The 57,273-nt window shown below is 70.3% G+C and carries 50 protein-coding genes (2 of these 50 running past the window's edge); 21 read left to right on the top strand and 29 right to left on the bottom strand.

Going from position 1 to position 57,273, the window contains the following annotated elements; all coding sequences use genetic code 11:
* Both OIC96_RS09845 and OIC96_RS09840 read left to right on the top strand, forming a co-directional pair.
* On the top strand, nt 1-473 hold the 3' portion of the coding sequence (locus OIC96_RS09845) for a bifunctional 5,10-methylenetetrahydrofolate dehydrogenase/5,10-methenyltetrahydrofolate cyclohydrolase (RefSeq protein WP_330308239.1). It extends 379 nt beyond the left edge of the window; 473 of the gene's 852 nt are visible here — the last part of the coding sequence; the start codon falls outside the window, past its left edge; the stop codon is at nt 471-473.
* A 229-nt stretch (nt 474-702) separates the two neighbouring features.
* Nucleotides 703-2,088 carry a diacylglycerol/lipid kinase family protein gene (locus tag OIC96_RS09840; RefSeq protein WP_330308240.1) on the top strand — a complete coding sequence of 462 codons (1,386 nt, stop codon included), beginning with the start codon at nt 703-705 and terminating at the stop codon, nt 2,086-2,088.
* A 114-nt stretch (nt 2,089-2,202) separates the two neighbouring features.
* Here the strand turns inward: OIC96_RS09840 and OIC96_RS09835 are convergent, their stop codons facing one another.
* The 5 genes from OIC96_RS09835 to OIC96_RS09815 form a co-directional block, all read right to left on the bottom strand.
* Nucleotides 2,203-4,038, bottom strand: coding sequence for a SulP family inorganic anion transporter (locus OIC96_RS09835; RefSeq protein ID WP_330308241.1), 1,836 nt, complete (start codon nt 4,036-4,038; stop codon nt 2,203-2,205).
* A gap of 19 nt (nt 4,039-4,057) precedes the next feature.
* Nucleotides 4,058-4,429 carry a cation-translocating P-type ATPase C-terminal domain-containing protein gene (locus OIC96_RS09830; protein WP_406502155.1) on the bottom strand — a complete coding sequence of 124 codons (372 nt, stop codon included), beginning with the start codon at nt 4,427-4,429 and terminating at the stop codon, nt 4,058-4,060.
* A 90-nt stretch (nt 4,430-4,519) separates the two neighbouring features.
* Nucleotides 4,520-5,518, bottom strand: coding sequence for a polyphosphate kinase 2 family protein (locus tag OIC96_RS09825; protein ID WP_330308242.1), 999 nt, complete (start codon nt 5,516-5,518; stop codon nt 4,520-4,522).
* A 41-nt stretch (nt 5,519-5,559) separates the two neighbouring features.
* Nucleotides 5,560-5,862: a three-helix bundle dimerization domain-containing protein gene (locus OIC96_RS09820; protein WP_330308243.1), complete on the bottom strand. Its 303-nt coding sequence runs from the start codon at nt 5,860-5,862 to the stop codon at nt 5,560-5,562.
* Nucleotides 5,863-6,157: 295 nt separating this feature from the next.
* Nucleotides 6,158-6,526: an excisionase gene (locus OIC96_RS09815; protein WP_330308244.1), complete on the bottom strand. Its 369-nt coding sequence runs from the start codon at nt 6,524-6,526 to the stop codon at nt 6,158-6,160.
* 68 nt (nt 6,527-6,594) lie between these two features.
* Between OIC96_RS09815 and OIC96_RS09810 the strand changes: the two genes are divergently transcribed.
* Both OIC96_RS09810 and OIC96_RS09805 read left to right on the top strand, forming a co-directional pair.
* Entirely contained in the window at nt 6,595-7,566 is a 972-nt protein-coding gene (locus tag OIC96_RS09810; protein ID WP_330308245.1) for a Clp protease N-terminal domain-containing protein, read from the top strand.
* A gap of 345 nt (nt 7,567-7,911) precedes the next feature.
* Nucleotides 7,912-9,027 (top strand): FAD-dependent oxidoreductase, encoded by a 1,116-nt coding sequence (locus OIC96_RS09805; protein ID WP_330310334.1) that lies wholly within the window; start codon nt 7,912-7,914, stop codon nt 9,025-9,027.
* Between the two features lie 83 nt (nt 9,028-9,110).
* Here OIC96_RS09805 and OIC96_RS09800 read toward each other — a convergent pair whose 3' ends face one another.
* The 9 genes from OIC96_RS09800 to OIC96_RS09760 form a co-directional block, all read right to left on the bottom strand.
* A complete protein-coding gene (locus OIC96_RS09800) occupies nt 9,111-9,350 on the bottom strand; it encodes an Atu4866 domain-containing protein (RefSeq protein WP_330308246.1) in 240 nt (79 codons plus the stop codon).
* Nucleotides 9,347-10,072, bottom strand: coding sequence for an L-ribulose-5-phosphate 4-epimerase AraD (gene araD / locus OIC96_RS09795; RefSeq protein ID WP_330308247.1), 726 nt, complete (start codon nt 10,070-10,072; stop codon nt 9,347-9,349). Before araD ends, OIC96_RS09800 begins: the two co-directional genes overlap by 4 nt.
* Nucleotides 10,073-10,103: 31 nt before the next feature.
* Entirely contained in the window at nt 10,104-11,621 is a 1,518-nt protein-coding gene (araA, locus tag OIC96_RS09790; RefSeq protein WP_330308248.1) for an L-arabinose isomerase, read from the bottom strand.
* A gap of 45 nt (nt 11,622-11,666) precedes the next feature.
* Nucleotides 11,667-13,391 (bottom strand): ribulokinase, encoded by a 1,725-nt coding sequence (gene araB / locus OIC96_RS09785; protein WP_330308249.1) that lies wholly within the window; start codon nt 13,389-13,391, stop codon nt 11,667-11,669.
* A 96-nt stretch (nt 13,392-13,487) separates the two neighbouring features.
* A complete protein-coding gene (locus OIC96_RS09780; protein ID WP_330308250.1) occupies nt 13,488-16,052 on the bottom strand; it encodes a CBM35 domain-containing protein in 2,565 nt (854 codons plus the stop codon).
* Between the two features lie 89 nt (nt 16,053-16,141).
* Entirely contained in the window at nt 16,142-16,996 is an 855-nt protein-coding gene (locus OIC96_RS09775) for a carbohydrate ABC transporter permease (RefSeq protein ID WP_330308251.1), read from the bottom strand.
* Entirely contained in the window at nt 16,993-17,937 is a 945-nt protein-coding gene (locus OIC96_RS09770; RefSeq protein ID WP_330308252.1) for a carbohydrate ABC transporter permease, read from the bottom strand. Before OIC96_RS09770 ends, OIC96_RS09775 begins: the two co-directional genes overlap by 4 nt.
* A 117-nt stretch (nt 17,938-18,054) precedes the next feature.
* Nucleotides 18,055-19,365 (bottom strand): ABC transporter substrate-binding protein, encoded by a 1,311-nt coding sequence (locus tag OIC96_RS09765; RefSeq protein ID WP_330308253.1) that lies wholly within the window; start codon nt 19,363-19,365, stop codon nt 18,055-18,057.
* A gap of 178 nt (nt 19,366-19,543) precedes the next feature.
* Nucleotides 19,544-20,614 (bottom strand): LacI family DNA-binding transcriptional regulator, encoded by a 1,071-nt coding sequence (locus tag OIC96_RS09760; protein ID WP_330308254.1) that lies wholly within the window; start codon nt 20,612-20,614, stop codon nt 19,544-19,546.
* Nucleotides 20,615-20,786: 172 nt separating this feature from the next.
* On the opposite strand from OIC96_RS09760, the gene OIC96_RS09755 reads away from it, so the two are divergent.
* Nucleotides 20,787-22,955 carry a glycoside hydrolase family 36 protein gene (locus OIC96_RS09755; protein WP_330308255.1) on the top strand — a complete coding sequence of 723 codons (2,169 nt, stop codon included), beginning with the start codon at nt 20,787-20,789 and terminating at the stop codon, nt 22,953-22,955.
* Between the two features lie 182 nt (nt 22,956-23,137).
* Here OIC96_RS09755 and OIC96_RS09750 read toward each other — a convergent pair whose 3' ends face one another.
* Nucleotides 23,138-24,337, bottom strand: a complete 1,200-nt coding sequence (locus OIC96_RS09750) for a magnesium and cobalt transport protein CorA (RefSeq protein ID WP_330308256.1) — start codon at nt 24,335-24,337, stop codon at nt 23,138-23,140.
* A gap of 146 nt (nt 24,338-24,483) precedes the next feature.
* On the opposite strand from OIC96_RS09750, the gene OIC96_RS09745 reads away from it, so the two are divergent.
* On the top strand, nt 24,484-25,590 hold the full coding sequence (locus OIC96_RS09745; RefSeq protein ID WP_330308257.1) for a winged helix DNA-binding domain-containing protein: 1,107 nt from the start codon (nt 24,484-24,486) through the stop codon (nt 25,588-25,590).
* A 40-nt stretch (nt 25,591-25,630) separates the two neighbouring features.
* Here the strand turns inward: OIC96_RS09745 and OIC96_RS09740 are convergent, their stop codons facing one another.
* The gene (locus OIC96_RS09740) at nt 25,631-26,278 is read right to left on the bottom strand and encodes a LysE family translocator (RefSeq protein WP_330308258.1); all 648 of its coding nucleotides are present in this window, start codon (nt 26,276-26,278) and stop codon (nt 25,631-25,633) included.
* 65 nt (nt 26,279-26,343) lie between these two features.
* On the opposite strand from OIC96_RS09740, the gene OIC96_RS09735 reads away from it, so the two are divergent.
* Entirely contained in the window at nt 26,344-27,255 is a 912-nt protein-coding gene (locus OIC96_RS09735; RefSeq protein WP_330308259.1) for a LysR family transcriptional regulator, read from the top strand.
* A gap of 104 nt (nt 27,256-27,359) precedes the next feature.
* Nucleotides 27,360-27,542, top strand: a complete 183-nt coding sequence (dmpI, locus tag OIC96_RS09730) for a 4-oxalocrotonate tautomerase DmpI (RefSeq protein ID WP_330308260.1) — start codon at nt 27,360-27,362, stop codon at nt 27,540-27,542.
* 98 nt (nt 27,543-27,640) lie between these two features.
* Here dmpI and OIC96_RS09725 read toward each other — a convergent pair whose 3' ends face one another.
* The 3 genes from OIC96_RS09725 to OIC96_RS09715 form a co-directional block, all read right to left on the bottom strand.
* Complete coding sequence (locus OIC96_RS09725; RefSeq protein ID WP_330308261.1) at nt 27,641-28,432, bottom strand: S1 family peptidase; 792 nt, start codon at nt 28,430-28,432, stop codon at nt 27,641-27,643.
* 233 nt (nt 28,433-28,665) lie between these two features.
* The gene (locus tag OIC96_RS09720) at nt 28,666-31,476 is read right to left on the bottom strand and encodes a helix-turn-helix transcriptional regulator (protein ID WP_330308262.1); all 2,811 of its coding nucleotides are present in this window, start codon (nt 31,474-31,476) and stop codon (nt 28,666-28,668) included.
* 151 nt (nt 31,477-31,627) lie between these two features.
* Nucleotides 31,628-32,467, bottom strand: coding sequence for a helix-turn-helix transcriptional regulator (locus tag OIC96_RS09715; RefSeq protein ID WP_330308263.1), 840 nt, complete (start codon nt 32,465-32,467; stop codon nt 31,628-31,630).
* A 101-nt stretch (nt 32,468-32,568) separates the two neighbouring features.
* Between OIC96_RS09715 and OIC96_RS09710 the strand changes: the two genes are divergently transcribed.
* Nucleotides 32,569-34,248, top strand: a complete 1,680-nt coding sequence (locus OIC96_RS09710) for an AMP-binding protein (protein ID WP_330308264.1) — start codon at nt 32,569-32,571, stop codon at nt 34,246-34,248.
* A complete protein-coding gene (locus OIC96_RS09705) occupies nt 34,245-35,852 on the top strand; it encodes an AMP-binding protein (RefSeq protein WP_330308265.1) in 1,608 nt (535 codons plus the stop codon). The genes OIC96_RS09710 and OIC96_RS09705 overlap by 4 nt, the downstream gene beginning before the upstream one ends.
* A 138-nt stretch (nt 35,853-35,990) precedes the next feature.
* On the opposite strand, the gene OIC96_RS09700 is transcribed toward OIC96_RS09705, so the two are convergent.
* Nucleotides 35,991-36,890 carry a hypothetical protein gene (locus tag OIC96_RS09700; RefSeq protein WP_406502157.1) on the bottom strand — a complete coding sequence of 300 codons (900 nt, stop codon included), beginning with the start codon at nt 36,888-36,890 and terminating at the stop codon, nt 35,991-35,993.
* A 274-nt stretch (nt 36,891-37,164) separates the two neighbouring features.
* Here OIC96_RS09700 and gcl point away from each other — a divergent pair, with 274 nt between their 5' ends.
* A complete protein-coding gene (gene gcl, locus OIC96_RS09695) occupies nt 37,165-38,949 on the top strand; it encodes a glyoxylate carboligase (RefSeq protein WP_330308266.1) in 1,785 nt (594 codons plus the stop codon).
* A 198-nt stretch (nt 38,950-39,147) separates the two neighbouring features.
* Nucleotides 39,148-40,017 (top strand): alpha/beta fold hydrolase, encoded by an 870-nt coding sequence (locus OIC96_RS09690; protein WP_330308267.1) that lies wholly within the window; start codon nt 39,148-39,150, stop codon nt 40,015-40,017.
* Nucleotides 40,018-40,310: 293 nt separating this feature from the next.
* Here OIC96_RS09690 and OIC96_RS09685 read toward each other — a convergent pair whose 3' ends face one another.
* The 4 genes from OIC96_RS09685 to OIC96_RS09670 form a co-directional block, all read right to left on the bottom strand.
* The gene (locus OIC96_RS09685) at nt 40,311-40,541 is read right to left on the bottom strand and encodes a hypothetical protein (protein WP_330308268.1); all 231 of its coding nucleotides are present in this window, start codon (nt 40,539-40,541) and stop codon (nt 40,311-40,313) included.
* 440 nt (nt 40,542-40,981) lie between these two features.
* A complete protein-coding gene (locus OIC96_RS09680) occupies nt 40,982-42,439 on the bottom strand; it encodes a catalase (RefSeq protein WP_330308269.1) in 1,458 nt (485 codons plus the stop codon).
* Between the two features lie 221 nt (nt 42,440-42,660).
* Nucleotides 42,661-43,554, bottom strand: coding sequence for a 2-hydroxy-3-oxopropionate reductase (locus tag OIC96_RS09675; protein WP_330308270.1), 894 nt, complete (start codon nt 43,552-43,554; stop codon nt 42,661-42,663).
* Nucleotides 43,555-43,598: 44 nt separating this feature from the next.
* Nucleotides 43,599-44,438 carry a TIM barrel protein gene (locus OIC96_RS09670; protein WP_330308271.1) on the bottom strand — a complete coding sequence of 280 codons (840 nt, stop codon included), beginning with the start codon at nt 44,436-44,438 and terminating at the stop codon, nt 43,599-43,601.
* A gap of 137 nt (nt 44,439-44,575) precedes the next feature.
* Between OIC96_RS09670 and OIC96_RS09665 the strand changes: the two genes are divergently transcribed.
* The 7 genes from OIC96_RS09665 (at nt 44,576) to OIC96_RS09635 (ending at nt 50,414) form a co-directional block, all read left to right on the top strand.
* Nucleotides 44,576-44,836, top strand: a complete 261-nt coding sequence (locus OIC96_RS09665) for a hypothetical protein (RefSeq protein WP_327432836.1) — start codon at nt 44,576-44,578, stop codon at nt 44,834-44,836.
* Nucleotides 44,833-45,210 (top strand): helix-turn-helix domain-containing protein, encoded by a 378-nt coding sequence (locus tag OIC96_RS09660; protein WP_327432837.1) that lies wholly within the window; start codon nt 44,833-44,835, stop codon nt 45,208-45,210. The genes OIC96_RS09665 and OIC96_RS09660 overlap by 4 nt, the downstream gene beginning before the upstream one ends.
* Nucleotides 45,211-45,367: 157 nt before the next feature.
* Nucleotides 45,368-45,883 carry a 2-oxo-4-hydroxy-4-carboxy-5-ureidoimidazoline decarboxylase gene (gene uraD, locus OIC96_RS09655; protein WP_330308272.1) on the top strand — a complete coding sequence of 172 codons (516 nt, stop codon included), beginning with the start codon at nt 45,368-45,370 and terminating at the stop codon, nt 45,881-45,883.
* The gene (uraH, locus tag OIC96_RS09650; protein ID WP_330308273.1) at nt 45,880-46,278 is read left to right on the top strand and encodes a hydroxyisourate hydrolase; all 399 of its coding nucleotides are present in this window, start codon (nt 45,880-45,882) and stop codon (nt 46,276-46,278) included. Before uraD ends, uraH begins: the two co-directional genes overlap by 4 nt.
* 5 nt (nt 46,279-46,283) lie before the next feature.
* Nucleotides 46,284-47,207 carry a factor-independent urate hydroxylase gene (gene pucL, locus OIC96_RS09645; RefSeq protein WP_330308274.1) on the top strand — a complete coding sequence of 308 codons (924 nt, stop codon included), beginning with the start codon at nt 46,284-46,286 and terminating at the stop codon, nt 47,205-47,207.
* A 161-nt stretch (nt 47,208-47,368) separates the two neighbouring features.
* Nucleotides 47,369-48,745, top strand: coding sequence for an 8-oxoguanine deaminase (locus tag OIC96_RS09640; RefSeq protein ID WP_330308275.1), 1,377 nt, complete (start codon nt 47,369-47,371; stop codon nt 48,743-48,745).
* 337 nt (nt 48,746-49,082) lie between these two features.
* The gene (locus OIC96_RS09635; RefSeq protein ID WP_406502288.1) at nt 49,083-50,414 is read left to right on the top strand and encodes a nucleobase:cation symporter-2 family protein; all 1,332 of its coding nucleotides are present in this window, start codon (nt 49,083-49,085) and stop codon (nt 50,412-50,414) included.
* A 75-nt stretch (nt 50,415-50,489) separates the two neighbouring features.
* Here OIC96_RS09635 and OIC96_RS09630 read toward each other — a convergent pair whose 3' ends face one another.
* Nucleotides 50,490-51,305 (bottom strand): chitosanase, encoded by an 816-nt coding sequence (locus tag OIC96_RS09630; RefSeq protein WP_330308277.1) that lies wholly within the window; start codon nt 51,303-51,305, stop codon nt 50,490-50,492.
* Nucleotides 51,306-51,507: 202 nt separating this feature from the next.
* Between OIC96_RS09630 and OIC96_RS09625 the strand changes: the two genes are divergently transcribed.
* On the top strand, nt 51,508-52,146 hold the full coding sequence (locus OIC96_RS09625) for a TMEM175 family protein (protein WP_330308278.1): 639 nt from the start codon (nt 51,508-51,510) through the stop codon (nt 52,144-52,146).
* 106 nt (nt 52,147-52,252) lie between these two features.
* Here OIC96_RS09625 and OIC96_RS09620 read toward each other — a convergent pair whose 3' ends face one another.
* Complete coding sequence (locus OIC96_RS09620; protein ID WP_330308279.1) at nt 52,253-53,809, bottom strand: DHA2 family efflux MFS transporter permease subunit; 1,557 nt, start codon at nt 53,807-53,809, stop codon at nt 52,253-52,255.
* 66 nt (nt 53,810-53,875) lie between these two features.
* On the opposite strand from OIC96_RS09620, the gene OIC96_RS09615 reads away from it, so the two are divergent.
* Complete coding sequence (locus tag OIC96_RS09615) at nt 53,876-54,277, top strand: winged helix-turn-helix transcriptional regulator (RefSeq protein ID WP_330308280.1); 402 nt, start codon at nt 53,876-53,878, stop codon at nt 54,275-54,277.
* 15 nt (nt 54,278-54,292) lie between these two features.
* Here the strand turns inward: OIC96_RS09615 and OIC96_RS09610 are convergent, their stop codons facing one another.
* The 3 genes in view from OIC96_RS09610 to OIC96_RS09600 are tightly spaced (each overlapping or abutting the next) and all read right to left on the bottom strand, a layout consistent with a single transcriptional unit that may run on beyond the window.
* Nucleotides 54,293-55,498, bottom strand: a complete 1,206-nt coding sequence (locus tag OIC96_RS09610; RefSeq protein ID WP_330308281.1) for an ABC transporter permease — start codon at nt 55,496-55,498, stop codon at nt 54,293-54,295.
* Nucleotides 55,495-56,223, bottom strand: a complete 729-nt coding sequence (locus OIC96_RS09605) for an ABC transporter ATP-binding protein (protein ID WP_330308282.1) — start codon at nt 56,221-56,223, stop codon at nt 55,495-55,497. Before OIC96_RS09605 ends, OIC96_RS09610 begins: the two co-directional genes overlap by 4 nt.
* On the bottom strand, nt 56,220-57,273 hold the 3' portion of the coding sequence (locus OIC96_RS09600; protein WP_330308283.1) for an efflux RND transporter periplasmic adaptor subunit. It continues 98 nt past the right edge of the window; only the last 1,054 of its 1,152 coding nucleotides appear in the window; its start codon lies beyond the right edge, outside the window; the stop codon is at nt 56,220-56,222. The genes OIC96_RS09605 and OIC96_RS09600 overlap by 4 nt, the downstream gene beginning before the upstream one ends.

Below are 57,273 nucleotides of genomic sequence, written 5' to 3'. Positions count from 1 at the left end.
GACTGCTCGCCCGCGGTGTGCACGGACTGCGCCCGTGCACACCCCTCGGCGTCATCGAACTCCTCGACGCGGAGGGCATCCCCATCGAGGGAGCGCGGGTGGCCGTGGTCGGCTGGGGCGAACTGGTCGGACGTCCCCTGGCCCAGCTGCTGCTGCGGCGCGGTGCGACCGTGACCGTGGCCCACGAGTTCACCACCGACCTCGCGGCCGTGACCCGGCCGGCCGACATCGTCGTGGTCGCCACCGGAGTACGGGGACTCATCGGCCCCGAGCACATCAAACCCGGCGCCGCGGTCATCGACGTGGGCATGCACCGAACGGAGGCAGGCCTCACCGGCGACGTCCGCGCGGCCGAACTGGAAGGCATCGCCGGCTGCATCACCCCCGTACCCGGCGGCGTCGGCCCGATGACGATCGCGATGCTGATGCGCAACACCCTCTACGCGGCGGAGTGGGAGAGAGCCGCCGCGTAGAGGGCGGGCTCGTCCGGCTGCGCGACCGCCGGGCTTTCCTCCGGGGCGACTGTCCAAAGGCCCGGCTGGTACTGCCATCCGCGTCCATGTGGACATGCCGCGCGGGGTGACCGCTCGTACCCTGAAATAGATGCCTGCGGACGCTCAACGTCCACAGGTAGTCGGGTCGCCCGGCACGCAGTGCCCGGGATTCCTGCCCGGAGCCGGTGGAGCGGCGGGAGGTTGTCCCATGAGCAGGCGCTGGACCGCGCGTCTGGCCCTGGCGGCGGGCGCGGCGGCGCTCCTGGTGCTGGTGGTCTTCGCCGGGCTCGGAAGCCTCGTGCTCATGGCGGTGGGGTGGGCAGGTCTGGCGCTCACGGCGGTCGGCGTGTGGTGGATGCTCACCCACACCGGCTGGATCAGGGTGCTGGCCGCGCTGCTGGTGGTCGTCGCGCCGCTCGGCGTCCTGCTTCTGTACACGGCTGCCGGGCTGCTGTGGGTCGTGCTGGTCTCGCTCGGTCTCTGGGCGCTGGCCGTTTCCGCAGGCAGGGCCGCACTCGTCGAGGACACCTCGCCCAGCATGCCGGAGCGCTGCGTCGACCGGCCCGAGCGACCGTTCCTGATCATGAATCCGCTCTCCGGCGGCGGAAAGGTCGAGAAGTTCCACCTGGCGGAGCGAGCCAGAGCTCTTGGTGCCGAGGTCGTCGTGCTGGATCCGGCCCACCGGCAGGATGTGGCCGAGCTGGCGCGGCGGGCTGTGCTGAGTGGAGCCGACCTGCTCGGCGTCGCGGGTGGTGACGGTACGCAGGCCTCGGTCGCCCGTGTGGCCGCGGAGCACGACCTTCCCTTCATGGTGATCAGCGCCGGCACCCGCAACCACTTCGCCATGGATCTGGGCCTGGACCGGCAGGATCCCTCCAGATGCCTGGAAGCACTGACCGACGGCGTCGAACTGCGCGTCGACCTCGGCTACGTCCATGCGGGAGAGCCGGGAGAGCCGGGAGAGCCGGGAGAGCCGGGAGAGCCGGGAGAGCCTGGGGACGTGAACGCGGGGCAGGTCTTCATCAACAACGCCTCGTTCGGCGTGTACGCGGAAGTCGTGCAGAGTCCCGCCTATCGCGACGACAAGGCCCGCACGATCCTGGAGATGCTGCCGGATCTGCTGACGCACCACAGCGGCGCGCGGCTGAGTGTCCGTGCCGGTTCGCTGACCATGGACGGTCCCCAGGCCGTACTGGTGAGCAACAATCCCTATGAGAGGGGCGACTCGGCGGGACTGGGGCGCCGAGGGCGACTGGACTCCGGCGAGTTGGGGGTGCTCTGTGTCGGCGTCGACACCGCCGCCGAGGCGACGGAACTCCTGCTGCGGCGCGGGCAGGACCGCGGGCTGACCGCGGACACCGCCCAAGAGGTCGTCGTCGACGCCGACACTCCCCTCGTCCCGGTCGGTGTCGACGGCGAGGCCCTGATGCTGCCCACCCCGGTGCGCTGTCGCCTCGCGGCCGGCGCTCTGCGTGTGCGCGTGCCCCGGCACCGGCCCGGCGTGCCGCGCGCCGCCCCGCCGATGGACTGGCGCCGGGTGCGGCGCCTGGCGCTGACGATGGGGCGGGTCGCGGCAGGACGCGGTGCCTCCTGAGCGAGCGGCTGGTGCCGGTCCGGCGGACCTACGGCGTGCGGTACGGGTGCGGCGACGTCCGGGTCCGTTTTCCGGGGCCGGGGGACCACCGGATTTCCCGCACCCGCAGGGCGGTCACTGCTCGTCGGCGGGCGGAGGAGTCACGGCATCGGGACCAGGCCGGTCGGGCCGGTCGAGCTGGGCGGGCCGGTCGAGCGGGGCGGGCTGTTCGGCGGAGGCCGGGGGCGTCCACTCCGCTCCGGTGCGCAGACGGAAGGCGGCGACGGCGGCCTCCACCGTGGGGAAGAAGTGTCGTGGGTCGATGGTGCGGGTGAGCTCATACCGTTCGATCTTGCGCCGCACGGGGTCCTTGAGCTCGGCGAACACGAGGTGGATGTGGTCCGCGTTGAGCGTCTCGTCGAGTTCCTCCAGCACGTCGGCGGCGGTGGTGTCCACGTCGGTCATGGGCTCCGCCGCGATCACGATCCAGCTCGGCCGCGGGTCCGCGCCGGCCAATCGCCTGATCTCGTCGCGGAAGGCCTTGGCGTTGGCGAAGATGAGCGGGGCGTCGAAACGGTAGATCACCAGGCCCGGCAGCTGCCCGGCCTGCGGGTAGGAGCGGACGTCGTGGTAGCCCTCCAGGCCCTGCACCCGCCCCAGCACGGTGTCGTACGGCCACCACGCGCGTCGGAAGACGTTGAGGACGGACAGGGCCACGGCGATGGCGATCCCGGGCAGTACGCCGAGCAGGGCCACGCCGACGAAGGCCGCGAAGCACAGCAGGAACTCCGTCCGGCGCTGCCGCCACAGCCGTACCGCCCCCGGGACGTCGGCCAGGGAGAGTGACGCGGTGATGACCACGGCGGCAAGGGCCGGCTGCGGGAGGTTGCGGAACAGGCCCGGAGCCAGCACGAGCATGAGGACGATGAGCGCCGCTCCGACGACCCCGGTGAGCTGACTTCTGGCCCCCGCGCGCTCCGCCACCGCCGTACGGGATCCGCTCGTGCTGACGGGGAAGCCCTGGAAGAGACCGGCCGCCAGATTCGCGACACCGACGCCCGCCATCTCCTGGTTGCCGCGAACCTCCTGCCCCGCGCGGGCCGCGAAGGCCGACGCGTTGGAGATCGTGTCGGCCAAAGACACCAGGGCGATGCCCAGCGCACCGCCCAACAACGATGCGAGGTCGGCGAGCCGGACGTCGGGGATCGTGAACGGCGGGAAGCCCTTGGGCAGTTCTCCGACCAGGCTGACGCCGTGCTCGCCCAGGTCGAAGACGGTGGCCGCGGCGATCGCCAGGACCACCATCGCCAGCACCGCGGGGACCTTCGGCAGAAAACGCTGCAGGACCAGGATCAGGACGATCCCGCAGCAGCCGACCGCTGCGGCGGCCGGCACCACCGCGCCGTCGGCGAGTTTCTGTACGAAGCCGACGCACTCGCCGATCAGGTTGTCCGCCTCGACCTTGAAGCCGAGCAGCTTGGGGAGCTGACCGATCAGAATGGTCAGGGCCAGGCCGTTCATGTAGCCGATCATCGTCGGTTTGGAGATCAGATCGGCGATGAACCCGAGCTTCGCCACCGAGGCCAGGATCATGATGGCCGCCACCATGAGCGCGAGCATCGACGCCAGCGCGACAGCCCGGTCGGGATCCCCGTCGGCCGCCACCAGGGGCAGCACGGTGGCGGCGATCATCGGCCCCAGCGAGGAATCCGGGCCCAGCACCAGGATCCGGGACGGCCCGCACACCGCGTATCCGAGCAGGCAGAGAACCGTCGTGTACAGGCCGGTGATGGTCGGCAGACCCGCCAACTCGGCGTACGCCATGCCCTGCGGCACCAGCAGCGTGGTCAGGACGACTCCCGCGACCAGGTCCTTGACCAGCCACTCGCGCCGGTAGGACGACACCGCCCGGATCCCGGGAACGGCCCGCAACCGGGAGAGAAGCCCGTGGCTGGTGTGCTGGGTGGTCACCGGCCGACCTTCCTTCGCATCAGGTGCCTCTCGCCCGGCGGGCCAGGAGCTTGCCCAGTTCCCACAGGAGCAGAAGTGCGAGGGCGGCCAGCAGTGCCCAGCCGAACTGCCGCGCGTCGATCCGGGTCGTCCCGAGGATGCGGCGGAAGCCGTCCAGCTGGGTCACCAGCACCGCGAGCACGAACTGGGCCAGTGCCACCCAGTTCATCTGCCTGCTGTCGAAGGTGGACGTCGTCAGCACCGAATCCGTCTCGCTGCGGCACTCGAACGCGGCCACGATCAGACAGAGGGCGAAGGCGGTGAACGCCGGATCGACGCCGAACGCCGCCACGACCTCCTCGGGAGCGCGCGTGTACCAGTCGTCCCCCGAAGCCCGAGGCGGTTCTCCCACGGAATGCGAACGCACCGTCATCGTTCAGTCTCCGATCCGTGGCCGCGGATGCGTCCGGGGCCGGCCGCGCGCCGCTCCGACAGGTCCTGGCTAGCCGCGCTTCTTCTTCTTCTTCTTCGGCCGGTCTCTCCGCCCCGTGGCCCGCGTGGCCGACGGATGCCGGTCGGCGTACGGATCGGCCGGCGCCCCGGAAGGGGCCTCCCGCTCCAGGTCCCGTTTGGTGACGAGCAGGTCCTTCCGCGCCTCTTCCCCCACGTCGGGGTACTGAGGATCGATGTCCATCAGGGTGTGCGCGAGGATCGCCCCCGCGCAGAGCCGCGCGAACCACTTCCGGTCCGCCGGTACGACGTACCACGGCGCCCACTTCGTACTCGTGGCCGACAGCATTTCGGAGAACGCGTGCTGGTAGTCGTCCCACCGGCGCCGCTCCCGGACGTCGGCCGCGGAGAACTTCCAGTTCTTCTCCGGCAGGTCGATCCGCTTCAGGAAGCGGGTGCGCTGCTCCTCCTTGGACAGGTTCAGGAAGATCTTCACCACCTTGAACCCGTTGTCCGTGAGGTAGCGCTCCCAGTGGTTGATCTCCTGGTAGCGCCGGTCCCACAGGCCCCGCCCACCCGCGTTCTCCGGCAGCTTCTGCCGGGCAAGGGTCTCGGGGTGCACTCGTACGACGAGAACCTCCTCGTAGTGCGAGCGATTGAAGATGGCGATCTCGCCGCGTGTGGGCAGCCGCCGGCCGTAGCGCCACAGATAGTCGTGGTCGAGTTCCTCGGCGGAGGGCACCTTGAAGCTGCTGACCCGTACGCCCTGGGGATTGACGCCGCTCATGACGTGGCGGATCGTCCCGTCCTTGCCTCCGGCGTCGAGTGCCTGGAGACAGAGCAGTACCCCGTACGTGTCCTGGGCGGCCAGCCGCTCCTGGTACTCGGCCAGCAACGACACCCCGGTCCGCAGCAGCTCGATCCCCTCCCGCTTCTTCAGACCGGCCTTGTAGCGAGGATCGAAGTCCCGCTCCAGGCGCACCTTCGACCCCGGTTTCACCCGTAGCGGCCCGATGAATTCCGCGATGCGTTCGGCTCTCTCGTCCGACATCACCTATCAGTCCTTCGCTGGTCCGGGGTGAGCACGGCGCGTCAGGGGGCCGCCCTGTCGTCGATGGCCTGACCGGGAGCGGTGCGGCAGGCGGCACGGAGAACCCTCCGGGACCGGCGTTCGGCCAGGATCGGCACGTAGGCCCTGACCCTGGCCTGGTGGAACGCGTCGTACGCGGCCCTGACGGTCGCCTCGACGGTGACCGCGTCGACCGAGGGGTAGGCCGCCCTCAGCCGCGCCACCATGTTCCGGGTGGATGCGAGTTCGTCCTGCGAGCCGGGTGACGGGAGGTCCGGCGGCTCTGCGGGACCGACGCGCTCCACCGTCGCGGGGTGGAGACTCAAGCCCTCGACGGGAAGGCATGCGCCGACTTCAGGAATCTGCTCTTCCACCGTCATGGCCGCCCTGATCCCATCTCCCACGACCTCCGGACCGCAGAGCCACACATCCCGTCTCAGCCGCGAGAGGATCCCTCGCGCTCATTGTCTGCTTGCCTGGACAAGATCGCCCCCTGAGGCCGGGGGCGAAGAGCACCGCCAAAGGGGGTGGTCGCCGCACGCCAGTGGCTCTCACGGCGATCACGTCAAACTCCAGAGATGGCCGGATGCGCACGGCATGGGTGCGGGTCACTTCGACGCTTCACCGGTTGTCCTTCCGCTCCAGCGCGGCCAGCCGCAGCTCAAGCTGGTCGACCCGGTGCCGAAGCAGGGTGACCTGGGCTTCCAGACTGACTTCCCGTTCCGCCCTGCGCTGAATGCGCGGTGACGCGGCGGCGCGCTCGATCACCGCGTCCAGCTGGACCAGGCGCTGCGGCCCGTTCGGGCCGTCCACGAGCCGGGACCGGATCTCGCCATTGCGGTACCAGGACCGCAGGGCCGAGCGGGAAACGCCGGTCTCGGCCTCCGCCTTGGCCAGCGTGACCCAGGGTGTCTCGTCCAGCCGCTCGAACAGCTCCAGCTCGTTCTGCCAGCGCGCGAGCCGGTCCTCCCAGTCCGACGGTGTCTCCATCACACCCTCCCTTCACCGCGGTGACCCTATCAATAACAGTGTATTGACATGGTTGAGACCATGGAACCATGACTTTTGAAAGGTTCACGGTGGAAGCCCGCAGGGTGGTCGTCACGGCTCAGGAGGAGGCGAGGCTGCTCAAGCACGACTACATCGGCACGGAGCACATCCTGTTGGGGCTGCTCGACGCGCCGAACAGCATGGCGGCGAAGGTTCTGCACCAGCTCGGGTACGACAAGGAGACGGCGCAGGTCGATATCGCCGCGGTGGTCCAGCCCGGCACGCAGGAGCTGAGCGGCCATATCCCGTTCGCGCCGCGCGCGAAGAAGACGCTGGACCTCGCCCTGCGCGAGGCGCAGCAGCTGCACCACACCTACATCGGTACGGAACACATCCTGCTTGCCCTGGTCAGTGAAGGTGAGGGCGTCGGCGCGAAGGTACTTGCCGAGCGGATCAGTCCGATCAGCAAGATCCGTGCCGCGGTGCTGGCGTCATCGGAGGGATCGCAGGACGTCGCGGCCGGCCCGTGGCCGGCCGGCACATCCGCCACCGAGGACACCGTGTCCGCCGCCAGAGCGCTGGCCGGTGGCGCACCGGTCGGCAGCCATCACCTGCTTGAGGCGATGCTGCGGGCGGAGAACAGCATGGCGGCCAAGGTGCTGCGCGAACTCGGCGTCGACCCGGACGCGGTCGCCGCCAAGATCGACGAACTGGATCCGGAGACGACCACGGACGCGAACCCGGAGGAGGCCGCCGCGCGCAAGATGGAGATCCGGCTGGTCGACGATGAGGTGCACGTGATCCTGCGGGACCCGACAACGGTCACGATCGCCCAGAAGGTCACCGAGCTGTCCAACGGCCCGATCCAGGGCGTCGGGCCGGTGGCCGGCATGTTCGTCCCGCTCTGGCAGTCGACCAACCAGCTGCTGCTGCAGATCCAGCGTGTGCTGGAACCGGAACCCGGAGAAGAGGACGGATCCGCCGCGAGCAACGTGGCCAACGTCGTGCGCACGGTCCTCGCGCCCCGGCTCCGTCGGTGAACCGGCTGATCAGCGCGCCGGAACCGGTCGTTGGGACAGGCGAGGACGAGGGCATGGTGAGCGACGACGCGCCGGCGCCGTTCTCGCCGGCGACCAGGGCGTCGTACACAGGCGCGTTAGCCGCGCCCACCGAGGCGCGGCGCGGCGCCCGGCAGGCCGTCGCCGCCGGCCGGCACGCGCTGGTGGTCGCGCCTCGCCGAGGCGGCCGAGGCGGGCCGGCCGGCCACATTCCCGGCCGAGGTGATCGGCGAGTCCGGGATCGCGTGCGGCGCCCCGCCGATGGTGGCCCGCGCGCACACGGGCCGATCTTCCGCGAGCAGGCAATTCGGTGAATCGGAGGCAACCATGACCATCACCATCGTCGGAGCCGGCTTGGGCGGCCTGGCCCTTGCCCGTGTGCTGCACGTGAACGGCATCGACGCCGTCGTGTACGAACGGGAATCGTCGCGCGGCGCGCGCGGTCAGGGCGGCATGCTTGATCTGCACTCCGGGACCGGGCAGCGGGCGTTGCGCGAGGCGGGCCTGATCGACGAGTTCCACACGATTGCCCGTCGTGAAGGCCAGGACCTGCGACTTCTCGAGCCGGACGGCACCCTGCTGCTGCGGGAGGACACGCCCGACGACGCCCCGCTAGAGCGACCCGAGGTCGACCGTGCCGATCTGCGCAACCTGCTGTTGGACTCTCTCCCCGAACACGCGGTGCGCTGGGGACACGCGGTCGAATCCGCCGACAACGGCCTGCTGTACTTCGCCGACGGCAGCAGCGCGACGTACGACCTGCTGGTCGGCGCCGACGGCGCGGACTCCCGGGTCCGCGCGCTGCTCACCGACGCCCGACCGGCGCACACCGGCCAAAACGTCGTTGAGCTCGGTATTCCCGACATCGACCGCACCCACCCCGACCTCGCGGCGATGGTTGGGCGCGGCAACTACTGGGTGCTCGGCAACGGACAGTCCCTGTCGGCGCAGCGCAACGGCGACAGCCGCGTACGCATCTACCTCAGCTTCTACGACACCGCCGAGGACTGGTTCGCGACCAGTGGGATCCCGTTCGGCGACCCTGCCGTCGCCCGGGTGCGGCTGATCGACCTGTTCACCGGCTGGGACTCACGGTTCACCGCACTGATCGCAGCCTGCGACGACACAGTCCTGCCGCGGTCGATCACCACTCTCCCGGTCGGCCTGACCTGGCCGTCGACGCCAGACGTCACGCTGCTCGGCGATGCCGCGCACCTGATGCCGCCGGTGGGGCAGGGCGCCAACATGGCGCTGCTCGACGGCTCCCTGCTCGGCCTCGCGCTGGCCGCGCACCCGGACGACTTTCCCGCCGCCGTCAAAGAATACGAACGCGAGATGTTCCCACGCACCAGCGCCGCCGGCCGGCAGTCCGCGTACATCCAGGAAATCCTGGCGTCGCCGGACGCCGGCCGGAAAATGCTCGCGTTCTTCCAACCGGGCTGAAGGTAACCGCATACGACCAGCTGCCCTCGCTCGTAGGACGAGGGCATGGAACGACCTGATCAAAATCATGACTTTGGTGCTGGTCAGGTCCCCTGTCGGGCGCGCTCATCGTCTCCGCGGTAGAGCACCAGGTGCTCGTGGAAGAGAACGCCGTCGCGGATGTCGCCGGTGGCGGTGAAGCCGGTGTCGTCGACGTAGTCGAGGTGGTTGCCGGTGACGGTGTAGCTGCCGGTGCAGGCGCTCTGGCGATTGCCGCGGGCCTCGTCGTAGCGGCCGAGTCTCCTCGACTCACGCGTCACCGCCGAGCTCGCGGCATCGGTCACAGGGAGGGAGCGGGAGCCGGGTTTCCGTAGTAGGCGTCGGGGCCGTGTTTGCGGGTGTAGTGGCGGGCCAGGAGGTGTGGGGGTGGTGGGGCCGTGGGGGACAGGGCCAGGGTGTGGATGGCCATGTCGGCGACGGCCTCGCAGATGATGGCGTGTTCCAGGGACTTGCGGGCGGTGGTGCCCCAGGTGAAGGGGCCGTGGTTGGCGACCAGGGCGGCCGGGACTTCGGCCGCCTTCCGGTCGTCGCCGTCCAACATGTCGACGATGACGCGGCCGGTGTTGTACTCGTAGTCCTTCCTGCACTGGTCGGCCGTGAGGTCAGGCGTGCAGGGGACGGGGCCGTTGAAGGTGTCGGCATGCGTGGTGCCGAGGACCGGTATGTCGCGGCGGGCCTGGGCGAAGGCCACCGCGTGAGTGGAGTGGGTGTGGGTGACGCCGCCGATGGAGGGGAACGCCAGGTAGAGGCAGCGGTGGGTCTCGGTGTCGGTGGAGGGGCGCAGGTCGCCGTCGACGACCTCGCCGTCGGACAGACGGACCGTCACCAGGTGGTCGAGGGCGAGGTCCTCGTAGGGGATGCCCGAGGGCTTGATGACGAAGACCCCTGCCTCGCGGTCGACGCCGCTCACATTGCCCCAGGTCAGCGTGGCCAGCCCGACCTGGGGGATCGACAGGTTGGCGTCCAGTACCTCTTGCCGCAGGCCGTCACGGAGTCGTGCGGTCATCGGTGGTCTCCTTGCGTGCGGATCGTGGGGGTCACAGAGCCTGGGCGAGGCGGTGGTAGGCGGCGTTCCAGCGGATTTCCTTGCCGAACTGCTCGGTACTGGTGCTCTCGTCGATGGTGAGCAACTCGACACCGGTCATGGCGGCGTAATCGGTGAGGGTCTCGGTGTCGACGGCGGAGCTGAGCACGGTGTGGTGCGGGGCGCCGGCGAGCAGCCAGCTCTCGGCGGACTCCGCGAGCGAGGGGCGCGGCTTCCACACGGCCCTGGCCACCGGCAGGCGGTGCAGGGGCTCGTTGGGGGTGATGACGTCGACGGTGTTGGCGGTCAGCCGGAAGCGGTCGCCGAGGTCGGAGAGGCCGACGACCACGGCGGGGCCGGGGGCCGCGTTGAAGACCAGACGGACCGGATCCTCGCGGCCGCCGATGGAGAGGGAGTGGATCTCGCAGCTGGGGCGGTCGGCGGCCACCGAGGGGCAGACCTCCAGCATGTGGGCGCCGAGGATACGCGGGGTGCCCGGGCCCAGGTGGTAGGTGTAGTCCTCCATGAAGGTGGTGCCGCCCGGCCGGCCGGCGCCCATGACCTTCATCGTGCGCAGCAGCGCCGAGGTCTTCCAGTCGCCCTCGCCACCGAAACCGTAGCCGTCGGCCATCAGCCGCTGGACGGCGAGGCCGGGCAGCTGCCGCAGGCCGCCGAGGTCTTCGAAGTTGGTGGTGAAGGCGGTGAAGCCGCCCTCGGTGAGGAAGGTGCGCAGGCCGATCTCCTGGCGGGCCGCGTACAGCAGCGAGTCGTGGCGGATGCCACCGGGGCGCAGTGCGGGGACCACGTCGTACGACTCGACGTATTCGGCGGCGAGTTCGGCGGCCTCCTTGTCCTCGACCTCGTCCACGACGGCCACCAGGTCGTTGACCGCGTAGGTGTTCACGGAGTAGCCGAACCGCAGCTGCGCCTCGACTTTGTCGCCCTCGGTCACGGCGACGTCGCGCATGTTGTCGCCGAAGCGGGCAAGGCGCAGGGTGCGTGAGGCGTGGCGGCCGACGGCGGCCCGTGCCCAGGCCGCGACGCGCCGGACGACCCTCGGGTCGGTGGCGTGACCGGCGACGATCTTGCGGTCGATGCCGAGACGGGCCTCGATGTGGCCGAACTCGCGGTCACCGTGGGCCGCTTGGTTGAGGTTCATGAAGTCCATGTCGATGCTCGGCCAGGGCAGCGACAGGTTGTACTGGGTGTGCAGGTGCAGCAACGGCCGGTCCAGGGCGCTGAGTCCGGCGATCCACATCTTGGCCGGCGAGAAGGTGTGCATCCACACGATCACGCCCACGCAGTCGTCGGAGGAGCTCGCCTCCTGGCATATCCGCCGGATCGAGTCGGCGTCGGTGAGGACCGGCTTCCACACGATCTTGACCGGGATCTTCCCGGGACCGCCGAGGATCTCGGAGATGCTCCGGGACTGTTCGGCGACCTGGTGCAGGATGTCGTCGCCGTACAGGCCCTGGCTTCCGGTGAGAAACCAGATCTCCTGGTTCGGGTAGGGCGTGGCGTTGGTGTCCATGAGGGTTCCTTTCAAAGGGAGTTGACCACCGAGCAGGGGTGCCGCTCAGGCGGATGCCTGGGCGCGGAGGTGGCGCAGGCGGTGCATGACCTCGTTGGCGCCGCGGCCGAAGTAGTCGTGCAGGAGCCGGTATTCGGCGTACAGGCGGTCGTAGGCCGCGGCCCGCTCGGGGTCCGGCTGGTAGACGGCCGGGCGGGCCTTGCCCATGGCGTGGGCGGCGGCCCGGATGTCCGGGTACGCCCCGGCCGCGACCGCCGCGTGCATCGCCGCGCCGAGAGCGGGGCCCTGCGCCGAGTCGATGACACCGAGGGGGAGACGGGTGACGTCGGCGTAGATCTGCATCAGCAGCGCGTTCTTCGTCAGGCCGCCCGCGATGATCAGCTCGCGGACCGGTACGCCGGACGTCTCGAACGCCTCGATGATGGTGCGGGTGCCGAAGGCGGTGGCCTCCAGCAGGGCGCGGTAGACGTCCTCGGGGCGGGTGGACAGCGTCAGACCCACCAGGACACCGCTCAGGTCGTGGTCGACCAGCACGGAACGGTTGCCGCTCTGCCAGTCCAGGGCGACCAACCCGTGCTCACCCACCCGCTGTTCGGCGGCGAGGGCGGTGAGGTGTTCGTGCGGGTCGCGGCCCGCGGCGGCGGCCTCCTCGGCGTACGACGCCGGGAACCCCGTGCGGACGAACCAGCCGAAGATGTCGCCGACGCCGCTCTGTCCGGCCTCGTAGCCCCACAGACCCGGCAGGATGCCGCCGTCGACGACCCCGCACATGCCCGGCACTTCGGCCCACTGGTCGGAGCTCATCACATGGCAGGTGGAGGTGCCCATGATGGCGACCATCCGACCCGGTTCCACCGCGGTGGCCGCGGGCGCCGTCACATGGGCGTCCACGTTCCCCACGCACACGGCGATGCCTTCGGGCAGGCCCGTCCATGCCGCCGCCTCGGCCGTCAACCGCCCAGCCAGATCTCCGAGTTGGCCGATCGGCTGGTCCAGCTTGGCGGTCACGAAGTCGGCGAAGCCGGGGTTGAGTGCGGCGAGGTAGTCGCTGGAGGGGTAACTGCCGTCCTGGAGCTGGCCCTTGTATCCGGCGGTGCAGGCGTTGCGGACGTACGTGCCGGACAGACGCCAGACGATCCAGTCGGCGGCCTCGATCCAGCGGTCGGTCAGCTCGTAGAGCTCGGGGTCCTCCTCCAGCAGTTGCAGGGCCTTGGCGAACTCCCACTCCGAGGAGATCTTCCCGCCGTACCGCTGCAGCCAGGGCTCCTTGCGGGCGTCGGCCAGTGCGGTGATGCGGTCGGCCTGGGCCTGCGCGGCGTGGTGGCGCCACAGTTTGACGTAGGCGTGGGGGCGGTCGGCGAGGTCGGGCAGTTCGCACAGGGGCGTGCCGTCGGCGAGGACCGGCAGGACCGTGCACGCGGTGAAGTCCGTGCCGATACCGATGACCTGCTCCGGCCGCACACCGGAGCGGGCCAGGGCCTCGGGTACGGCGATCCGCAGGACGTCGATGTAGTCCGCGGGCACCTGCAGTGCCCAGTCGGGCGGCAGCGGGGTCCCGTCGGGGAGCTTCCGGTCGAGGACGGCGTGGGTGTACGAGTGCTCGGCGGCGGCCAGTTCGGCGCCGTCGGCGACACGGACCACCACGGCCCGCCCGGACAGCGTCCCGTAGTCGACTCCGATGACGTAGGTGTCGGGATGGGTGTGTTCGCTGTGCTCGGCGTTCACCACCGGGCCGCCCTTCTGTTCGGTGTTTCGTGCGCTGTTCGACATGTGGAATGGAGTGGAGAGAGGGAATCCGTGAAGCAGGGGTCGTGGGTCCCGGTCGGGGTCCGGCTCAAGTGCCCGGACCCCGACCGGAGTTGAACGTCAGCCGGTGACCGGTGCGGCGGTGATGCGGTCGATGTTGGGTGTGTAGGCGCTCGCGTTGGCGAAGGTGATCGTGTTGGTGCCGGCGGTGAGGGTGACCGGGACGGGCAGGTCCCAGTAGGTGGACCAGCTGTAGTTGTTGCGGAACATGACGGTCTGCGCGGTGCCGCCGTTGACGGAGATCTGGGCCGCCCGGGAGACGACGTTGGTGTTGTAGTTCCCGGAGCCGGAGACCTGGTCGTTGGCGTAGCGGACGTTCATGACGTACCGCCCGGCACTGGCGGCGCTCACCTGGAAGGTGAGGGTGTTGGCCGAGCCGTTGCCGACATAGCCGACGTACTTGCCGCCGGAGGCCCAGGTGTCCGAGGTGGCGACGGCGGTTCCCGCGAGGGTGGCGCTCTCGGCCTCGTAGGCGGTGACGCCCGTGGTGTCGGCGCTCGCGCCCACCCGCAGGTCGCGCAGGGTCAGCGTGGTCGAGCCCGAAGTCGCCGCCGTGATGCGGTTGTTGCCCGCCGACAGGTACAGCCGCGAGCTCTTGTCCGTGAGTGTGCCGCTTGTCGAGGCCAGCGTGACGGCGGTCGCGCCGTCCAGCGTGAGGGTGCCCGACCCGTTGGAGGAGTAGTCGGTGTGGACGGTGTAGTAGCCGTCGGTCGGCGCGTAGACGTCGAAGGCGGCGGAGGTGCCCGAGGTCAGGGCCAGGGCGCCGGCACCGGTCGTGCCGGAGGCCGTGTAGCTGTAGGTCGGCGAGCCGGTGATGTCCGCGTAGGCGGCCGGGTAGGAGGTGTCGGCGGTGGAGGCCGCGGTGAGGTCGATCTTGTCGAGGGTGACCTCGTTGGTGCCCTTGGCCAGGGTGATCGTGTGCGTGCCCGCCGTCAGGGACACCGAGGCGCTCGCCGTGGAGCGGTAGGTCCAGTTCAGGGTCGGCGTGTAGGTGACCGTCTGGGAGGAGCCGCCGTCGACGGTCAGGGTCTGGGTCGCCGGGCCGCCGGACTGGTTGCCGTAGAAGACGTTGAGGTTGTACGTGCCCGTGGTCGGGGCGGTGACGGTGAAGGCGACCTTGCTGTCCGACTGGTTGAGGCTGCCGACGTCCTTGGTGCCCGAAGTGGCGTACCCGTAGGCGTTGGTGACGCTGCCTTGGGTGTAGACGGTACCGTCGGTGATGGACGCGCTCTCGGCCTCGTACGACGCCGACCAGGGGGTGCTCGCGGCGGTGGGCGTGCCGGTGCCGGCCGGGTTGATGACGATCCGGTAGGCCGACATGGGGTCGAGGTTGGTCAGCGGGACGGTGATGCTGCCGTCCGAGGCGACCGTGTACGTGCTGCGGGCCAGGACCGTCGGCGCGGGGCCCGCACCCTCGTAACCGCTCCAAGCGGTGCGCTCCACCGAGACGTTGACGGTGCTGCCGAACGACGACGGTATGTTCTGGACGACCGTGTTCGCCGAGCCGGAGGTGCCGCCGCCGAGGAGGACCTGGGCCTGCTTGCGGCCGGTGTCGAGGGACGCGATGCCCTGCAACGTGTCGATGACGTTGGCCTGCGGCGGGGTCACCTTGGTGGTCTGGCCGGTCAGGCCCGCGTACCAACGCAGCAGCCACCAGTCGCCGTTGGGGATGTTGGTCTGACTGACGTTGCCGTCGAGGTTCCCCGCGATGTCCCAGTAGGCCTGGTCGGCGTAGACCTTGTTCCGCTCGAACATGGACATCCACTGGACCATCTGGCCCGGCACCGAGAGGTCGCGGCGGTCGCCGTACTCGTTGATGTTGACTGGGCGCGCGCTGATGCCGGCGTTGGTCTCGATCGTCCGGTAGGCGGCGAGGTTGCCCTCGAAGTTGGAGAGGGAGGTCGGGTCCAGCTCGTGCCAAGTGGTCATGTCCGGGAGGACGTTGTTGGCCTTGGCCCAGGGGTAGAAGTCGCCCATGAAACGGGCGTCGTAGTGCGTCTCGTTGGGGCCGGCGATCCGCGCGTTCGGGATGATCGAGCGGATCTTGTTGTAGACCGTCGTCCAGTCGCTCTCGAAGCCGGCGAGCGCGCTGTTGTACGTGGACGTGGTCGAACTGCCGAGCCCTGTGTACCAGTTGCCGTCCGGCTCATTGAACGGCACCCACACGAACGTGCTCGCGTCGGAGCGGGCCGCGACCTTGGTGACCATCGTGTCGACCTTCGACAGATAGTCCGTCAGCCCGAGGTTCTCGTACGGCCACGAGGCGTAGATGTCCTGCATGTAGATCAGGTTGTCGCCGCCGCCACCGCGGGCGAACTCCGGCTGGACGACCAGCGCGTCACCGTTCGGGTGCTGGGTGCCGTCGGGCGCCTTCTGGGCGATGGACGTCATGTGCAGGGGAGTTACGAGGCTGTCGCCCGGAACTCCGTCGTCGCTGAGGCCGTACAGAGCGCCGTTGGCTCCGTGCATGACCGCGCCGGTGGTGGTGCCGAGGTCGACGGTCAGTTGCGGGGTCGCCGCCTGCGCGGCGGGGACGGTGAGTGCTGTGCCCAGGAGGGCGGCGGTCACCACGGTCGCGCCCATGAGGGCGCGGACGGAGCGGGGTCTGCGGGCTGTTCGAGGCATGGCTGTCCTCCTCCTCCCGCGGCGTTGCGGGAGGCTGTCGGGGTACTTCGGGGGTGACCGGGGCGGCTCAACAGGCCGAACCCCCGGGGCTACTTGACGGCGCCGCTCGTGATGCCGGAGACGATGCGGCGCTGCGCGATGACGAAGACGAGGACCATGGGGAGGCTCATCATCACGACGTAGGCGAAGATCAGATGCCAGTTGTTGAGGTAGAGCTGCGCGTTGGCGACCTGGTAGAGGTTGAGCGGCAGGGTGGCCTTGTCGCCGCCGCCGAGGACGAAGAAGGCGTAGAAGATGTCGCTCCAGGCGTAGAGCATCACCATGATCGTCGCCGTGGCGATGACCGGGCGCAGCAGCGGCAGGATGATGCGGAAGAAGACCCGCACCGGTCCCGCGCCGTCCATGCGGGCGGCCTCCTCCAGCTCCTCGGGGAGGGCGCGGATGAACCCGGTCATGAAGAAGATCGAGGTGGACAGGTACATCCCGGCGTAGACGCCGATCATGCCGGGACGGGTGCCGGCCAGTCCCAGCTGGCGCAGCTCCATCACGATGGTGATCACGGCGGGCGGGAGCAGCAGTCCGCTGATGCTCAGCGCGTACAGGGTGTTGACCAGGCGCCCCTTGCGGCGGGCGAACACCCAGGCGGCGCCTGCCCCGAGGAGCAGGACGAGGACGACGGACGGGGCGACGACCAGGAGGCTGTTGACGAAGCCCTGGACGACCTTGCCCTCGTCGAAGCTCTGCTTGTAGTTCGCGGCGGCCTGGACGTGGTGGGGCAGGGAGAGGTTGGGCTTGATCGCCTCGGCCTGCGGTTTCACCGAGGTGACCGCGACCAGCCACAGCGGGATGCCGATGGTGACGCCGGCGATGATCAGGACGGCGAGCGGTTGGAGCCAGCGCAGCGGGCGCCGGTGTACGGGGGCGAACGCGGTAACGGTGGTCACTGGTTGTTCTCCCTGCGGCGCAGGCCGACGATGACGGGCACGGCGAGGACGACGACGATGAGGAAGAGCACCAGGCTCATCGCGGACGCCTGCGCGTACAGGCCCTGGCCGAAGATGCGGAACATGTAGATGTTGAACACCTCGGTCTCGCTGCCGGGACCACCCCCGGTGGTGGCCTGGACGATGTCGAAGGTGTTCATGGAACCGATCAGCGCGGTCGTCACGTTGAACGTCACCGCGGGCGCGAGCAGCGGGAACCGGACCGACCAGAAGGTGCGCCACCAACCGGCCCCGTCGATACGGGCGGCCTCCAGCACGTCACCGGGCATGCTCTTCAGGCCCGCCAGGTAGATCAGCATCGCCAGGCCCATCCACTTCCAGCCGTGGATGAGGGTCACCACGACCAGCGTCCACGTGGTCGAGCCGAGCCAGGGGGTGTCCACATGGTGCCCCGCCAGTGAGGACAGCACGCTGTTGAGCGCCCCGTCCTGGGCGAGCAGGGCCCGGAAGATGTAGCCGACGGCGAGCGCGGAGATCAGTACCGGAAGGAAGAAGACCGCGCGGAAGAAGCGGTTGAAGCGGGTGTCGCGCTCCAGCAGCAGGGCGAGGCCGAGACCGAAGCCGTTCTGGAAGACGGCCACGAGGACCGCGTACACCAGGGTGATGCGGATGTCACGGGCCATCGACCCGTCATGCAGGATGGTGCTGAAGTTCGACAGGCCCACGAAGCCGATCCGCGAGTGGAACGCCGACCAGTCGGTGAACGGGTAGACGAAGTTCAGCAGGTTCGGCAGCAGGAAGAACACGCCGAACACGGCGAGCGCGGGCAGAGCGAACCACCACGGCTGGTTGGCCTTGCCGCGGGGGCGCTCGCGCCGGCCGGGACGGGACGGCCGGTCCTGGTCGAGGTCCTTCGCACGCGTGGCGTCGATAGCGTCCATCGTGGCGGTGTCCACCACTCTCTTACCTCCGGTACGGGCCCCGGGCACGCCGCCGACGGGCGGCCCGGGGGACGGGCTGACGGGCGGCCCGGGATACGGGCTGCGAAGGGGCGCCGGTCAGAAGCCGGAGACGCCGCGTGCCTTGAGGACCTGCTTGAACTGGTCCTCGGCAGCCTGGGCGACTTCGCGCGGGGTCTTCTTGCCGTAGATCATGTCGGCGAGGGCGAGGTGCATGTCGGGGGCGGTGAGCGCCTTGACCTGGAAGACGCCCGAGGCGCCGGACAGGGCCTTGGCCTGGGCGATGGCCGTCTGCGGCAGGCCGTCGGGGTTGGGCACGGAGGGCTCCACGGACACGAGCTTGTTGGCCTTGATGTAGGCCGGGTAGTCCGGGCCGAGCCAGAAGGACATGAACTGCCGGGCGGCGTTCTGACGCTTGGTGTCGCCGGTGTTGAAGGCGACGACGCCGTTGGTCTGGTCGGGGGAGTACTCGGCCTTGGCGGAGCTGTTGGCGATGGGGAACCAGCCGAGCTTCTTGTCCATCTCCGCCGTGCTGGAGGTGGCCTGGATCTCGGACTGGAGCGCGGTGACGTTCAGGGCCATCCCGGCGCTGCCGTCCATGACCGCCTTGCCCTGGTCGACGAAGGTGGCGGTCTTGTAGTTCTTCTGGGCCAGGCCGCCGTCGAGGATCTTCGTCTTGTACTTGGTGATGGCGTCGACGATGGTCTTGTTGGTCCAGGTGTCCTTGTTCTTGTTGAGGTTGTCCCAGAACGACTGCGGCAGGTCCGTGAGTTGGGCCTGGACCTGCCACTGCAGGGGCCACTTGTCGCCGCCGACCTCGAAGAACGGGGCCGCGTCCGTCTTCGCCTTGATCTTCGCGGCGTCGGCGAGCATCTCGTCGTAACTGCTGGGCATGGTGGTGATGCCCGCCTTCTTGAAGACGGCCTTGTTGTAGTAGACGCCGAGGACCGCGGGGCTGGTGACGATGGCCGCGTAGCGGTGGCCGTCGACCTGGCCGAGGGTCTTCTCCGTCGTGCCGAGCTTGGAGACCCAGTCCTCGTTGTCGAGCTGCAGCAGGTTCTTGGCCGGCTGGACGAACGGCAGGGTGCTGGCCGTGGGCTGCCAGAACATCAGGTCCGGCTTGACGCCCGAGGCGAGCTTGGTCGGGACGTTCGACTCGTAGGGGTCGGGTATCACCTCGGTGGTGATCTTGGCGCCGGTGGCCTTCTCGAATGCCTCGATGGCCTGCTTGGGTTCCGAAACGCTGTTCTGGGCGACCCACATGGTGAGCTTGACGCCCTTGAGAGAGGCGGTCGGGTTGACCGAGCCCTCGGGTGCGGCGGCCGTGGCGCCACCGCTGCTGTCGCTGCACGCGGTGGCGGTCAGCCCGAGAACGCAGGCGGTGGCAAGGACGGAGACGGCTCTTCTCATGGCGGATCCTTGTTCGTACGCGGAAGGGAGCGGAAGGGAGACGAGGCGATGCTGCGGAGAGGTGCGATGACTGCGGAGATGCGCGATTGCTGCGGGGAAGACGGCTGACGGACACGGCGAGGCGACTGCGGGCACGGCGGACGTAACGGATACGGCGAGCCCGGACGTCCGGTCCGGCTCAGGCGTTCCGTGGCCCCGAGCTCTCCCGGAGGATGAGGGTGGGTTCGGCCGGCACCGGCGCGGGTGCCTGCTGGTCGGTGTCGAGCTGGGCGCGCAGTAGCCCGAAGGCGGCGCGCCCCAGTCCGTGGAAGTCCATGCGGACCGTGGTGAGGGACGGGGTGACGAAGGCGGAGTGAGGGGCGTCGTCGAAGCCGATGACGCTGACGTCCTCCGGGACCCGCCGGCCCGCGTGGTGCAGGGCTCTCAGGACGCCCAGCGCCAGATCGTCGTTGCCGCACAGGATCGCGGTGACGTCCGGGTTCTTGGCGAGTTTCTTCCCGGCCTCGTATCCGGCCTGGGCGTCCCAGCCGTTGCCGGAAGGCGCGGGAGGGGTCACGCCGGCCGCTCGCAGGGCCTGACGCCAGCCTTCGGCGCGGGGCGCCGCCGTCCGCCGGGTTCCGGTGGAGGCTGGGATCGCCACATAGTGCACGTTTTCGTGCCCGAGCGCCAGCAGGTGTTCGGTGGCGGTACGGGCCGCCTCACGGTCGTCGGCCCACACCGCCGGACGGCCGGGTGTCCGGCCGTGCGGCGGCGCCTCCACCAGCGCCGCGCACGGCACATGCGCCGGTACGCGATCCAGTGCGGCGGCGCCGAGACGGTCGTAGCCGATGACCACCAGTCCGCCACCGGTGTCGGCGGCCGCGGCGATCGTACGGTCCAGGTCGTCCTCGGGTGTCACGACCCGCACGCCCAGTGCGTATCCGGCGGCGCGGGATGCCTCCTCCAGTCCCTGCAGGGTGGCTGCGTAGCCGTAGAGAACGGTGTTCGACGTGATGACCGTGACCGATCGGGTTACCCCGCTGGCCAGCGCGAACGCGGTGGCGTTGCGCCTGAATCCCAGGGTTTGGATGGCTGCGTCGACCCGCTTGCGAGTCTCCTCCCTGACGTTCGGGTGGTTGTTGATGACCCTCGAAACGGTCTGGTAGGAGACGCCTGCCGCCTGGGCGACATCGCGGATACTGGCGGCCTTCTGCTGCCCCTGAGGGGGGTCGCTGTGGCCGCCGGAGCTTGTGTGACCGGTCACATCCATGCGAGGATTGTGAGCGGTCACAACGTGGGCGTCAAGAGACCGTAACCAGGGATTTACCTTTCGAACCCGCCGATCGGCGCGGCACCCCCCTCTCCCGCCGCGTGTGAATCCCCAGCTCAGCACCCCCCACAAGCCACCGCAGGACCGAACCATCCCGGAAGGGGAAATTGCGTTGACCGCTGTCGCCGGAACAGTCGAGAAGTCCCGTATCTGGTCGCACCCGGAGCTCGGGCTGCACGCCGTCCTGGACGCCACGGGGTCGGTGAGACTGGGGACACCCGGCCAGGACTGGGCCCGCCTGGTCCCTCTCGTCGAGGTCACCGCCACCGGCCACGGGCGCCTGTGGTCGGGAGAACGCTTCATCGAGACGGCCATCGGCGACCGCCTCACCTACCGCGATCACGAGACGGTGCGGGACGGGCGGGTCGCAGGCCGGGAGCGTACGACGATCCGGCTGGCGGACTCGGAGACCGGGCTGGCCGCCGAGGTCACCCTGGAGTCGGGCTCCGGTGCCGGCTCCGGCGCGGCCTTTCTGCGCGCGCGGGTACGCCTGGTCAACGAGGGCGCCACTCCGCTGAGGCTGGAGAGCGTGACCACCCTGACCCTCGGCGGCATCTCCGATGCGGGCGACGGCCTGGACGGCCTGACTCTGCACTGGGCGGACAACGACTGGCTCGCCGAATGCCGCTGGCGGCAGGCCGCGTTCCGCGACGAGGTCGTCCCGCTGAGCCGGTCCGCCCACGGCCACGAGGGACGCGGCTGCTTCGAGCGCTACTCACAGGGCAGCTGGTCCACCGGCCGCAACCTCCCGGTCGCCGCGCTCACCGACCTGGACGGCCGTGCCTGGCTCTGGCAGATCGAGTCCAGCGCGGGCTGGCGCTTCGAGACCGGCGAACGCGAGGGCGCGGCCTACGTCGCGCTGTTCGGGCCCGACGACGCCCACCACCAGTGGCACCACACCCTCGCCCCCGGCCAGGAGTTCCACACCGTCCCCGCCGTTCTCGTCCGGACGGAGGCCGGCGGCCTGGACGCCGCCTTCGGGACCCTCACGGACTACCGCCGCGGCATCCGCCGCGACCACCCCGACCACCGCACGCTCCCGGTGATCTACAACGACTACATGAACACCCTCATGGGTGACCCCACCACGGATCGGCTCCTGCCTCTCATCGAGGCGGCGGCGACCGCCGGCGCCGAGGTCTTCGTCATCGACGCGGGCTGGTACGACGACGACGCCCAGGGCTGGTGGGACGCCGTCGGCGCGTGGGAGGCCGCGCCCAACCGCTTCCCGGGCGGCATACAGGAGGTCTTGGACGCCATCGGGCGGCACGGCATGACCCCGGGACTCTGGCTCGAACCCGAAGTCGTCGGCGTCCGCAGCCCGTTGGCCCACACCCTGCCGCCGGAGGCGTTCTTCCGGCGTGGCGGTGTCCGTGTGACGGAACATGGCCGGCACCACCTGGACCTGCGTCACCCGGCCGCCCGCGCCCACCTCGACGAGGTCGTGGACCGGCTGGTCGGCGAGTGGGGCGTCGGCTACCTGAAACTCGACTACAACATCAACATCGGCCCAGGCACGGAGGACGGCTCCGAAAGCGCGGGCGCCGGGCTGCTCGGGCACCACCGCGCCCACCTCGACTGGATGGCCTCAGTCCTCGACCGGCACCCCGACCTGGTGCTGGAGAACTGCGGGTCGGGCGGCCTGCGCATGGACTACGCGCAACTGGCGGTGGCACAACTGCAGTCCACCAGCGACCAGCAGGACCCCCTGCGCTACCCGCCCATCGCCGCCGCGGCCGCCACCGCCGCGACACCCGAGCAGGCCGCCGTGTGGGCGTACCCCCAGCCGGACCAGAGCCTCGACGAGATCGCCTTCACCCTCACCGGCCCGCTGCTCGGACGCATCCACCTCTCCGGCTTCCTCAACCTCATGAGCGACGAGCAGTTCGACCTCGTCCGCTCGGCGATCTCCGTCTACAAGGACCTCCGGCCGGAGATCGGCGGCGCGCATCCGTTCTGGCCACTGGGCCTGCCCGCCTGGGAGGACGAGTGGATCGCCCATGGACTGCGGGGCGAGGAGTCCACGTACGTGATGGTCTGGCGACGGGAGCCGGAGCCGGGCGGCGACGGGCGCGAGGCCGTCCCGAACGACCCCGCCGAAACCGACCGCACACTCACCGTCCCTCACCTGCGAGGCGCTCACGTTCATCCCACCCTGCTGCATCCCACGACCGCCGGTGCCGCCGCGGAGTGGGAAACGGTTGAAGGGAAGCTGACCGTCTCCCTGCCGCGTGCCAACACCGCTGTCCTCTTCCGGTTGAGCCCGGTCTCGTCGGAATGATGTCTTCGACGGGCAGCTTCCGGTCGCCGGGTACCCGGGCCCGACCGTCGGCGGCGCGAACCTGACGACGAGGTCACCACCGCTGCGGCGGTGGTGACACCTGCCGGACGGTCAAGAAGTCGCTCCCCCGACGCCTGCGGTCGGGGCTGCACCTTCTCGCGGCGGCGCGTCACGCCGATTGCTCAGAGCCAGTCCTTCCGCTTGAAGATGACGTACAAACTGGTACATACAACCGCCATCAGGATGATCGCAAAGGGGTACCCGAACACCCAGTGCAACTCCGGCATGCTGTCGAAGTTCATCCCGTAGATCGTCCCGACCAGCGTCGGAGCGAACAAAATAGCCGCCCAGGACGAGATCTTCTTGATCTCCTCGTTCTGCTCGAAGCCCGCCTCCGCCAACGCCCGCATCTCGGCGTTCTGCTGCTGGGTCACCAGCGTCGCGTTGACGGTGAGGATGTCGGTGAGGGCCTGGCGGAAGCCGTCGACGCGTTCGCTGGTGTGGGTGACGTGGTCGGCGACGTCGCGGAGGTAGCGCTGGAGTTCCTCGTCGGTGCCGTACTTGGCGAAGCCGGCCATCAGGGCGTGCAGCATGCCGACCAGGGGGCGGGTGGCGCGCTGGAACTCGACCATTTCGCGGGAGAGTTCGTAGATGCGGCGGGAGACCGCCGGGTCGCCGCGGAAGACCTCGGTCTCGATCTCGTCGATGTCGATCTGGACGCCGGAGACCACGGGGAGGTACCCGTCGACCACGGAGTCGAGGATCGCGTAGAGGACGGCCTCCGGGCCGAGTTTCAGCAGCTCCGGGGTGTCCTCCATGCGGCGGCGCACCGCCGAGAGGTCCGGCGCCGCACCGTGCCGGACCGTGATCACGAAGTCCGGGCCCACGAACACGTGCAGCTCACCGAAGTCGACCTCCTCCAGCGCGTCCAGGTAGCGCGCGGCGCGCAGGACCACGAAGAGCGTGTCGCCGTAGCGCTCCAGCTTCGGGCGCTGATGCGCCTCCATCGCGTCCTCGACGGCGAGCGGATGCAGGTCGAACTCGGCGGCCAGGGAGAGGAGTTCGGCCTCCGTCGGGCGGGCGAGACCGATCCACGCCACGCCGTCCGGCTCGTCGCGCAGCTCGCGGAAGGTGTCGGCGAGGGTCGTGGGGGTCGAGACGCGTACGCCGTCGCGGTACAGGGCCGCCTGTACGACGCTGCCGGCGTCGTCGGGGTCCGGTGCCGGCGGGTCGGGTCGGGGCGACGGAGGCCGCGCGGGCGGCGCGGCCGGCGGGGTCAGGGCGCGTCGCCAGACGGACTTCCTGGCGTTCTTCCCGTTGCTCGCGTTCTTCGCGTCGCCCCTCGTGTCCTTCGAGGCTGAGCGGGCGCGTCGCTCGGACATCGCGGCTGCCTCCAGTGTCGAACGTGCGTCTGCGTGATCACGGAGCAGGATATACGGGGCAAACAGACTGAGCGTGCCCGGTCGCCTCGGGATCCGGTGAGAGTTGCGGACAGAAGGTGTCCGCAAGCGGCGTTAGCGTGCGGAGCATGACGAAGACGACCACGACGGCCTCGGTACTCGGCACCCGCGCCCTCAACCGCGCGACCCTCGACCGTCAGCTTCTGCTGCGCCGCTCCCCGCTGTCCGCGAAGGCCGCCGTCGGACACCTCCTCGGCCTCCAGGCGCAGAACGTCAAGCCGCCGTACTACGCCCTCGCCGCCCGTCTCGACGGCTTCACCCCCGAGGCGCTGTCGCGGCTCATGGCCGACCGGGAGGCCGTACGCATCGTCACCATGCGCTCCACCATCCACACCCACACCGCCGACGACGCCCTCGTCCTGCGCCCGCTCGTGCAGGCCGCACGCGACCGGGAGCTGGGCACCTTCCGCAAGGGGCTCACCGGCGTCGACCTGGACCGGCTCGCCGCGATCAGCCGTGAGCTGGTGGAGGCCGAGCCGCGCACCATGAAGCAGCTGCGCGAGACGCTGCTCGCCGAATGGCCGGACGCCGACCCGTTCGCGCTCTCGGTCGCCGCCCGCTGCCGGCTGCCGCTCGTCCAGGTCACCCCGCGCGGTCTGTGGGGCCGCAGCGGCCAGGTCGAGCTCACCACCGCCGAGCACTGGCTCGGCCGCCCCGCCGAGCCCGCGCCCACACCGGACGCGACCGTCCTGCGCTACCTCGCCGCCTTCGGGCCCGCCTCCGTCAAGGACATGCAGACCTGGGCGGGCCTGACCCGGCTGCGCGAGGCCTTCGAACGGCTCAGGCCCGAGCTGGTCACGTTCCGTGACGAGAACGGCGTCGAGCTCTTCGACCTTCCCGACGCGCCCCGCCCGGACGCGGACACCCCTGCCCCGCCGCGCTTCCTCCCCGAGTTCGACAACCTGCTGCTGTCCCACGCCGACCGCTCCCGCGTCGTACCCGCCGGCCTCAAGGGACGCTCCTGGCAGGGCAACCAGGCGTACCGCACCCTGCTCGTCGACGGATTCCTGGCCGGAGTGTGGAAACTGGACGAAGGGGCGCTCGTCATCGAGCCCTTCGGCACGCTCACGAAGGCGCAACGGAACGAGGTCACCGAGGAAGGGGAGCGGATGCTCAAGGTGATGCGGCAGGGGGAGGCCTACGACATCCGGTTCGGGACCGTCGTACGGCCCTGACGTTCCGGAAGGGTCGTACGACCCTGATGTTCCGGACGTCTCAGTCCGCCCGCCCCGTCACCGCCACCGTCAGCCCCAGCCCGATCATCGTGAAGCCGCCCGCGCCGCCGATCAGGGACAGCCGGCGGTCGGAGCGGGCGAACCAGGTGCGGGCCGCCGAAGCGGTCAGGCCCCACAAGGTGTCCGTGACCAGGCCGATGGAGATCGGGATCAGACCCAGCAGCAGCATCTGCGTCGTGACCTGGCCCGCGGAGTGGTCCACGAACTGGGGGAGTACCGCGGCGAAGAAGACGATGCCCTTGGGGTTGGTGACGCCGACGAGGGCGCCGTCCAGGACCGTGCGGAGATCGCCGCGCGCCTCGGCCGCGGGTGCCGCCTTGATCGCCGACGCCTTCAGCTCCTTGCGGTGCCGGAACGCCTGCACGCCCAGGAGGACGAGATACGCGGCGCCGGCCAGCTTCACCGTCAGATAGACCGTCATCGAGCGCTCGACCAGCGAACCGATCCCGAAGGCGACCGCCACGACCAGCAGGTACGAGCCGAAGACGTTGCCGAGCGCCGTCGCCACCGCGGTGCGCCGGCCGTGGGCGAGCGCCCGCCCGATGACGAACAGCACGCTGGGCCCGGGAATCACGATCACCAGCAGCGACATCGCGGCGAAGGCCAGGAAACGGTCCGTGGACACCATGTCCATCACCTCCCACGGGGGCCCATTCAAACAGGCGGCCCTCGGGGCGCTCTAGAGTCCACGGCATGGAACTTCGGCAGCTCAGCTATTTCGTGACGGTCGCCGAGGAGCTGCACTTCGGCCGGGCGGCGATGGGGGTCCCCCCGCTCGAGCGAAGCCGAGAGTGGGGGAGTCTCCATATCGTGCAGTCGGCTGTCAGCCAGCAGATCCAGCGGCTGGAGCGGGAATTGGGCGCCGAGCTCTTCGACCGTTCGCCCCGGCATGTACGGCTCACCGGTGCGGGGGAGCGGCTGCTGCCCGAGGCGCGCGCCGTGCTGGCGGCGGCCGAGCGGGCGCGGGCGTCCGTCGCCCCTGCCGCCGGGCTGCGGCTCGGCACCAGCACCGGCCTCGGCGAACATCTGGACCGGGTGCTCGCGGCCTTCGCCGAGCGGGAGCCTGCCGTTCCGGTCGAGCTGGTCTCGCTCCCGGCCCAGGAGCGGCTCGCCCGGGTCGCGGACGGGCGGCTGGACGCGGCGTTCGTCCGGGGCGTGTCACCACACGAACAGGTGCCGGGCGTACGGGTGCTGCCGCTGTGGCCCGACCCCCTGGTGGCCGCCCTGCCCGCCGCGCACCCGCTGGCCGCGCGGGACGAGGTCGCCCTCGACGAGCTGGCCGGGCTGCCGCTGAGCATCACCGAGCGCCGGGTGAATCCCGCGCTGGTCGACCTGGTCGTCGGGGCCTGTCACGACGCGGGGTTCCAGCCGCTGCCCGGGCCGGCGGGCGGCTCCCTCCAGGACACCCTCGCCACCATCGGCACCCGGCCGCTGTGGACGGTCGTGTACGCCTCCCACGCCCGCGTCCTGCACGCCCCCCGGATCGCCTTCGTACCCTTCCGGGCGCCGGGCCTCGCGCTCACCACCGGGCTCGCCGTGCACGGCTCGAATCCGCCGCCGTACCTCGACAACCTGTGTGCGGCCTGCGGCGATCACGAAAGCTGATCGCTGCGGTCGCGGGCTGCCTCTTGGTCGGTGACGCCCCGCGCGATGGACTGTTCCCGTACCCGGAAAGCGGCAAGGGCCGCCTCGGACAAGGGAGTTCAGCCATGCCCATCGTCACCATTCAGCAGGGTCCGCGCGACGTCGAGCTCAAGCGGGACCTCGTCAAGCGCGTCACCGACGCCTTCGTCGACGCGTACAGGATTCCGGCCGAGACCGTGCACGTCTGGATCCACGAGGTGCCGGCGGACAGTTGGGGTGTCGCGGGGAAGCTGACCGCCGACAAGTAGAGGGTTCGAGAGTGGATAGGGGGCGCTGCGGGCCGCTCGTGGTGGCTCGCAGCGCCCCCTGGCATTCACCTGAGGGGTTCTCAGGAGTTCATCGGTGACTACGAGTTGACCTGCGTGGTCACCAGGCTGGAGAAGGTCGTCAGGCGGGTGTAGACACCGGGGTAGCCGGCCTCCGCGCAGCCCTCGCCCCAGGAGGTGATGCCTGCCAGGACGCCGCCGATGAGCAGCGGGCCGCCGCTGTCGCCCTGGCAGGTGTCGACGCCGCCGGAGGTGTATCCGGCGCAGACCATGTCGGAGGCCACGAAGTCGGAGCCGTACGAGCTGGCGCAGCTGGAGTTGGACACGATCGGGACGGTCGCGGTCCGCAGCTGGTTGGAGGAGCTGCCGCTCTCGGAGGTGGTGCCCCAGCCGACGATGCGGGCGGTGGTGCCGGTCGCGTACACGCTGGTGTCCGTGGAGGCGACGTACTTCGCCGTGGTGTACGACATCGACGTCGACAGGGTCAGTACGGCCACGTCGTCACCGTTGGTGGCGTCCGTGTAGTCGGGGTTGATCCAGATCTTGCTGACCTTGCTGACGGTGCCGTTCGTGCCGTTCAGGTACGTTCTGCCGCCGACGACGCGGATGCTGCTGGTGGTCTCGCCGACCATACAGTGGGCGGCCGTGACCACCTTGTTGGCGGCGACCAGGGTGCCACCGCAGAACTGGTTCTGGGAGGCGTCCGTGATCTGCATCATGAACGGGTACGCGGTCGTCGTGGTCGTCGTGCCACCGACGATCGGCTGGGGCGCGGCTACGGCGGAGGGGGCGCCGAGCAGTGCGGTCGCGGCGGCGGCAGCGGTCGCCGCACAGACGGCGGCGGTCTTCTTGGCGCGGTTGAGCCCGAACATGGGTCTCCTTGGAGTTTGCCGGTGGGGGGACGCACGGGTGTGGGGGGTGAGCACGGTGCCTGTGGGTGGCACCGTGTGCCCGAGCGAGCGGCACGGGGTTCACGCTAGAAGCGGAGAGCTCCGCTTCCAAGCAGGGAAGCCCCTAGGGGAGTTGGAGGAGGGAAAACCCTTGGCCGAGGGAGCCGGGGTTTAGCGTCCTGTGTCACCCGGTTGGTCCCGACCTGGGGTCCGGCTCAGCCGGTCCTCCGCCCCGCCGCCAGCCTGACTATGTCCACCCGCGAGCGGATCCCCAACTTCCGGTACACCCGTGTGAGGGTCGCCTCGACCGTCTTCACACTGATGAACAGGCGCGCGGCGATCTCGCGGTTGGTGGCGCCCTCCATGACGAGGGCGGCGACCTGGCGTTCGGTCGCGGCGAGGGTGTCGAGCGCGGCGGAGGCGAGGGGCGGCGCGGCCGGATGGGTGGTGGACGCGGACTCGGCCTGGCGGAGCCAGGGCAGGGCGCGGCAGCGGCGGAAGAGGCGGGCCGCCTCGTCGTACGAGGTGGGTCCGGGCCGGTGGGTGCGCAGGCCCGCGAGGGCGTACGCGGCGCGCGCTTCCTCCAGGCCGTAGCCCAGCTTGGCGAGGCGGTCCTGAGCGGAGGTCAGCTGGCGTTCGGCGGAGCCCTGTTCGCCGCGTGCCGCGCGTACGAGCGCCTCGGCGCGGTCGAGGACGGCGAGGACGCTCTCGCGTTCGAGCCGCAGGGCCCGCTGCCGGGTGACGTCGATGACGTCCTGCGCCTCGACGGGCTCCCCGATCCGTACGAGCGCCTCGGCGAGGTCGCCGTGCCAGCGGCCGCGCGCGGGGTCGATGACGCCGAGCCCCTCCTCCAGCTCCCGTACCCGCCGCAGGGACTGGACCGCCGCCGCGGCGTCCCCGGCGACCAGCTGGGCGTGCCCGAGGGCACCCAGGGCGCGCGAGAGGTAGATCAGGTCGCCGTCCTCCTCGGCGCGGTCCACGGCCTCCCGGGCGAGGGCGAGCGCACGGTCCACGTCGCCGCCCGCGGCCTCGGCGAGCGAGGTGAACATGGCGGTGGCCGCCTCCCCGATCCCCGTGTCGCGGGCGAGCCGCAGACTCTCGCGGGCCAGGTCGAGGGCCCGGCCGCAGTGCCCGGAGCGCAACTCGGTCTCGGCGAGCCCGCGCAGGAAGTGCACCTCGCTCTCGACCATGCCGCGCCGCTGCACCTCGCGCAGCAGTGCGGTGATGGTCGTACGGGCCTCGGCGAGCTGGTCGCCCATGATCAGCCAGCGGAAGCGGGCGGCACCGGCGCCGTTGTGGTCGCACGCCACCCGGGGGTCCTGCGGCTCGCGCATCGCCCGCTGGATGGTCGCCGGGGCGTCCGGGTGCCCCATCAGGGTCTCCATCTGCGCCTGGAAGCCCAGCGCGAGGAGTTCGGTGGGCCGGTCCCCGGCGCGGGCCGCGAGCCGCGCGGCACTGGCGGCCTCCTCGCGGGCCTTGGCCATCTCGCCTTCCATGAGCAGGGCCCGCCAGGCCAGTTGGTAGCGGACGAGGGCGAGCAGCCCCGGGTCGTCGCCCGCGTCCGCGAGCGCGTGCGGGAAGACGGCGTCGATCTCGGCCATGGCATGCCCCGCGGCGTCGATGACGACCATCCAGGCCCGCACCCGGTCCGCCGGTCCGGTGGCGTGGGCCAGCACCTGGCGCGCGATGTCCCGGGCGAGGTCCGTCTCCCCGGCCGTCAGCGCGTCCTCGGCGGCCTGCAGCCGCCGTTCGTCCGGACCGGGCACGGTGTCGGCCGGAGTGTGCCGGGCCGCGAGCAGGCCCAGCCCCGCGGCGACCGAGGGCGCGCCGCGGTCCCGGGCGGCGGCCGCGGCCTCGCCGAGCCGGGCGGCGACCTCCGGGTCCGTGCCGGTGGTGGCCAGGGCGAGGTGCCGGGCCCGCTCGATGGGATCGGAGGCCGCCGTGGACAGCGCGGTGTGCGCGGCGCGCCGCTCCTGGGCGCTCGCCTCCGCGTACAGGGCGGCGGAGACGAGGGGATGCGCGAACCGGATGCCGGGTGTCTCGCGTTCCGTCGCGAGCAGTCCGAGCGCCGCGGCCGAGGCGGTTTCCGCCTCGGCGTTCTCGCGGCCGGCGGCGTGCAGCAGCGCCAGCGTGGGGCGGGCTCCCGCGCTCGCCACGAGCAGGGTGCGCCGGGCCTCGGCGGACAGCATGTCCAGGCGGCTCAGCACGAGCGCGCGCAGCGAGGTCGGCACGGGGAGCGGCTCGCCCGGGCTCGGCGGGGTCGGGGACTCGGCGAGGGCGCGGCCCAGTTCCAGCGCGAACAGGGGGTTGCCGCCGCTCGTGCGGTGGATGTCCCGCACGGTGGAGCGGGGCAGGCCGGTGTAGCCGCGGTGACTGAGGAGTTCGGCCATATGGGCGCGGGAGAGCGGGTTGATCCGCACGGCCAGGGTCTCCGGCGGGGACGCGCGTAGATAGCGGTCGTGCTCTTGGCCCTGGGGCTCCGTGTCGGTGCGTACCGCGCACAGCATCCGTACGGGCATGCCGCCGAGGCGGCGGGCGGCGAAGCCGAGCAGCTCGGCACTGGCCGGGTCCAGCCACTGCAGGTCGTCGGCGACGATCAGCACCGGGCCCTGGGCGGCCAGCGCCCGCAGCACCGACAGCACCGCGAGCCGCAGCGCCAGACCGTCGCGCTGGAGGGTGGATTCGCCGCGCCCGGTGAGCGCCGACTCCAGGGCGGTGCGCTGGGGGGCGGGCAGCCGGTCGGAGACCTCGTCCACGACCAGGCCGAGGAGGTCGGCCAGTGCGAGGAAGGGGAGATGGGATTCGGACTCGGTCGCCGAGCAGCGCAACACGGTCCGTGCCGATTCGGCGCATTCCACGGCCAACGCCCGCAGGACGGTCGACTTTCCTATTCCCGCGGGGCCGTGCACCAGCACGCTGCCTCCGCCGGAGAGCTGCTCACGCGCCCCCGCGAAGAGTTCCGCCCGGCCGATGACCAGGTCGGGGCGGGGTCTCGCAGGTTCCTTGAAGTCCCCTCGCACGGTCACCGCTCCCCTCGTGTGTCGTGTCCGGGCCAATATTAGGCAATGTCTCTTTGAATTTCGGACCGTCGGGGTGGTGAGGGAAATAACAGGGGGTCCGCATAAGTCATTTCAAGGCGCCAAGGATTGAATGGAAAGCGCCAGGAGGGTGCCCTCCCTACGGCAGCAGTCCGGCCCGTCGCGCGGCGACCACCGCCTCCCACCGGGTGTGGGCCCCGAGCTTCCGCATGGCGGAGCGCAGATACCCCTTCACGGTCTCCGCGCGCAGCCCGAGCCGCTGTGCGGCCGCCGCGTTGGTCGCGCCCGACGCGACACAGGCGAGGACGTCCACCTCGCGGGGGGCGAGGCCGACGTGCCGCGCGGCGGGGGACGGTGACGCCGCGTCGGCCAGGCGCCCGCACACGGCGAGGAGTTCGGCGCGCAACGCCGGGTCGACGATCCGCGGCGCCAGCGCCCGCAGCACCCCGTGCGCCTCGCGCACCTCCTCCCACGCGGCGCGTCCCGCCGCCGGTCCTGGCTCCCGCGCGGCCGCCAGCAGGTCCCGCGCCTCGTCCCGGACGACCAGTGCCTGCTCCACGTCCCGGGCCGCCGCGACGGCCGCGCCGAGCGTGCGGTCACCCAGCGGCTGGGCCGTCCGCAGGGCGCCGTACAACACGCCCCGCACCCGGCGGCGTACGACGACGGGGACCGCGAGAACGGAGCACAGCCCCTCGGTGGCGACCGCCATGTCGTACTCGTGGCTGATCTGCCGCGAGGCCGAGTAGTCCGTCACCGCGCACGGCCGGGCGAGGGCCACCGCCTTGCCGCCCAGGCCGTTGCCCGAGGACACCGCGAGCGCGCTGAGCGCGGCCGTCGCCGTTCCGCTGAGTTCGGTGATGCGCATCTGCTGGCGCCCGGGCTCGACCAGGCCGCCGAAGGCGACCGGCAGCCCCGTGGCGCGCCGCAGCCGTACCAGCGCGCCCCGCATCTCCACCGCCTCGGCTGCGTCTTGTGCCACCTGATCGCCCCTTCGTCGCGGCGCACCCCCGTTCGGGGGTGGTGAGACCTGCATCACGGAATACACGATGGTAGGCGGCTGTCCGGCAACGAGGAGGACACATGACGGCGACGACGAGCGCGACCGACGAGTTTCGCGCCGCGCGGGACTTCCTGCTGACGCACCGCGAGGACTACGCGACGGCCTACGAGGGTTTCGGCTGGCCCCGCCCGCAGTACTTCAACTGGGCACTCGACTGGTTCGACGTCATCGCGCGCGGCAACGACCGCACCGCCCTGCACATCGTCGAGGAGGACGGCGAGCGCACCGAGGTCTCCTTCGCCGGGATGGCCGAGCGCTCGGACCAGGTGGCCAACTGGCTGCGCGCGCAGGGCGTGGGCGCCGAGGACCGCATCCTCGTCATGCTGGGCAACCAGGCCGAACTGTGGGAGACGGCCCTCGCCGCGATGAAGCTGCGCGCCGTCGTCATCCCGGCCACCCCGCTGCTCGGCGCCGCCGACCTGCGCGACCGCGTCGAGCGCGGCCGGGTCCGGCATGTCGTCGTCCGCGCCGAGGACGCCGAGAAGTTCGACGAGGTGCCCGGCGACTACACCCGGATCACCGTCGGCGGGTCGCGTCCCGGCTGGCGGCCGTACGAGGAGACGTACGCCGCCGACCCGGCCTTCGCACCCGACGGGCCCACCCGGTCGGACGACCCGCTGATGCTCTACTTCACCTCGGGCACCACCGCTCGCCCCAAACTCGTCGAGCACACGCACGTCTCGTACCCGGTCGGCCATCTGGCGACCATGTACTGGGTCGGGCTCAAGCCCGGAGACGTGCACCTGAACATCTCCTCGCCCGGCTGGGCCAAGCACGCCTGGTCCAACCTCTTCGCGCCCTGGAACGCGGAGGCGACCGTCTTCATCCACAACTACACACGCTTCGACGCGGGCCGGCTGATGGCCGAGATGGACCGGGCGGGCGTGACCACGTTCTGCGCCCCGCCCACCGTCTGGCGCATGCTCATCCAGGCCGACCTGACGCAGCTGCGCACGCCGCCGCGCGAGGCCGTCGCCGCGGGCGAGCCGCTCAACCCCGAGGTCATCGATCAGGTGCGGCGCGCCTGGGGCGTCACCATCCGGGACGGCTTCGGGCAGACCGAGACGGCCGTCCAGGTCTCCAACAGCCCGGGGCAGCAGCTCAAGACGGGCTCGATGGGACGGCCCAGCCCCGGCTTCCGCGTCGAACTGCTCGACCCGGTGTCGGGCGCGCCCGGGGCACCGGAGGGGGAGATCGCGCTCGATCTGTCGGCGCGGCCCGTGGGCCTGATGACCGGCTACCACGGCGACGCCGACCGCACCGCCGAGGCCATGGCGGGCGGCTACTACCGCACCGGCGACATCGGCGCGCGCGACGCCGACGGCTACATCACGTACGTGGGCCGAGCGGACGACGTCTTCAAAGCCAGTGATTACAAGATCTCTCCCTTCGAGCTGGAGAGCGCGCTGCTGGAGCACGAGGCGGTCGCGGAGGCGGCTGTCGTACCGGCCCCCGACGAACTGCGGCTCGCCGTGCCGAAGGCGTACATCGTCCTCGCGGCGGGTTACGAGCCGGGCCCCGATACCGCCAAGGTGCTCTTCGAGCACTCGCGCACGGTCCTCGCACCGTACAAGCGCATCCGCCGCCTGGAGTTCGGCGCCCTCCCCAAGACCGTGTCCGGCAAGATCCGCCGGATCGAGCTCCGCGAGGCCACGGCCGCGGGCTCCGACGCCGAGTACCGCGAGGAGGACTTCCGGTGACCGAACCGTCGTACACGCACGGGACGAGCGGAACGTCCCTGCTCGGGGACACCATCGGGGCCAGCCTGGACCGGGCGGTCGAGGCCTGGCCGAACCGGGAGGCGCTCGTCGACGTGCCGTCCGGGCGGCGCTGGACATACGTCCAATTCGCCACCGCCGTCGACCAGTTGGCGTTCGCGCTGCTCGCCAGTGGAGTCGCCAAGGGCGACCGGGTGGGCATCTGGGCGGTCAACTGCCCCGAGTGGGTGCTCGTCCAGTACGCCACCGCCCGCATCGGCGCGATCATGGTGAACATCAATCCGGCCTACCGCACCCACGAGGTCGAGTACGTTCTCCAGCAGGCCGGGATCTCGCTGCTCTTCGCCTCGTTCCGTCACAAGGCGAGCGACTACCGGGCGATGGTCGAGCAAGTCCGAGGAAAATGCCCGCAGTTGCGCGAGACCGTGTACATCGGCGACCCGAGCTGGGATGCGCTGATCAGGCGCGGAACCCCCGACCTGTACGAGGACTTCTGGACCCGCAAGAGCGAGCTGTCCTGCGACGACCCGATCAACATCCAGTACACCTCGGGGACGACGGGCTTCCCCAAGGGGGCCACCCTCTCCCACCACAACATCCTCAACAACGGTTATTTCGTGGGCGAGATGATCGCCTACACGGAGCAGGACCGGATCTGTATCCCGGTGCCGTTCTACCACTGCTTCGGCATGGTGATGGGCAATCTCGCCGCGACCTCGCACGGCGCGTGCATGGTCATTCCCGCGCCGTCCTTCGACCCGGCGGCGACGCTCCAAGCGGTCCAGGACGAGCGCTGCACCTCGCTGTACGGCGTACCGACCATGTTCATCGCGGAGTTGAACCTCCCCGACTTCGGGACGTACGACCTCTCGTCGCTGCGCACCGGCATCATGGCGGGCTCGCCCTGCCCGGTCGAGGTGATGAAACGCGTGGTCGCCGAGATGCACATGGAGGAGGTGTCCATCTGCTACGGCATGACCGAGACCTCGCCGGTGTCCCTGCAGACGCGGCGGGACGACGACCTGGAGCACCGCACGGGCACCGTCGGCCGGGTCCTCCCGCACATCGAGGTGAAGGTCGTCGACCCGGTGGACGGCGTGACCGAGCCGCGCGGCACCGCCGGCGAGCTGTGCACCCGCGGCTACAGCGTGATGCTCGGCTACTGGAACGAGCCCGAGAAGACCGCCGAGGCCATCGACCCCGGCCGCTGGATGCACACCGGGGACCTGGCCGTGATGCGCGAGGACGGCTACGTCGAGATCGTCGGGCGCATCAAGGACATGATCATCAGGGGCGGCGAGAACATCTACCCGCGCGAGATCGAGGAGTTCCTCTACGCCCACCCGAAGATCGCCGACGTCCAGGTGGTCGGCGTACCTCATGAGCGGTACGGCGAGGAGGTGCTCGCCTGCGTCATCCCGCGCGACCAGGCCGACCCGCTCACCCTGGAGGAGCTGCGGTCCTTCTGCGAGGGGCAGCTGGCGCACTACAAGATCCCCAGCCGGCTGAGGATCCTGGAGGCCTTCCCGATGACGGTCTCGGGGAAGGTGCGGAAGATCGAGCTGCGGGAGACGTACGCCGACTAAGCAGGTCGGGTGAAGTCCGCTGCGGTTCCGCAGCGCCCTGAAGGGGCGCGGGGAACTGCGCGACCAGCCACGACGATGCCGCAGACGATCGACGGCATACCGCGGCACATCCAGCGGAGCGCTTAGCGCGCGTCGGGGTCAGCCCGTGGTGGCGATGAGTTCGTCGGCCGGGCTGTTCACCGGCTGCGGGGTTCCCGTGAGGTCCAGCACGAAGAGGGGGACGCCGAGGGTGTCGGCACGGGCGCGGGCGTCGTCGGCGTAGCCCGCGAGGGAGAAGTACACGCACCCCGCCGACTCCGTCATGGCCGTCAGCCACAGGCACTCCACGTCGCGCAGTGAGGCCGGGCGCACGGTGGGGTCGACCTGGGCCAGGATGCCACGGGCGGCGAGCCCGATCCCGGACGGCGGCCGCTGGTCCGCCCGCCGGATGTCGCGGTAGCCGAGCCAGCGCAGATACAGAGCGGCCGCGGTGACGGCGTCCCGGGCGGTACGGATGGTGACCGGCTGGAAGGCCGGGCGGGGTGCGGAGGAGGGGACGTGCGGCCGGCGCCCGGTGTCGCGCGGTGACCCGGCTCTGTCCTGCGGGGTGCCCGCCACGCCGTCCCGCGCGTCGTCCGGCGCACTGTCGGCCGTGTGCGGGCGGGCGTCCGGGGCGGTTCGTGCGCGGGATTCCCCTTTTCCGTCGGGGTGTGTGTCGGTGACGGTGCCCGGCGCGAGCTTCGCGCGCTGCGGTCGCCGTACCCCTCGCACCGGAATCCGCAGCATCGCCCCGCAGGAGCAGCCCAGCTCGGGGTGGGGCCACTGGCTGTCGCGGCCGCAGGCCTCGCAGCGGACCGTGACCCAGTCGTCGTCCCAGACGCGGTGCGCGACGGGCGACGGATCCGCGAGGCGGTCGAGCGGAGGCGTCACGGGCGCGCCGCACACGCATGGATACGACGGCGCCGCGTAGAGATGCTCGCGGCGGCAGGCCGGGCACCGTACCGGCACGCTCTCGGCCATGGCCCACTCCAGGACGTCACGTCGGGACAGCGGGTCCATCGTCCTCCAGGGTGGGGGCCTGCGGCAGGGAAACGGTTCGACAACCTCCGCCGGATACCGGTAGGGGGCATCGCACCACACCTTTGGCGGATCCCGCCCCTGCCCACTCTTGACGCTCCTCACCGCTCCGCTTACATTGCTTCCAGATAGTAGAAGTTAGTTTCCGCAATACGGAATCCGGACAGGGGGCCGCTGCGGAACCGCAACGGAATCGCCAGCTCTCCGCGGGGCGCGACGAGAGCGCGAATCCGACAGCCGAAGCAGGAGTACTCCCATGGCTCGTATGACCGCTGCCCGCGCGGCAGTCGAGATCCTCAAGCGCGAGGGCGTCAGCAACGCGTTCGGCGTCCCGGGCGCGGCGATCAACCCCTTCTACGCGGCCCTCAAGGCGTCCGGCGGGATCAACCACACCCTCGCCCGGCACGTCGAGGGCGCCTCCCACATGGCGGAGGGCTACACCCGGACCCACCCGGGCAACATCGGCGTCTGCATCGGCACCTCGGGTCCCGCCGGCACCGACATGATCACCGGGCTCTACTCCGCCATCGGCGACTCGATCCCGATCCTGTGCATCACCGGCCAGGCTCCGACCGCCGTGATCCACAAAGAGGACTTCCAGGCCGTCGACATCGCCTCGATCGCCAAACCGGTGACGAAGATGGCGGTCACCGTGCTGGAGCCCGCGCAGGTCCCCGGCGTCTTCCAGCAGGCCTTCCACCTCATGCGCTCCGGCCGTCCGGGCCCGGTCCTCATCGACCTGCCCATCGACGTCCAGCTCGCCGAGATCGAGTTCGACCCGGAGACGTACGAGCCGCTCCAGGCCTACAAGCCCGCCGCCACCCGCGCCCAGGTCGAGAAGGCGATCACCCTCCTCAACGAGTCCGAGCGCCCCCTCATCGTCGCCGGCGGCGGTGTCATCAACGCCGACGCCGCCGAACTCCTCGTCGAGTTCGCCGAGTTGACGGGCACTCCGGTCATCCCGACCCTCATGGGCTGGGGCATCCTGCCGGACGACCACGAGCTGAACGCCGGCATGGTCGGCCTCCAGACCTCGCACCGCTACGGCAACGCGACCTTCCTGGAGTCGGACTTCGTCCTCGGCATCGGCAACCGCTGGGCCAACCGCCACACCGGCAAGCTGGACGTCTACACGGCCGGACGGAAGTTCGTCCACGTCGACATCGAGCCCACCCAGATCGGCAAGATCTTCGCGCCCGACTACGGCATCGCCTCCGACGCCAAGGCCGCGCTGGAGCTCTTCGTCGAGGTGGCACGGGAGTTGAAGGCCGCGGGCAAGCTCCCCGACCGGTCGGCGTGGGCCGCGTCCGCGCAGGAGCGCAAGGCGACGCTCCAACGGCGCACGCACTTCGACAACATCCCGATCAAGCCGCAGCGCGTCTACGAGGAGATGAACAAGGCCTTCGGCCCGGAGACCCGCTACGTCACCACCATCGGCCTCTCGCAGATCGCCGGCGCCCAGATGCTGCACGTCTACCGGCCGCGCCACTGGATCAACTGCGGCCAGGCGGGCCCGCTCGGCTGGACGATCCCGGCCGCGCTCGGCGTCGCCAAGGCGGACCCGGACGCGCAGGTCGTCGCGCTCTCCGGCGACTACGACTTCCAGTTCATGCTGGAGGAACTGGCCGTCGGCGCCCAGCACAAGATCCCGTACGTCCATGTCCTGGTGAACAACGCCTACCTGGGCCTGATCCGTCAGGCGCAGATCGGTCTGGACATCAACTTCCAGGTCAACCTGGAGTTCGAGAACATCAACTCCCCGGAGCTGGGCGTCTACGGCGTCGACCACGTCAAGGTCGTCGAGGGCCTCGGCTGCAAGGCGATCCGGGTCACCGACCCGAGCGAGCTCGGCGCCGCCTTCGAGCAGGCCAAGAAGCTCGCCGCCGAGTTCCAGGTCCCGGTCGTCGTCGAGGCGATCCTGGAGCGCGTCACCAACATCGCCATGAGCAAGACGAACGACATCAGCAACGTCGTCGAGTTCGAGGAGATCGCGACCGAGCCGGGCCACGCGCCCACCTCGATCAAGACGCTGAAGGTCTGACGCGACGCTGACGGTCTGACATGACGCCGAGGGTCTGACACGAGGCTGAAGGTCTGACATGACGCCGCGGGTCTGACGCGACGCCGAAGGTCTGTTGCGCGCTTCTCGACAGGGGCGGCTCACCCGGGGGGTGAGCCGCCCTTTCGCCGTGTCCGGGGCGGTCTTCACACGCCCCCGCCGACCCGGCATCCTCGCCCCATGCGAATGACCGTCCCCACGCCCCTGGGCGACATCGCCGTCCGTTGCCATGGCGCGCCCGGCGCCCCCGCGCTGCTGCTTCTGCACGCCAACCCCGGGGACGGCCGCGACTACGACGCCGTCCTGCCCGCCCTCGCGGACCGCCACCGTACGTTCGTCGTCGACTGGCCCGGCTACGGGGAGTCCACGGCGCCCGACCCCCAACTGGTCACCCCTGAACGGCTGGTGGAGGCCGCGGAGCGGGTCCTCGACGCGCTCGCCGAGGAACAGGGCGTCCGCGAGATCGCCGTGCTCGGCAACAGCGTCGGAGGTTACGTCGCCTGCCGTCTCGCCGAGGGGCGCCGCGCGGGGTCGGTGGCGGCGCTCGTCCTGGTCGACCCGGCGGGCTTCACCCGGCACACCGCCCTCACCCGCTGGTTCTGCCGCGAGGTGATGGGCCGCCCGGCCCGTGCCCGTCGGCTGGTCGTCCCGCTGGCCCGCGCGTACCTGGGCCGGCTCGGTACGCCGAGTTCCCGGGCGACGTACGCGCGCGCCCGTCAACTACCGCGAGACGCCCAGCGGTTGGCGGTGCACTGCGCCATCTGGCGGGGCCTCGCGGATCCGGACCTCGCAGTGGCGGACCCGGCCGTCCTGGACGTGCCGATCCTGCTGTTGTGGGGGAGACGCGACCCGGTCGTCCCCGCGCTCCTGGACGGCCGCCGTGCCGTGCGGGCGCTCCCCGCGCACACGGTGCGTGTCCTGCTGCCGACCGCCCACGAGCCGTACAACGAACGCCCGGACCTCTTCCTGCGCCACACCCTGCCGTTCCTGAAGGATCCGTCGGCGGTCGGTCCGGGCCGCCTCCGCCCCAGCCGGCCCCGTCGTCGCTGAAGCCGATGCGGGGCCCACCACGCAGCAGCGCGACGGTCTGAGGCTCAAGCCCGACCGCCGCGCTCCTGACCATGGTGCTCCCCCGTACCCCCGTACCCCCGTTACGGGGCCCGCCGCCCCCGTGTCGGCGGGCCCCGTGTGCCGAGAATGTGCCCTCATCCGGGGTGAGTTGAAGCCCCTGGGGCAGTGTTCAGAGCTTGATTTGAGGGTTCCGTAGGACGTCTACGCCCGGTTGTGTACGTCTGGAGTCCGTTTGTGCACGTCCGCGCCGGGCGGCAGTGGTCCCGCGGTCCTCACCCGGCCGGGTGCTCCGACAGGCCCGGCCAGTCGTCGGGGCCGCCGCCCTGCCAGTCGATGATGTCGCTCTCGTCGACCTCGATCTCGTCCAGGTCGACATCGGCCAGGCGCAGGATCTCGACGACGTCATCGAGGTGATACGCGATACCGAGCGTCTTGTCCCCCGCGGTGACCCTCCGGGACCCGTCCAGACCCGGGGTGTGCACGATGATGCTGGGATAGTCCATGCCTTCAGGCTGCTGCGCGGCGGCGGAATCCGCACCCTGAACACACCCGCGCACCCGGCCCGGAGCACGGGCACACAGCAGAGCGCCGGGTACGGGACCGTCCGCACCCGGCGCTCTGGGCCGGTGAAGCTGTGAGGTTGTTGCCGTCCGACGGCGCGAGGCTGGGCGCGACAGGACGTTCGCGCCGCCGGACGGAGTCGGTGATCGTGCGGTGTGGCTGGGACCGCGGCGGATGCGACGGAACCGGGACCGTCCTTCCCTCAGGTCGAGAAGGGGGTCTCGGGACCTTCACCACCGCACTGGCTCGCACGCCGCCGCGGTCCTTGCTTCGCCCGCCGTACCGAGGACCACCCCTCATCCGGGTCGCTCGGTCCTCGCGGGCTGCGCGTACGGCCCTGACCTCCCGTCAGGGACCGCACGCGGGCTGGTGGTCGTCAGGCTCAGTCCTCGCGCAGGGCGCGGACCGCCTCCTCCACGCGCTTGCCGTACTCCGGGTCGGCGGCGTGGAAGTGGGCGAGGTTCTTCTCGATCACGTCGTCGCGGGAGACCTGCGAGAGGCCGCCGGCGATGTTCGCGACCAGCCGGGACCGCTCCTCGGCCGACATCAGGCGGTACAGCTCACCCGCCTGGAAGAAGTGGTCGTCCTTGGTGTGCAGCGGGGCCTCGTGGGTGCCGGTGTGGCCGTTCACCGCGAGCGGGGCCGACAGCGGGCGGCCGGTCTCGGCGGGGCCGTCGTACGAGTTGGGCTCGTAGTTCTTGGCGGCGCGGCCCTGCGCGTTGGACGCCATGAGGCCGTCGCGGCCGTAGTTGTCCGCCGTCGTCGCCTTCGGGGCGTTCACGGCCAGCTGGGTGTGGTTGACGCCCAGGCGGTAGCGGTGCGCGTCCGCGTAGGCGAACAGCCGGCCCTGGAGCATCTTGTCGGGGGAGGGGCCGATGCCCGGAACGAAGTTGTTCGGGGAGAACGCGGCCTGCTCGACCTCGGCGAAGACGTTGTCCGGGTTGCGGTCCAGGACCAGGCGGCCCACCCGCTGCAGCGGGTAGTCCTTGTGCGGCCACACCTTGGTGAGGTCGAAGGGGTTGAAGCGGTAGTCCGCCGCTTCCGCCGCCGGCATGATCTGGACGTACAGCGTCCAGGACGGGTTCACGCCCCGCTCGATGGCCTGGAGCAGGTCCGTCTGGTGCGAGTTCGGGTCCTTGCCCGCGATCTCGGCGCCCTGCTCGCTCGACAGGCTGCGGATGCCCTGGTTCGTCTTGAAGTGGTACTTGACGAAGAAGGCCTCGCCCTCGGCGTTCGTCCACTGGTAGGTGTGCGAGCCGTAGCCGTTCATGTGGCGGTACGAGGCCGGGATGCCGCGGTCGCCCATCAGCCAGGTGATCTGGTGCGTGGCCTCGGGGGCGTGCGCCCAGAAGTCCCAGACGTTGTCCGGCTCCTGCTTGCCCGTGAACGGGTCGCGCTTCTGGGAGTGGATGAAGTCGGGGAACTTGATCGGGTCCTTGATGAAGAAGACCGGCGTGTTGTTCCCGACGAGGTCGTAGTTGCCGTCCTCGGTGTAGAACTTCAGCGCGAAGCCGCGCGGGTCGCGGACCGCGTCCGCGCCACCGAGGTTGTCGGCCACGGTCGAGAAGCGCAGGAAGACCTCGGTGCGCTTGCCGACCGTGCCCAGGAAGTCGGCGTAGGTGAAGCCCGTGACGTCGTCGGTCACCTCGAAGTAGCCGTACGCACCGGATCCGCGGGCGTGCACCACGCGCTCCGGGATGCGCTCGCGGTTGAACCGGGCGAGCTTCTCCAGGAGGTGCTGGTCCTGGAGGAGGAGCGGGCCACCGACGCCGGCGGTGGCGGAGTTCTGGTTGTCGGCGACCGGGGCGCCGGACTCGGTCGTGAGCACGCGCTTCGACATCAGGGACCTTCCGTACGAGGGGGCAGCGGCGTCTGCGGAAATCTTCTTCCGCTTTGTGGACCTTCCGCTTTGTGGAGCCTAGGTTCGGGGTGATCTGAACGTCAACAGTTTGTTGAAGGTCGGTTGTGGTGCGGATGAAGCAGATGAATCCGGGCCGCGGCGGCGCTTGGGCGCGACAGGACAGGTGTCAGCGCCGCCGCGGCCCGGAAGTCGGGGAGGGGTCAGATCTGCGCGCCGGAGAGGCGCTCGACCGCGCGCAGCAGCGCGGAGTGGTCCAGGCCGCCGTCGCCCTGCGCACGCAGCGAGGCGACGAGCTGGGCGACCACGGCGCCGACCGGCAGCGCGGCACCGACATTGCGGGCGGCGTCCGTGACGATGCCCATGTCCTTGTGGTGCAGGTCGATGCGGAAGCCCGGCTTGAAGTCGCGGTTCAGGAAGTTGTCCTTCTTGCGCGTCAGCACGGTGGAGCCCGCCAGGCCGCCGTTGAGGACGTCGAGCGCGGCCTTCAGGTCCACGCCGGACTTCTCCAGGAAGACCACGGCCTCGGCGCACGCCTGGATGTTCACGGCGACGATCAGCTGGTTGGCCGCCTTCACGGTCTGACCCGAGCCGTGCGGACCGCACAGCACGATGGTCTTGCCGAGCGCCTCGAAGATCGGCTCGGCCTCGTCGAAGTCGGCCTGCTCGCCGCCGATCATGATCGACAGCACGGCCTCGACGGCACCGGCCTCGCCGCCGGACACCGGGGCGTCCAGGACGCGGATGCCCTTGTCCTTCGCCGCCTTCGCGAGGTCCACGGAGGTCTGCGGCGTGATCGAGGACATGTCGATCAGCAGCGCGCCGGACTTGGCGTTCTCCAGGATGCCGTCAGGACCGTACGAGATGGCCTCGACCTGCGGGGAGGCGGGCACCATCGTGATCACGACGTCGGCGTCACGCACGGCCTCGGCGATCGAACCGGCTGCCTTGCCGCCGGCGGCCGTCAGGCGCTCCAGCTTGTCCTGCTCCAGCGTGAAGCCGGTGACGTCGTACCCGGCCTTGATCAGGTTCTCCGACATGGGGGAGCCCATGATGCCGAGACCGATCCATGCCACCTTGGGAAGAGTGCTGCTCATGAGGGTGCCTCTCTAACTACTGTGATACGTCGATGAGTTGCCGCTCAGCGGGCGGCTCGGGCCTTGGCGGGCAGCCAGTCGAAGGCCTCCGCGCTCGGGCGGTCGCCCGGCTTGTACTCCAGGCCGACCCAGCCCTCGTAACCGGCCTTGCCCAGCTGGTCGAGGAGGTCTTCCAGGGGGAGGGTGCCGGTGCCGGGGGCGCCGCGGCCGGGGTTGTCGGCGATCTGTACGTGGCCGGTCTTCGAGGCGTACTGCTCGATCACCGACGGCAGGTCCTCGCCGTTCATGGACAGGTGGTAGAGGTCCATGAGGAACTTGGCGTTGCCGAGCCCGGTCGCCTCGTTGACCTTGTCGACGACGTCGACGCCGGCCGGGGCGGTCACCAGCGGGTAGTCCGGCGACTCGGGCTTGTTCAGGGTCTCGATCAGGAGGATCGCGCCGATCCGGCTCGCGGCCCGGGCCGCGAGCACCAGGTTCTCCAGTGCGAGCGCGTCCTGCTCGGCCGGGTCCACGCCCTCGACACGGTTGCCGTACAGGGCGTTGAGGGCCTTGCAGCCCAGCGACTGGGCGAAGTCCGCGGCCACGTCGATGTTGGCGCGGAACTTCTCGGACTCCGCGCCGGGGATCGACAGCGCGCCCCGGTCCGGGCCCGGCAGCTGCCCGGCGTAGAAGTTCAGGCCCGTCAGCTGGACGCCCGCGTCCTCGATCGCCTTCTTGAGGGCGTCGAGCTCGGACTGCTCGGGGGTGGCGGAGTCGACCCAGGGCCACCACAGCTCGACCGCGCCGAAGCCCGCCGCGGCGGCGGCCGCGGGGCGCTCCAGGAGCGGGAGTTCCGTGAAGAGGATCGACAGGTTGACGTTGAAGCGCTGGTCTGCGAATCCCATGGGGTCGGCGCTCCCTTCCGTTTAGTGATTCCGTATTGCGGAAGTTCGTTTCTGCTTAATGGAAGATTGCCGTCGTGTGTCGCGGCTTGTCAAGAGGGGGCTGCCGGGAAATCCGTGCCGCGCAGTAGGTTGAGCCCGTGCGATTGAGAGTGGAGTTCACGACCGAGCCCTTCGACCTCGACGAGGCGCCCCGGCATGCGCTGGTCGCCCGCGAGGTCATCGAGGCGGCCGAACTGGACGCCGTGGATGTCGGCCCGTTCGGCAACACCGCGGAGGGCGGCGCGGACGCGGTGCTCACCGCGGTCGACGCGCTGCTGCGCAAGGCCCTGGAGGCGGGCGCCACCAGGGTCTCGCTCCAGGTGAACGTCGTAGGCGCTGCCGGGGAGGGCGATAAGTGACCGGTATCGGGGACGACCCCTTCGTGACGGCGGTCAAGCCGCTGGTCGACGCCATGGGCGGCGAGATGCTGCCGCCCGACCAGGCCGGCGCCGACGACGTCGTGCTGTCCTGGGAGGGCACGGACGTCGTCGCCGTACGCCTGCCCCAGCTGGCCGACTCCCTCGACCACATCCTGGCCGCCCTGGAGCGCAAACAGGGCAAGCCCCTGGCCGACCTCGACCGCAAGGCCAAGCAGGAGGTCGTGCGCATACTGGAAGCGCGCGGAGCCTTCTCCGTGCGGCATGGCGTGGAGACCGTGGCGGGCGCGCTCGGAGTGAGCCGCTTCACCGTCTACAACTACCTGAACAGGGAAAACGCCGCGAAGGGTCAGTGACTCGCGCCTCGTGCACGCGCCTGTGCGACCCGCCGCCGTCCGGATTTACCGGGCGGCGGTTTTTGTTACCCGAAGTTTTCAACAAAGTGTTGACGTGGTGTTTCCGAGGGCGTTAGCTATCCGCAGCCCGTCCAGCACAAGGCCACGGAGGCTTCCCGTGACTTCGAGTACGACACCTGGCGGTCTCGCCGGGTTCAACGCCCTGGAGGAGCGCGCGGCCCTCGCTGCCCTCCACGAGGCGTGCGCCTCATCGGCCTGGGGGAGCGCCCTGCTCGCCCGCCGCCCCTACGCCACCGCCGACGACCTCTTCGCCGCGAGCGACGCCGCCATGGCCGAGCTGACCACCGCGGACCTGGAGGAGGCGATGGCCGGGCACCCGCCGATCGGGCGGCCGAAGCCCGGTGACCCGACCTCCTCCCGGGAGCAGCGCGGCATGGCCGGCGCCTCCGAGGAGCTCAAGGCTCAGATGCTCGAACTGAACCTGGCCTACCAGGAGAAGTTCGGCCACGTCTTCCTCATCTGCGCCACCGGCCGGACCGGCGAGCAGATGCGCGACGCGGTCAAGGAGCGGATCGGCAACTCGCCCGAGCAGGAGCGCGAGATCGTCCGCTCCGAGCTGGGCAAGATCAACCGCATCCGTCTGACCAATCTCGTACAGGAAGATGAGGCATGAGCACCGACACCACGGCCTCCGTGTCCACGCACATCCTGGACACCAGCGTCGGCCGCCCCGCCGAGGGCGTCGCCATCCAGCTCGCGGCCCGCTCCGGGCGTGACGCGCACTGGCAGGCGCTCGGCGGGTCCGCGACCGACGCGGACGGCCGGTGCAAGGATCTTCCGGCGCTGCCGGAGGGGACGACCCACGTACGGCTCGACTTCGAGGTCGAGGCGTACTTCGAGAAAAAGCAAGCCGATGCGCAGCAGGACGCCCCCGCGAATCGGGACAGCGATGCGACCGGAGTGTTCTTCCCGGAGGTGGCGATCACCTTCGCCGTGAAGCCGGGCGAGCACTACCACGTACCGCTGCTGCTCAACCCGTTCGGCTACTCCGTTTACCGAGGGAGCTAGCAGACATGCCCACGATTCTGGGACAGAACCAGTACGGCAAGGCCGAGAACCGCGTCGTCAAGATCACCCGTGATGGCGACACGCACCACATCAAGGACCTGAACGTGTCGGTCGCGCTGAGCGGCGACATGCAGGAGGTCCACCTCTCGGGCTCCAACGCGAACGTCCTGCCGACGGACACCACCAAGAACACGGTGTACGCCTTCGCCAAGGAGTACGGCATCGAGTCCGCCGAACAGTTCGGCATCCACCTCGCCCGGCACTTCGTGACGAGCCAGGAGCCGATCAAGACGGCGCGCATCCGCATCGAGGAGTACTCCTGGGAGCGGATCGAGACCTCGGACGGCAACTCCAAGTTCATCGGCGCCGACGAGGTCAAGCACTCCTTCGTACGCAAGGGTCAGGAGACCCGGGTCACCCAGATCACCTTCGACGGTGAGAAGTGGGAGGTCATCTCCGGCCTGAAGGACCTCGTCGTGATGAACTCGACGAACTCCGAGTTCTGGGGCTACGTCAAGGACAAGTACACGACGCTCCAGGAGGCGTACGACCGCATCCTGGCCACCCAGGTCTCCGCCCGCTGGCGCTTCAACTGGAGCGGCGACGAGCAGAAGATGCCCAACTGGGAGAAGTCCTACGACCAGGTCAGGAAGCACATGCTCCAGGCCTTCGCGGAGACGTACTCGCTGTCCCTCCAGCAGACCCTCTACCAAATGGGTTCGCGGATCATCAACAACCGCAGTGAGATCGACGAGGTCCGCTTCTCCCTCCCGAACAAGCACCACTTCCTGGTCGACCTCAAGCCGTTCGGGCTCGAGAACGACAACGAGGTGTACTTCGCGGCCGACCGTCCGTACGGCCTCATCGAGGCCACCATCCTGCGCGACGGCTGCGAGCCGCACATCCCGGTCGACCTCACCAACCTGTAGGACTGCACCCAGTAGTCCTGCTGCTCCAGCCCCGACGCGTGCGCCGGCGTCAAGTCCCAGGGGAGAGCGGGGGCATCTGCGCAACAACAGCACCACGGACCCGGTCGTCACCCCGCTCGACCCCCGGGTCCGTCCGCCAATGGGAAGAACGAGGAACCACCGTGGCAGCTTCGCGCATCGTGATCGAGAACTGTTCCATCGCGACCGTGGACGCGGGTGACACCGAGTACACCTCGGGCCACATCGTCGTCGCCGACAACAAGATCGAGTCGGTGGGCGCGGGCAAGGCCCCCGAGAACCTGGAGAACGTGGTCCGCCGCATCGACGGCACCGGGCACCTGGCCACCCCCGGCCTGGTCAACACCCACCACCACTTCTACCAGTGGATCACCCGCGGCCTGGCCACGGACCACAACCTCTTCAACTGGCTCGTCGCGCTCTACCCGACCTGGGCGCGCATCGACGAGCAGATGGCGTACTCCGCCGCGCAGGGTTCCCTCGCCATGATGGCCCGCGGCGGCGTCACCACCGCCATGGACCACCACTACGTCTTCCCGAAGGGCTCCGGCGACCTGTCCGGCGCCATCATCCGGGCCGCCCGCGAGACGGGCGTCCGCTTCACCCTCGCCCGCGGCTCCATGGACCGCAGCGAGAAGGACGGCGGGCTGCCGCCGGACTTCGCCGTCGAGACCCTCGAAGGCGCCCTCGCCGCCACCGAGGCGACCGTCGACGAGCACCACGACGCGTCCTTCGACGCGATGACGCAGATCGCCGTCGCGCCCTGCTCGCCCTTCTCCGTCTCCACCGAACTCATGAAGCAGGGCGCCGAGCTGGCCCGCCGCAAGGGCGTACGACTGCACACGCACGGCTCGGAGACCGTCGAGGAGGAGCAGTTCTGCAAGGAACTGTTCGGCATGGGCCCGACCGAGTACTTCGAGTCGACCGGCTGGCTGGGCGAGGACGTGTGGATGGCGCACTGCGTCCACATGAACGACTCCGACATCGCCGCCTTCGCCCGTACGAAGACCGGTGTGGCGCACTGCCCGTCCTCCAACGCCCGTCTGGCGGCCGGTATCGCCCGCGTCCCCGACATGCTGGCGGCCGGCGTCCCGGTCGGCCTCGGCGTCGACGGCACCGCCTCCAACGAGTCGGGCGAGCTGCACACCGAGCTGCGCAACGCCCTCCTGATCAACCGCCTCGGCGCCCACCGCGAGGCCGCCCTGAACGCCCGCCAGGCGCTGCGCCTCGGGACGTACGGCGGCGCCCAGGTCCTGGGCCGCGCCTCGCAGATCGGCTCCCTGGAGCCGGGCAAGCTCGCCGACATCGTGCTGTGGAAGCTGGACACCCTGGCCCACGCCTCGATCGCCGACCCGGTGACCGCGCTGGTCTTCGGCGCGGCGGCCCCGGTCACTCTCTCGCTCGTCAACGGTAAGCCGGTCGTCGAGGACAGCCGCCTGCTGAACGTCGACGAGGACGCCATCGCCCGCTCCACGCGGGACGAGGCGCAGCGCCTCGCGCGGATCGCCGCGCAGGCCTGAACAGTTGAAGATCTCCGGCTGAGGGGGACGGCCCTCAGCCGGTAGCCGTGGACCCGAGCGGGGTCCATGGCGGCCGTCTCCGGGGAGCGTGCGTGGACGCGCCTGCTCCCCGGAACGGTCTCCGTGGCAAAGATCCCTTTTGTCGCGGTCATCGTCCCGGTCCCGCACGACCGCGCATCACCTCCCTGAAACCCGCGTCAACGCCGACGTGCAACCGACCGGAGGAGCCGCCGTGGCTGCCCAGCCCGAGCCAAGCACCGATGCAGAACCAACCGAAGCAGCTGGATCAACTGTCCAGTCCAAGCACCCGGTTGACGAGAAACTCCCCGCCCTCAAGATGGCGACCACCGGCCTCCAGCACGTGGCCGCCATGTACGCCGGAGTGGTCGCCCCACCCCTGATCGTCGGCGCGGCCATCGGCCTGTCGGCCACCGAACTGACCTTCCTGACCGGCGCCTGTCTGTTCACCGCGGGACTCGCCACCTTCCTGCAGACCCTCGGCTTCTGGAAGATCGGCGCCAAGCTGCCGTTCGTCAACGGAGTCACCTTCGCCGGCGTCGCGCCCATGACCGCGGTCGTCGCCTCCACCAAGGACAAGAGCGACGCCCTGCCGATCATCTTCGGCGCGGTCATCGTCGCGGGCGTACTCGGCTTCATAGCCGCCCCGTTCTTCAGCAAGGCGGTCCGCTTCTTCCCGCCCGTCGTCACCGGCTCCGTGATCACGCTCATCGGTGTCTCGCTGCTGCCGGTCGCCTTCGGCTGGGCGCAGGGCCCCAACCCCGCGGCGGACGACTACGGTTCGATGACCTACCTGGGCCTGGCGGCCGCGACGCTCGTCATCGTGCTGCTGCTGCGCCGCTTCACCCGCGGCTTCGTCAAGCAGATCGCCGTGCTGCTCGGCCTTGTCATCGGCACGCTCGTCGCGATCCCGTTCGGCGTCACGGACTTCAGCCCGGTGGCCGACGCGGACGTCGTCGGCTTCCCGACGCCGTTCCACTTCGGCGCCCCGCAGTTCCAGGTCGCCGCGATCGTCTCGATGATCGTGGTCATGGTGGTCTCGATGACCGAATCGACCGCGGACATGCTGGCGTTGGGCGAGATCGTCGAGCGCCCGGCCGATGAGAAGACCATCGCGGCCGGTCTGCGCGCCGACACCCTCGGCTCCGCGCTCAGCCCGCTCTTCAACGGCTTCATGTGCAGCGCCTTCGCGCAGAACATCGGCTTGGTCGCGATGACGCGGATCCGCAGCCGGTACGTGGTCGCCACCGGCGGCGGTTTCCTGGTGCTGATGGGCCTGTGCCCGATGGCCGCTTCGCTGATCGCCGTCGTACCGCGTCCCGTCCTCGGCGGAGCGGGCGTCGTCCTCTTCGGTTCGGTGGCGGCCAGCGGCATCCAGACCCTCGTGCGGGCGGGCCTGGAGAAGGACAACAACGTCCTGATCGTCGCCGTGTCCCTCGCGGTCGGCATCATCCCGATCACCGCGCCGGAGTTCTACCACGCGTTCCCGGAGACCGCGAAGATCGTCCTGGACTCGGGCATCTCGACGGGCTGCATCGCGGCCGTCGCGCTCAACCTCGTCTTCAACCACCTCGGCAAGGGGCGGGACGCGGACGAGGTGACCCATCCGATGGAGGCGGGCGAGGACCTCAAGGCGGTCCCGGCCCACTGACATCCGGCGGCGAACGGAGGGCGCGGCATCCGCTGGGTGCCGCGCCCTCCGCCGTCCGTCGTCCCGGTCCCTCTGTCAGCCGATGTGGTAGCTGTCCCCGTACACCTTCCAGTCCAGCGGTGTATTCAGGTTCAGGTTCCGGTTGCGCACGAAGACCCGCTGCTCGGTGTCCACCCGGCTGGTGTCCGAGTGCGCCTCCTCCTGCTTCATGGCCCACACCCGCGCGTCGAGGAAGGCGTTCAGATACGTCACCTCGTCGCCGCCCTGGGCGGGCGGCTTGGCCTTGGCCAGTGCCCGCCTGCGGATGCTGCTGAAGCTGGTGCTGTCGCCGCCGTCGCCGTGCATCACGATGGCGTCGTAGTACGTGAACTGGCCGAGTACGCCGATGCCGTCGGCCTTGCCCTGCTTGACGGCCGGGTTGAAGTAGACGCGGTCCCGCTCGTCGTTCTGGGCCTGCTGGAACGCCGAGTCCTGGGCCGCCCTGCGCCAGTCGCCCTGGAAGCCGGGGTCCAAGCCCTCGTGGGAGTCGCTGCCGTTCACCTCGCGCAGCGCGGGCAGGTACTTGGCCAGGACGTTGCCGGGCTTGCGCTGCGTGTAGAGCTCGACGAGGTCGAGCATGTCGCCGGTGCCGGAACAGAAGCCGATGATCCCGGCGGTGTAGCCGCGCCCGTCGCCGATGTCCTCGATGTACTTGTACTGCGCCTTCCAGTCCAGCGAGGAGTTCTCCGCGCTGGAGACCAGCTTCATGGCGATCTCCTTCTTCGCCGGGTCGTCCAGACCGGCCGACGCGGCGGTCGCGGACTGGGTCGCGAGGACGGGGCCTGCCACCAGGGAAGCTCCGATCAGGGCGAGCAGGGTGCGACGCGAAGTGCGTATGTGGGGGGTGTGCACGGTACCTCCGATGAGGGGAGTGTGTCGTTGAGACGTACTGTTAGGAAAGTTTCCTACCAGAGATTGGAGATGGCGTACACCCGTCAGGGAAGGGCGAGTTGGCGATCCCGTGCCGGCTGCCGGGCGGTGCTGGGCTACGGTCTGAGCGCACAGACGGCACATGAGTGATGCACAGACACGGTCACAACGGGGAGAGTCGGTCATGAACGAGTCGGGCCGTGTGGAGGCCTTCAGCGACGGCGTCTTCGCCATCGCCATCACGCTGCTGATCCTGGAGATCAAGGTCCCGGAGACCGGCGAGCACGGCGGCCTCTGGCACGCGCTGGGCGCACAGTGGCCCTCGTACGCCGCCTATGTCGTCAGCTTCCTGGTCATCGGCATCATGTGGATCAACCACCACCAGGTCTTCAGCTACGTCGCCCGGATCGACCGCACGCTGATGTTCCTGAACCTGCTCGTCCTGATGGTCGTGGCCGCCGTGCCCTGGCCGACGGCGATGCTCGCGGAGTATCTGCGCGAGGACAAGGCGTCCCATGTCGCGGCCGCCGTCTACAGCATGGTCATGGTCGCGATGGCCCTGTCCTTTCAGGCCCTGTGGTGGCACCTCACCCGCACGGGCCGCCTCTTCGACAGCCGCGTCGACGTCGAGGCCGCCCGCCGCACCCGCGTCCGCTTCGCCCTCGGCTCGCTCGCCTATCCCGCCACGGTCGGCCTTGCCTACGTCTCCGCCCCGCTGACCCTGGCCGCGCACGGCCTGATCGCGGTCTACTACGGCTTCAACCAGGTGCCGGTGCCGACCCGGACGCCTGACACGGCCGCGCCGCCGGAAGCCGCCCGGTGAAGCGGGACGTCGGCGGGACGCCCATCGGCGTGCGGAAGCCGGCGGTCATGTGCGCCTGATCGTAGAAGCCGGTGCCCCGGCTTCGGCCGGGGCACCGGGCGCACGATCACGCGGAGGCGTTCGCTCGGGACTGACGGCCGGCCTCGGCCCCGCGTGTCCCGGCCACCACGGCGGATGCCTCCTCGGCAGCCGCGGCAGTCTCCTCCACCACGGGGGCGGAGGAGACACGTCCCGGCCGCAGGAGTACGGCCGCCAGTGCCAGAGCCGCCGTCGCGATGCCCGTGGCCACGGTGAACGCCAGCCGGTAGCCGTCCGCCGTCGCCGCCACGACCTGCTCGCCCCCGCCGATCAGGTTCTCCGTGCGGTTCGCCGCCAGCGTCGTGAGGACCGCGAGACCGAGTGAACCGCCCACGACCTGCGTGGTGTTGAAGAGCCCGGAAGCCAGTCCCGCGTCCTCCTCGCGGGCGCCCGACATGGCGAGCCCGGTCACCGCGGGCATCGCGGCCGCGAAACCGGCGGCGAGCAGGAGCAGCGGAGGCAGCACGTCGGCGACGTACGTGCCGTCGACCGGGGCGCGGCTCAGCAGGGCCATGCCCGCCGTGATGAGGACGAGTCCGGCGAGCAGCACGCGGTAGGGGCCGAAGCGGGCGATCGTCCGCGCGGACAGGCTCAGCATCAGTACCCCGATCGCGATCGGCGCGGGCAGGAACGCCGTTCCGGTGAGCAACTCGCTGTAGCCCAGGACACGTTGGAGGTAGAGCGCGCCGATGTACTGGAAGCCGTACATCCCGGCGATCATCAGGATCTGGACGCCGTTCGCACTCGTCAGGGCACGGGAGCGGAAGAGCCGCAGCCGGAGCAGGGGGCGGGCGGTGCGCGCCTGGCGCAGGGTGAACGCCACGAAGAGGGCGAGCGAGACGGCCGCCAGGGTCAGGTTGCCGCCGAGCCCCCGGTCCCCGGCGCCCACGATCGCGTACACCGTCAGCATCAGCGCACTCGTGACCAGGGCCGCACCCGGATAGTCGGCGCCCTTGCCGAGACCGGCTCCCTTGTCCGGGGCGAGAATCCGCAGGGCGGCGACCCAGGCCACCACCCCGATCGGCAGGTTGATCAGGAAGATCCAGTGCCAGTTGAGGGCCTGCGTCAGCGCTCCGCCGAGGAACGTGCCGAGGGCTCCGCCCGCCGCGCCGACCGCGCTGAACACCGCGATGGCACGCGCCTGTTCGCGCGGCTCCGGGAAGAGCGCGACAAGCATGCCGAGGACCACGGCCGAGGTCATCGCCCCGCCGACCCCTTGCAGTGCGCGGGCCGCGACGAGCATGCCCTGGCTGGTGGCGACCCCGCACAGCACGGACGCCGCGGTGAACACGGCGAGCCCGGCGGCGAACATCCGCCTGCGGCCCACCAGATCGCCGAGCCGCCCCACCAGGAGCAGCAGCCCGCCGAAGGGGATCAGATACGCGTTCACGACCCAGGCGAGTCCCGGGCCCGAGAAGCCGAGATCGCCCTGGATCGCGGGCATCGCGACCGTGACGATGTTGCCGTCCAGGATCGTCATCAGTGTTCCGGCGCACAGGACGACGAGCGAGGCCCAGCGGGAGTACGTTCGTGGGGTCGGTGACTCGCTCCGCGACAGCATGGCGATGACCTCTGCTTTCTCCATAGGTGCACGACTTGTAACGGGGTTCATCGTGGGTGACCATGGAGTCCGCCATAAGGAGGCACTTCGATGTCCCAGGGGAACACCGGTGTTACCTCGCAGGCAGTGCTCGCGCAGGCGTGCCCGGTCCGCGAAGTTCTTGACAGGGTCGCCGGAAAATGGAGCGTGCTGATCATCGTGGCCGCCGCGCACGGCCCGATCCGCTTCACCGAGCTGGAGCGGAGCGTGGAGGGCATCAGCCGCCGCATGCTGACCCTCACCCTGCGCAATCTGGAGCGCGACGGACTCCTCACCCGGACCGTGTACCCGACGGTCCCGCCGAAGGTCGAGTACGAACTCACTCCGGTGGCCCGCGAGTTGCACGCGACCCTGCTCTCCCTGACCGACTGGGCCGAGCGGCACCGCGTCACGATCGCCGAGTCGCGCGCGGCCTATGACGTCGAGCACCAGCCGGAGCTGGTCGATTCGTAGACCGCGCACGGGACTTCAGGGCGTGGCGAGCGCCTCCGTCGGCGACATCCGCGCCGCGCGGATCGCCGGGTACAGCCCGGCCAGGCCGCCGATCACCAAGGTGGCCGCGATGCCCCCGGCCGGCGCCCACGGCGGTACGACGGCCGGCCAGCCCTGGTAGAGGGCGTACCCGGTGGTGACGGCCACGCCCAGCAGGGCGCCGGCCGCTCCGCCGAGGGCGGACAGCAGCAGTGACTCGGCGAGGAACTGTGTACGGATCTGTCCTCGCGTCGCGCCCAGCGAACGGCGCAGCCCGATCTCGGCCCGGCGCTCAAGGACCGAGATGACCATCGTGTTGGCCACGCCCACACCGCCGACGAGCAGAGCCACCGCGCCCAGGCCGAGCAGCAGCCCGGTGAACGCCTCGCCCGCGGCCTGCTGGGCGGCGAGCGCGTCCGAGGGGCGGGAGACCTGGACCTCGCTCGGCGCCTCGGGGTTGGCGGTCGCGCCCAGCACGGAGCGGACCGAGGTGACGGCCGCGTCGGCGGAGCGCGTGTAGACCTTGGTGGCATGACCGTCGAAGCCCAGCTCCGACTCGGCCACGGGCCAGCCGACCAGCGTCGCCGTGTCCAACTCCGGTGTCAGCGGCACTGGTTGGAGGATTCCGACGACCGTGAACCAGCTGCCGCCGACCAGTACCTCGGTGTCCGGGCTCGCATGGCCGATCCCGAGCCGTGCGGCGGCCGTCGCACCGAGCACGGTCGCCGGGTAGCGGCCCGTGGCACCGTTCAGCCAGGTGCCGCTCGCCAACTCGGCGCCGACCGTGGCCCGTAGCGAGGTGCGGGCCGCGTACACCGCGATCCCGTTGGTCTGCGCCTCGGGGATCCGGTCGGTGCGATAGACCTTCACGTCCGCCGCCCTGCCGACCGCCGACACGGACTGCACACCTTCGATGCGGGACACCATCTTCTCGGCGGTGGACGGAAGCTGGGACTGACCGCCGGTCAGGCTGCTCCCCGGTGACACCGTGAGCAGATTGGTGCCGAGAGCCGCGAGCGCACGGTCCAGATCGGCGCGGGACGAGGACGAGATACCGACGACGGCGACCATCGCAGCGATGCCGATCGCGATGCCGAGCGCCGAGAGGAAGGCTCGCAGGGGCCGGGTGCGCAGACCGACGGCGCCGACTCTGACGACGTCGGCGGGGCCGAGCCGGGCGGGGCGCAGTACCTCCGTGGTCATCGGACCGCCTCCCGTGAACCCGCGGCCGAGGGGCCCACTTCTCCTGGGGCCCCCACCGCCTCGCCGGCCGAGTCCTCGACCACCCGGCCGTCCCGCATCCGCACCCGCCGCGGCAGCGACGCCGCGATCTCCCGGTCGTGGGTGATGATCACGACCGTGGTCCCGGTGGCGTGCAGATCGCGCAGCAGCCTCATCACACCCAGACCCGACACGGAGTCCAGCGCGCCCGTCGGCTCGTCGGCCAGCAGCAGCGGAGGGTCCCCGGCCACCGCGCGGGCCACGGCGACGCGCTGCCGCTCGCCGCCGGACAGCTCGTGCGGTTCGTGGTGCATACGGTGGTCCAGGCCCACCCGGCGCAGCGCCGCGGCCGCACGACGACGGCGCTCGGCCGGCCGCAGCCCCGAGTACAGCAGACCGTCGGCCACGTTCTCCAACGCCGTTGTCCCGCCCGCCAGATGGAACCGCTGGAAGACGAAGCCGATGCGCCGCGCCCTGAGCGCCGAGAGCCGGGCGTCCGGCAGGGCGCCCGCGTCGTACCCCTCGACCCGGACGCTGCCCGAGGTGGGCCGGTCGAGGGTGCCGAGCATATGGAGCATGGTCGACTTGCCGGAGCCCGACGGGCCCACGATCGCGACGAGTTCACCGCGCGCGATGGTCAGCGTCACCCCGGCCAGCGCGGTGACCTCGCCCGGGTAGACCTTGGTGACATCGGTCAGCGAGATCACGCGGGCATCCCCACCTTCGTGCCCTCGGCGATCCCCTCGCCGGTGATCTCCACCCGCCCGTTCGCGAACAGCCCCGTCTCGACAGGGACGTACGCCGTGGTCGACCCCCGTACGACCTCGACGCCGAAACCGCCTTCCGGAAGCGCGACGAGCGCGGCGACCGGAACGGTGAGGACGTTCTTGCGCTCGCCCGCCGTGAAGAAGACATGCACCGCGGCCAGCACATAGGACGCGGCCGTCCGCTGCGCCTTGGCGCCGTCGAGCGCCACCGTCACCTTCACCTTGGTCGTCGCCTCCTCGTCTCCGCCGTTGCCGGGATCGACCACGGTGGAGACGTCCTGGACGCGCCCCTCCACGCGGGTGCCGTCCGGCAGCTCGACGGCGACCTTCGTGCCCTTCTTCGCCAACCGTTGGTCCGCGGTGTCGAGTTCGAGGCTGACGACCTGGGCGGTACCGGTGTATGAGAGCACCTTCTGACCGGGCCCCGTCGCCGCACCCTCCTGGGCGTCCAGGGAGTCCACGCGGACGGCTCCCGGAGCGAACACCACGCGCCCGAGCTCCACGACGCCGGTCTCGTCCAGCCCGTGGTCCTCCTGCCACCGCCGTATCGCGTCGGCGGTGGCGTCGGTGTACTCGTCGTCGACCGTGAAGCCGGAATAGCCCAGCGCCTTGAGATTCCGCTCCAACTGCCCGACGTCCGCCCCTTCGACGCCGGGCTTCAGGTCGCGGTACGCGGGAGTCCCGCCGTACATCAGGGTGACGGGCTTGTCGTCCACCTCGTACAGCGCCTCGCCCCGGGTGATCCTCTCGCCGGCGTCCGGGAGGCGGGTGAGGGTGCCGGGGACGCGGCCGGCCGCGGCGCTCGCCGTGCCGTAGCCGAGCTCGCCGTCCTCGGACTGGCTGTCCTTGAGGGTCTGGCGGGTCACGTCGGCGGTGGCCGGGGGGAGCCCGGCGGCGGAGCCGCCACCGGAGCCGTCGCGTCCGGCGAACCCGAGCCCCGCGGCGGCCGCCCCGCCGACCGCGGCGAGCACGCCCACCGCGATGACGGCC

Origin of the sequence: Streptomyces sp. NBC_00775 (assembly GCF_036347135.1) — a bacterium.
Classification (GTDB): Bacteria; Actinomycetota; Actinomycetes; order Streptomycetales; family Streptomycetaceae; genus Streptomyces; species Streptomyces lutosisoli.
Note: the sequence above shows the minus strand (reverse complement) of the source record. Positions and strands in the feature narration are given on the sequence as shown.

Bases quoted from the DNA above. Each gene is read 5' to 3' on its own strand.
- OIC96_RS09840 (WP_330308240.1), top strand. From the start codon at position 703: ATGAGCAGGCGCTGGACCGCGCGTCTGGCCCTGGCGGCGGGCGCGGCG.
- OIC96_RS09825 (WP_330308242.1), bottom strand. From the start codon at position 5,518: ATGTCGGACGAGAGAGCCGAACGCATCGCGGAATTCATCGGGCCGCTA.
- OIC96_RS09815 (WP_330308244.1), bottom strand. From the start codon at position 6,526: ATGGAGACACCGTCGGACTGGGAGGACCGGCTCGCGCGCTGGCAGAAC.
- OIC96_RS09810 (WP_330308245.1), top strand. From the start codon at position 6,595: ATGACTTTTGAAAGGTTCACGGTGGAAGCCCGCAGGGTGGTCGTCACG.
- OIC96_RS09805 (WP_330310334.1), top strand. From the start codon at position 7,912: ATGACCATCACCATCGTCGGAGCCGGCTTGGGCGGCCTGGCCCTTGCC.
- araD (WP_330308247.1), bottom strand. From the start codon at position 10,072: ATGACCGCACGACTCCGTGACGGCCTGCGGCAAGAGGTACTGGACGCC.
- araA (WP_330308248.1), bottom strand. From the start codon at position 11,621: ATGGACACCAACGCCACGCCCTACCCGAACCAGGAGATCTGGTTTCTC.
- araB (WP_330308249.1), bottom strand. From the start codon at position 13,391: ATGTCGAACAGCGCACGAAACACCGAACAGAAGGGCGGCCCGGTGGTG.
- OIC96_RS09780 (WP_330308250.1), bottom strand. From the start codon at position 16,052: ATGCCTCGAACAGCCCGCAGACCCCGCTCCGTCCGCGCCCTCATGGGC.
- OIC96_RS09770 (WP_330308252.1), bottom strand. From the start codon at position 17,937: ATGGACGCTATCGACGCCACGCGTGCGAAGGACCTCGACCAGGACCGG.
- OIC96_RS09765 (WP_330308253.1), bottom strand. From the start codon at position 19,365: ATGAGAAGAGCCGTCTCCGTCCTTGCCACCGCCTGCGTTCTCGGGCTG.
- OIC96_RS09760 (WP_330308254.1), bottom strand. From the start codon at position 20,614: ATGGATGTGACCGGTCACACAAGCTCCGGCGGCCACAGCGACCCCCCT.
- OIC96_RS09750 (WP_330308256.1), bottom strand. From the start codon at position 24,337: ATGTCCGAGCGACGCGCCCGCTCAGCCTCGAAGGACACGAGGGGCGAC.
- OIC96_RS09745 (WP_330308257.1), top strand. From the start codon at position 24,484: ATGACGAAGACGACCACGACGGCCTCGGTACTCGGCACCCGCGCCCTC.
- OIC96_RS09740 (WP_330308258.1), bottom strand. From the start codon at position 26,278: ATGGTGTCCACGGACCGTTTCCTGGCCTTCGCCGCGATGTCGCTGCTG.
- OIC96_RS09735 (WP_330308259.1), top strand. From the start codon at position 26,344: ATGGAACTTCGGCAGCTCAGCTATTTCGTGACGGTCGCCGAGGAGCTG.
- dmpI (WP_330308260.1), top strand. From the start codon at position 27,360: ATGCCCATCGTCACCATTCAGCAGGGTCCGCGCGACGTCGAGCTCAAG.
- OIC96_RS09725 (WP_330308261.1), bottom strand. From the start codon at position 28,432: ATGTTCGGGCTCAACCGCGCCAAGAAGACCGCCGCCGTCTGTGCGGCG.
- OIC96_RS09710 (WP_330308264.1), top strand. From the start codon at position 32,569: ATGACGGCGACGACGAGCGCGACCGACGAGTTTCGCGCCGCGCGGGAC.
- OIC96_RS09700 (WP_406502157.1), bottom strand. From the start codon at position 36,890: ATGGACCCGCTGTCCCGACGTGACGTCCTGGAGTGGGCCATGGCCGAG.
- gcl (WP_330308266.1), top strand. From the start codon at position 37,165: ATGGCTCGTATGACCGCTGCCCGCGCGGCAGTCGAGATCCTCAAGCGC.
- OIC96_RS09690 (WP_330308267.1), top strand. From the start codon at position 39,148: ATGCGAATGACCGTCCCCACGCCCCTGGGCGACATCGCCGTCCGTTGC.
- OIC96_RS09685 (WP_330308268.1), bottom strand. From the start codon at position 40,541: ATGGACTATCCCAGCATCATCGTGCACACCCCGGGTCTGGACGGGTCC.
- OIC96_RS09680 (WP_330308269.1), bottom strand. From the start codon at position 42,439: ATGTCGAAGCGCGTGCTCACGACCGAGTCCGGCGCCCCGGTCGCCGAC.
- OIC96_RS09675 (WP_330308270.1), bottom strand. From the start codon at position 43,554: ATGAGCAGCACTCTTCCCAAGGTGGCATGGATCGGTCTCGGCATCATG.
- OIC96_RS09670 (WP_330308271.1), bottom strand. From the start codon at position 44,438: ATGGGATTCGCAGACCAGCGCTTCAACGTCAACCTGTCGATCCTCTTC.
- uraH (WP_330308273.1), top strand. From the start codon at position 45,880: ATGAGCACCGACACCACGGCCTCCGTGTCCACGCACATCCTGGACACC.
- pucL (WP_330308274.1), top strand. From the start codon at position 46,284: ATGCCCACGATTCTGGGACAGAACCAGTACGGCAAGGCCGAGAACCGC.
- OIC96_RS09635 (WP_406502288.1), top strand. From the start codon at position 49,083: ATGGCGACCACCGGCCTCCAGCACGTGGCCGCCATGTACGCCGGAGTG.
- OIC96_RS09625 (WP_330308278.1), top strand. From the start codon at position 51,508: ATGAACGAGTCGGGCCGTGTGGAGGCCTTCAGCGACGGCGTCTTCGCC.
- OIC96_RS09620 (WP_330308279.1), bottom strand. From the start codon at position 53,809: ATGGAGAAAGCAGAGGTCATCGCCATGCTGTCGCGGAGCGAGTCACCG.
- OIC96_RS09615 (WP_330308280.1), top strand. From the start codon at position 53,876: ATGTCCCAGGGGAACACCGGTGTTACCTCGCAGGCAGTGCTCGCGCAG.
- OIC96_RS09610 (WP_330308281.1), bottom strand. From the start codon at position 55,498: ATGACCACGGAGGTACTGCGCCCCGCCCGGCTCGGCCCCGCCGACGTC.